39 protein-coding genes, 1 pseudogene and 1 riboswitch (1 of these 41 only partly in view) are annotated in these 57,671 nt (G+C 73.6%); of the genes and pseudogenes, 25 read left to right on the forward strand and 15 right to left on the reverse strand.

What is annotated here, in order from left to right; genetic code table 11:
* Both guaB and AB0P07_RS01855 read left to right on the forward strand, forming a co-directional pair.
* On the forward strand, window positions 1-68 hold the 3' end of the coding sequence (guaB, locus tag AB0P07_RS01850; RefSeq protein WP_365543643.1) for an IMP dehydrogenase. It extends 1,438 nt beyond the left edge of the window; the window shows 68 of its 1,506 coding nt (coding positions 1,439-1,506); the start codon falls outside the window, past its left edge; its stop codon occupies window positions 66-68.
* A gap of 139 nt (window positions 69-207) precedes the next feature.
* Window positions 208-1,332 (forward strand): GuaB3 family IMP dehydrogenase-related protein, encoded by a 1,125-nt coding sequence (locus AB0P07_RS01855; protein WP_030400273.1) that lies wholly within the window; start codon window positions 208-210, stop codon window positions 1,330-1,332.
* Between the two features lie 69 nt (window positions 1,333-1,401).
* Here AB0P07_RS01855 and AB0P07_RS01860 read toward each other — a convergent pair whose 3' ends face one another.
* Complete coding sequence (locus AB0P07_RS01860; protein ID WP_365543646.1) at window positions 1,402-2,619, reverse strand: nucleotide sugar dehydrogenase; 1,218 nt, start codon at window positions 2,617-2,619, stop codon at window positions 1,402-1,404.
* A 302-nt stretch (window positions 2,620-2,921) separates the two neighbouring features.
* On the opposite strand from AB0P07_RS01860, the gene AB0P07_RS01865 reads away from it, so the two are divergent.
* The 8 genes from AB0P07_RS01865 (at window position 2,922) to AB0P07_RS01900 (ending at window position 18,820) form a co-directional block, all read left to right on the forward strand.
* On the forward strand, window positions 2,922-4,628 hold the full coding sequence (locus AB0P07_RS01865; protein ID WP_365543649.1) for a glycerol-3-phosphate dehydrogenase/oxidase: 1,707 nt from the start codon (window positions 2,922-2,924) through the stop codon (window positions 4,626-4,628).
* A 110-nt stretch (window positions 4,629-4,738) separates the two neighbouring features.
* The gene (locus AB0P07_RS01870) at window positions 4,739-6,820 is read left to right on the forward strand and encodes a serine/threonine-protein kinase (RefSeq protein WP_365544497.1); all 2,082 of its coding nucleotides are present in this window, start codon (window positions 4,739-4,741) and stop codon (window positions 6,818-6,820) included.
* Between the two features lie 174 nt (window positions 6,821-6,994).
* The gene (locus AB0P07_RS01875) at window positions 6,995-10,192 is read left to right on the forward strand and encodes a protein kinase (RefSeq protein WP_365543651.1); all 3,198 of its coding nucleotides are present in this window, start codon (window positions 6,995-6,997) and stop codon (window positions 10,190-10,192) included.
* Between the two features lie 145 nt (window positions 10,193-10,337).
* Window positions 10,338-12,137, forward strand: coding sequence for a protein kinase (locus tag AB0P07_RS01880; RefSeq protein ID WP_365544500.1), 1,800 nt, complete (start codon window positions 10,338-10,340; stop codon window positions 12,135-12,137).
* A 97-nt stretch (window positions 12,138-12,234) separates the two neighbouring features.
* Window positions 12,235-13,362 (forward strand): serine/threonine-protein kinase, encoded by a 1,128-nt coding sequence (locus tag AB0P07_RS01885; protein ID WP_365544503.1) that lies wholly within the window; start codon window positions 12,235-12,237, stop codon window positions 13,360-13,362.
* A 105-nt stretch (window positions 13,363-13,467) separates the two neighbouring features.
* The gene (locus AB0P07_RS01890; RefSeq protein ID WP_365543654.1) at window positions 13,468-15,219 is read left to right on the forward strand and encodes a serine/threonine-protein kinase; all 1,752 of its coding nucleotides are present in this window, start codon (window positions 13,468-13,470) and stop codon (window positions 15,217-15,219) included.
* Between the two features lie 122 nt (window positions 15,220-15,341).
* Complete coding sequence (locus AB0P07_RS01895; RefSeq protein ID WP_365543657.1) at window positions 15,342-16,955, forward strand: succinic semialdehyde dehydrogenase; 1,614 nt, start codon at window positions 15,342-15,344, stop codon at window positions 16,953-16,955.
* Between the two features lie 38 nt (window positions 16,956-16,993).
* Entirely contained in the window at window positions 16,994-18,820 is a 1,827-nt protein-coding gene (locus AB0P07_RS01900; RefSeq protein ID WP_365543660.1) for a GMC family oxidoreductase, read from the forward strand.
* Between the two features lie 90 nt (window positions 18,821-18,910).
* Here the strand turns inward: AB0P07_RS01900 and AB0P07_RS01905 are convergent, their stop codons facing one another.
* Window positions 18,911-19,972: an LPXTG cell wall anchor domain-containing protein gene (locus AB0P07_RS01905; RefSeq protein WP_365543663.1), complete on the reverse strand. Its 1,062-nt coding sequence runs from the start codon at window positions 19,970-19,972 to the stop codon at window positions 18,911-18,913.
* 553 nt (window positions 19,973-20,525) lie between these two features.
* Window positions 20,526-20,834 (reverse strand): chorismate mutase, encoded by a 309-nt coding sequence (locus AB0P07_RS01910; RefSeq protein WP_164712839.1) that lies wholly within the window; start codon window positions 20,832-20,834, stop codon window positions 20,526-20,528.
* 330 nt (window positions 20,835-21,164) lie between these two features.
* Between AB0P07_RS01910 and guaA the strand changes: the two genes are divergently transcribed.
* Window positions 21,165-22,745 (forward strand): glutamine-hydrolyzing GMP synthase, encoded by a 1,581-nt coding sequence (guaA, locus tag AB0P07_RS01915; RefSeq protein ID WP_365543666.1) that lies wholly within the window; start codon window positions 21,165-21,167, stop codon window positions 22,743-22,745.
* A 9-nt stretch (window positions 22,746-22,754) separates the two neighbouring features.
* Here the strand turns inward: guaA and AB0P07_RS01920 are convergent.
* A pseudogene (locus AB0P07_RS01920) lies at window positions 22,755-23,223 on the reverse strand (pyridoxamine 5'-phosphate oxidase family protein); the annotation flags it as partial.
* Between the two features lie 280 nt (window positions 23,224-23,503).
* Here AB0P07_RS01920 and AB0P07_RS01925 point away from each other — a divergent pair.
* Window positions 23,504-24,802 carry a hypothetical protein gene (locus AB0P07_RS01925; protein ID WP_365543669.1) on the forward strand — a complete coding sequence of 433 codons (1,299 nt, stop codon included), beginning with the start codon at window positions 23,504-23,506 and terminating at the stop codon, window positions 24,800-24,802.
* Window positions 24,803-24,983: 181 nt separating this feature from the next.
* Window positions 24,984-25,520, forward strand: a complete 537-nt coding sequence (locus tag AB0P07_RS01930) for a DoxX family protein (RefSeq protein ID WP_365543671.1) — start codon at window positions 24,984-24,986, stop codon at window positions 25,518-25,520.
* Window positions 25,521-25,722: 202 nt separating this feature from the next.
* On the opposite strand, the gene AB0P07_RS01935 is transcribed toward AB0P07_RS01930, so the two are convergent.
* Window positions 25,723-25,968, reverse strand: a complete 246-nt coding sequence (locus AB0P07_RS01935) for a hypothetical protein (RefSeq protein ID WP_365543674.1) — start codon at window positions 25,966-25,968, stop codon at window positions 25,723-25,725.
* Window positions 25,955-27,421 (reverse strand): PspC domain-containing protein, encoded by a 1,467-nt coding sequence (locus AB0P07_RS01940; protein WP_365543677.1) that lies wholly within the window; start codon window positions 27,419-27,421, stop codon window positions 25,955-25,957. The genes AB0P07_RS01935 and AB0P07_RS01940 overlap by 14 nt, the downstream gene beginning before the upstream one ends.
* 190 nt (window positions 27,422-27,611) lie before the next feature.
* On the opposite strand from AB0P07_RS01940, the gene AB0P07_RS01945 reads away from it, so the two are divergent.
* Both AB0P07_RS01945 and AB0P07_RS01950 read left to right on the forward strand, forming a co-directional pair.
* On the forward strand, window positions 27,612-28,904 hold the full coding sequence (locus AB0P07_RS01945) for a PspC domain-containing protein (protein WP_365543680.1): 1,293 nt from the start codon (window positions 27,612-27,614) through the stop codon (window positions 28,902-28,904).
* Entirely contained in the window at window positions 28,901-29,650 is a 750-nt protein-coding gene (locus AB0P07_RS01950; RefSeq protein ID WP_365543683.1) for a response regulator transcription factor, read from the forward strand. The genes AB0P07_RS01945 and AB0P07_RS01950 overlap by 4 nt, the downstream gene beginning before the upstream one ends.
* A 20-nt stretch (window positions 29,651-29,670) precedes the next feature.
* Here AB0P07_RS01950 and AB0P07_RS01955 read toward each other — a convergent pair whose 3' ends face one another.
* The gene (locus AB0P07_RS01955) at window positions 29,671-30,726 is read right to left on the reverse strand and encodes an NlpC/P60 family protein (protein WP_365543686.1); all 1,056 of its coding nucleotides are present in this window, start codon (window positions 30,724-30,726) and stop codon (window positions 29,671-29,673) included.
* Window positions 30,727-31,042: 316 nt separating this feature from the next.
* Between AB0P07_RS01955 and AB0P07_RS01960 the strand changes: the two genes are divergently transcribed.
* The gene (locus AB0P07_RS01960) at window positions 31,043-31,396 is read left to right on the forward strand and encodes a hypothetical protein (RefSeq protein ID WP_365543689.1); all 354 of its coding nucleotides are present in this window, start codon (window positions 31,043-31,045) and stop codon (window positions 31,394-31,396) included.
* Here AB0P07_RS01960 and AB0P07_RS01965 read toward each other — a convergent pair.
* Together AB0P07_RS01965 and AB0P07_RS01970 are read right to left on the reverse strand one after the other, a co-directional pair.
* Window positions 31,374-32,393, reverse strand: a complete 1,020-nt coding sequence (locus tag AB0P07_RS01965) for a tellurite resistance/C4-dicarboxylate transporter family protein (RefSeq protein WP_365543692.1) — start codon at window positions 32,391-32,393, stop codon at window positions 31,374-31,376. The two genes, AB0P07_RS01960 and AB0P07_RS01965, sit on opposite strands and share 23 nt — an antisense overlap.
* A 27-nt stretch (window positions 32,394-32,420) precedes the next feature.
* Window positions 32,421-33,614, reverse strand: a complete 1,194-nt coding sequence (locus tag AB0P07_RS01970; RefSeq protein ID WP_365543695.1) for an NlpC/P60 family protein — start codon at window positions 33,612-33,614, stop codon at window positions 32,421-32,423.
* A gap of 7 nt (window positions 33,615-33,621) precedes the next feature.
* Window positions 33,622-33,808: riboswitch (cyclic di-AMP (ydaO/yuaA leader) on the reverse strand.
* Between the two features lie 252 nt (window positions 33,809-34,060).
* Here AB0P07_RS01970 and pcrA point away from each other — a divergent pair.
* Window positions 34,061-36,550 carry a DNA helicase PcrA gene (pcrA, locus tag AB0P07_RS01975; protein WP_365543698.1) on the forward strand — a complete coding sequence of 830 codons (2,490 nt, stop codon included), beginning with the start codon at window positions 34,061-34,063 and terminating at the stop codon, window positions 36,548-36,550.
* 88 nt (window positions 36,551-36,638) lie between these two features.
* Here pcrA and AB0P07_RS01980 read toward each other — a convergent pair whose 3' ends face one another.
* Complete coding sequence (locus tag AB0P07_RS01980; protein ID WP_365543700.1) at window positions 36,639-38,333, reverse strand: peptidoglycan DD-metalloendopeptidase family protein; 1,695 nt, start codon at window positions 38,331-38,333, stop codon at window positions 36,639-36,641.
* 258 nt (window positions 38,334-38,591) lie between these two features.
* Complete coding sequence (locus AB0P07_RS01985; protein ID WP_365543702.1) at window positions 38,592-39,587, reverse strand: alpha/beta fold hydrolase; 996 nt, start codon at window positions 39,585-39,587, stop codon at window positions 38,592-38,594.
* Between the two features lie 445 nt (window positions 39,588-40,032).
* Between AB0P07_RS01985 and AB0P07_RS01990 the strand changes: the two genes are divergently transcribed.
* Window positions 40,033-40,449: a cobalamin B12-binding domain-containing protein gene (locus AB0P07_RS01990; RefSeq protein ID WP_007444094.1), complete on the forward strand. Its 417-nt coding sequence runs from the start codon at window positions 40,033-40,035 to the stop codon at window positions 40,447-40,449.
* 349 nt (window positions 40,450-40,798) lie between these two features.
* Here AB0P07_RS01990 and AB0P07_RS01995 read toward each other — a convergent pair whose 3' ends face one another.
* Together AB0P07_RS01995 and AB0P07_RS02000 are read right to left on the reverse strand one after the other, a co-directional pair.
* On the reverse strand, window positions 40,799-42,379 hold the full coding sequence (locus AB0P07_RS01995; protein ID WP_365544506.1) for a DUF5691 domain-containing protein: 1,581 nt from the start codon (window positions 42,377-42,379) through the stop codon (window positions 40,799-40,801).
* 557 nt (window positions 42,380-42,936) lie between these two features.
* A complete protein-coding gene (locus tag AB0P07_RS02000) occupies window positions 42,937-44,022 on the reverse strand; it encodes a hypothetical protein (protein ID WP_365543705.1) in 1,086 nt (361 codons plus the stop codon).
* A 276-nt stretch (window positions 44,023-44,298) separates the two neighbouring features.
* On the opposite strand from AB0P07_RS02000, the gene AB0P07_RS02005 reads away from it, so the two are divergent.
* From AB0P07_RS02005 to sucD, 6 genes are all read left to right on the forward strand, one after another.
* Window positions 44,299-45,408 carry an AAA family ATPase gene (locus tag AB0P07_RS02005; RefSeq protein ID WP_365543708.1) on the forward strand — a complete coding sequence of 370 codons (1,110 nt, stop codon included), beginning with the start codon at window positions 44,299-44,301 and terminating at the stop codon, window positions 45,406-45,408.
* Between the two features lie 102 nt (window positions 45,409-45,510).
* Window positions 45,511-47,982, forward strand: a complete 2,472-nt coding sequence (locus AB0P07_RS02010) for a DUF5682 family protein (RefSeq protein WP_365543710.1) — start codon at window positions 45,511-45,513, stop codon at window positions 47,980-47,982.
* Window positions 47,979-49,214: a VWA domain-containing protein gene (locus AB0P07_RS02015; protein ID WP_365543713.1), complete on the forward strand. Its 1,236-nt coding sequence runs from the start codon at window positions 47,979-47,981 to the stop codon at window positions 49,212-49,214. Before AB0P07_RS02010 ends, AB0P07_RS02015 begins: the two co-directional genes overlap by 4 nt.
* Window positions 49,215-49,384: 170 nt before the next feature.
* Window positions 49,385-50,392 (forward strand): hypothetical protein, encoded by a 1,008-nt coding sequence (locus tag AB0P07_RS02020; RefSeq protein ID WP_365543716.1) that lies wholly within the window; start codon window positions 49,385-49,387, stop codon window positions 50,390-50,392.
* Between the two features lie 729 nt (window positions 50,393-51,121).
* Window positions 51,122-52,306, forward strand: coding sequence for an ADP-forming succinate--CoA ligase subunit beta (gene sucC, locus AB0P07_RS02025; RefSeq protein WP_365543719.1), 1,185 nt, complete (start codon window positions 51,122-51,124; stop codon window positions 52,304-52,306).
* Window positions 52,307-52,334: 28 nt separating this feature from the next.
* The gene (gene sucD, locus AB0P07_RS02030) at window positions 52,335-53,219 is read left to right on the forward strand and encodes a succinate--CoA ligase subunit alpha (RefSeq protein ID WP_061442950.1); all 885 of its coding nucleotides are present in this window, start codon (window positions 52,335-52,337) and stop codon (window positions 53,217-53,219) included.
* 177 nt (window positions 53,220-53,396) lie between these two features.
* On the opposite strand, the gene AB0P07_RS02035 is transcribed toward sucD, so the two are convergent.
* Window positions 53,397-54,668: a helix-turn-helix domain-containing protein gene (locus AB0P07_RS02035; RefSeq protein ID WP_365543722.1), complete on the reverse strand. Its 1,272-nt coding sequence runs from the start codon at window positions 54,666-54,668 to the stop codon at window positions 53,397-53,399.
* Between the two features lie 96 nt (window positions 54,669-54,764).
* Here AB0P07_RS02035 and AB0P07_RS02040 point away from each other — a divergent pair, with 96 nt between their 5' ends.
* Entirely contained in the window at window positions 54,765-56,432 is a 1,668-nt protein-coding gene (locus AB0P07_RS02040; RefSeq protein ID WP_365543725.1) for a DUF6350 family protein, read from the forward strand.
* A gap of 153 nt (window positions 56,433-56,585) precedes the next feature.
* Here the strand turns inward: AB0P07_RS02040 and AB0P07_RS02045 are convergent, their stop codons facing one another.
* A complete protein-coding gene (locus AB0P07_RS02045; RefSeq protein ID WP_365543728.1) occupies window positions 56,586-57,362 on the reverse strand; it encodes a hypothetical protein in 777 nt (258 codons plus the stop codon).
* Between the last annotated feature and the right edge of the window lie 309 nt (window positions 57,363-57,671).

The following is a 57,671-nucleotide window of genomic DNA, read 5'->3' on the forward strand; positions in this document are numbered from 1 at the left end:
TCAAGGAGAGCCACCCGCACGACATCCAGATGACGGTCGAGGCGCCGAACTACAGCCGCAGCAAGTAAGCGGCCACAGCAAGCAAGCACACGGGCAGCAGCCTCCGAGGGCGGCTCCGGAGCATCCGGGGCCGCCCTCTGCGGTGCCCCGGCGCGCCCGTCGGGGATACTGGAAGGCGCTGCAACGCATCAGGGAAAGGCCACAGACGTGACTGAGATCGAGATCGGGCGCGGCAAGCGCGGCCGCCGGGCGTACGCCTTCGACGACATCGCCGTCGTCCCCAGCCGCCGTACCCGGGACCCGAAGGAGGTCTCGATCGCCTGGCAGATCGACGCCTACCGCTTCGAGCTGCCGTTCCTGGCCGCTCCCATGGACTCGGTCGTCTCCCCGGCCACCGCGATCCGGATCGGCGAGCTGGGCGGCCTCGGCGTCCTCAACCTGGAAGGGCTCTGGACCCGGCACGAGGACCCGCAGCCGCTGCTCGACGAGATCGTCGGCCTCGACGCGGACACCGCGACCCGCCGCCTCCAGGAGATCTACGCCGCCCCCATCAAGGAGGAGCTGATCGGGCAGCGCATCAAGGAGGTGCGCGATTCGGGCGTGGTCACGGCCGCCGCGCTCTCCCCGCAGCGCACCGCCCAGTTCTCCAAGGCCGTCGTGGACGCGGGCGTCGACATCTTCGTCATCCGCGGCACCACCGTCTCCGCGGAGCACGTCTCCGGCTCGCACGAGCCGCTGAACCTGAAGCAGTTCATCTACGAACTCGACGTCCCGGTGATCGTCGGCGGCTGCGCCACCTACACCGCCGCCCTGCACCTGATGCGCACCGGCGCCGCGGGCGTCCTCGTCGGCTTCGGCGGCGGCGCCGCCCACACCACGCGCAACGTGCTCGGCATCCAGGTGCCCATGGCCACCGCGGTCGCGGACGTGGCGGCGGCCCGCCGGGACTACATGGACGAGTCCGGCGGCCGGTACGTCCACGTCATCGCCGACGGCGGCGTCGGCTGGTCCGGCGACCTGCCCAAGGCCATCGCCTGCGGCGCCGACTCCGTGATGATGGGCTCCCCGCTGGCCCGCGCGACCGACGCGCCGGGCAAGGGCCACCACTGGGGCATGGAGGCCGTCAACGTGGAGCTGCCGCGCGGCCAGAAGGTCGACCTCGGCACGGTCGGCACCATCGAGGAGGTCCTCACCGGCCCGTCCCGCACCCCGGACGGCTCGATGAACTTCTTCGGCGCCCTGCGCCGCGCCATGGCCACCACCGGTTACAGCGAGCTGAAGGAGTTCCAGCGCGTCGAGGTGACGGTCGCGGACTCGCAGCACCGGCGGTAGTCACCCGAACGCCGTACCGAGGGGCCCGGAGCGGATGCTCCGGGCCCCTCGCGTGTCCGCGCGGCGCGGTCAGAGCCGGTGCGCCGCCCCCGTCGGCGTGGCCCCCCGGGTGTCCAGCAGCAGCTGGGCCTTGACCGACAGGCCCTGCAGGTCGTACGTGCGGTGCTGCTGGAGGAGGATCGTGAGGTCGGCGTCGGCGGCGGCCTCGTAGAGGGAGTCGGCGCGGGGGACGGGGCGGTCGGCGACGTTCCAGGACGGGATGTGCGGGTCGTGGTAGCTCACGGCGGCGCCCATCGACATCAGGCGGGTCGCGATCTCCTCGGCCGGGGTGGCCTGCTGGTCGGCGAGGTCGGCCTTGTAGGTGACGCCGAGGAGGAGGATCCGGGCGGCGCGCGCGGACTTGCCGTGCTCGTTGAGGAGGGCGGCGGCGCGCTGGACGACGTAGCGGGGCATCTGGGCGTTGACCTGCTGGGCCAGCTCCACCATGCGCAGGCTGTGCGGCGCCCGGCCGGTCAGGTCCTGGGCGACGGAATGGCCGCCGACGCCGGGGCCGGGGCGGAAGGCCTGGAAGCCGAACGGCTTGGTCTCCGCGCAGCGCAGGACGTCCCACAGGTCGACGCCGAGGCCGTCGCAGAGCACGGCCATCTCGTTGACCAGGGCGATGTTCACGTGCCGGAAGTTGGTCTCCAGGAGCTGCACCGTCTCCGCCTCCCGCGGTCCGCGCGCCCGGACCACCTTGTCGGTGAGGCGGCTGTAGAACGCGGCGGCCGACTCGGTGCAGGCGGGGGTGAGACCGCCGATGACCTTCGGGGTGTTGGCCGGGGTGAAGTCGCGGTTGCCGGGGTCCACGCGGCTGGGGGAGTAGGCGAGGTGGAAGTCGCGGCCGGCGCGCAGCCCGGAGCCCTGCTCCAGGAGCGGGCGCAGGAAGTCCTCCGTCGTCCCGGGCCGCACCGGGGACTCCAGGATGACGGTGGTGTGCGGGCGCATGTGGGCGGCCAGGGTGCGGGCCGCGGCCTCCACCTGGGTGAGGTCCAGGCCGCCGTCCGCGCCCGGCGGGGTGGGCGCGCAGATGACGGCGGTGCGGACCCGGCCCAGCTCGGCCGGCCCGGCCGGTCCGGTCGGGGTGCGGAAGCCCGTGGCGAGCATCCGGCGCACCTCGGCGGGGGTGAGCGGGTCGGCCTCGGGCCCGGTGCGGTAGCCGAGGGTGGGGATGCCGGCGGCGACGGCGGCCTGGGCCAGGGGCAGGCCGTACGGGCCGAGTCCGATGACGGCGAGATCTGCGGGCATGGCGTGGGCCGTCCTTCCCAGTAACCGAAGCGGGACAGGTGCGCAAGCCCGGTGGACAGGACGGGCGAGCACAACGTCAGACTAGGAGTAAATATGACCGATTTGCGGGATTGATCTGCGGAGTTTCTGCGAGTGTCGACGGCGCGCCGCCTGCCGGTACGGGCTCCGGGGGAAGTTGTCCACAGGTTCGGGCCTGCGGCTGCCGAAGTCGGGCAGGAAGGTCAGAATCTGGGCATGGTGGGTACCAGGAAACGGGCTCGCCCGACGGGTGCGGCCGACGCGACCGACAGCGGGAGGCAGCAGTGAGGACAGCGACCCTTGGGCCGGCGCAGCGCGCCGAGTCGCTCGCCGCCATGGCCGAGCGCGAGCTCGACGTCCTGGTGGTGGGCGCGGGTGTGGTCGGCGCGGGCACCGCGCTCGACGCCGTGACGCGCGGACTGTCCGTCGGCCTGGTCGAGGCCCGGGACTGGGCCTCGGGCACCTCCAGCAGGTCCAGCAAGCTGATCCACGGCGGGCTGCGCTATCTGGAGATGCTCGACTTCGTGCTCGTGCGGGAGGCGCTGAAGGAGCGCGGACTGCTGCTCGAACGGCTGGCGCCGCACCTGGTGAAGCCGGTTCCGTTCCTGTACCCGCTGCAGCACAAGGGCTGGGAGCGGCTGTACGCGGGCTCGGGCGTCGCGCTCTACGACGCCATGTCCATGGCCCGCGGTCACGGCCGGGGGCTGCCGCTGCACCGGCACCTGACCAGGCGTCACGCCCTGCGCGTGGCGCCTGCGCTGAAGAAGGACGCGCTGGTCGGCGCGTTGCAGTACTACGACGCCCAGATGGACGACGCCCGCTTCGTGGCCACGCTGGTGCGCACCGCGGCGGCGTACGGCGCCAAGGTCGCCAACCGCGCCCGGGTCACCTCCTTCCTGCGCGAGGGCGAACGGGTGGTCGGCGCGCGGGTGCGGGACGTCGAGGCGGGCGGCGAGTACGAGGTCCGCGCCAAGCAGGTGGTCAACGCGACCGGGGTGTGGACCGACGACACCCAGGCGATGGTGGGCGAGCGCGGCCAGTTCCACGTGCGGGCCTCCAAGGGCATCCACCTGGTCGTGCCCAAGGACCGCATCCACTCCAGCACCGGCCTGATCCTGCGCACCGAGAAGTCCGTGCTGTTCGTCATCCCCTGGGGCCGGCACTGGATCATCGGCACCACGGACACCGACTGGGACCTCGACAAGGCCCACCCGGCCGCGTCCAGCGCCGACATCGACTACCTGCTGGAACACGTCAACTCGGTGCTGTCGGTGCCCCTCACGCGCGACGACGTCGAGGGCGTGTACGCCGGGCTGCGCCCGCTGCTGGCCGGCGAGTCGGACGCCACCAGCAAGCTGTCGCGCGAGCACACCGTCGCCCACCCCGTGCCCGGCCTGGTCGTCGTCGCGGGCGGCAAGTACACGACGTACCGGGTGATGGCCAAGGACGCCGTGGACGAGGCCGTGCACGGGCTCGACCTGCGGGTCGCCGACTGCGTCACCGAGGAGACCCCGCTGCTGGGTGCCGAGGGCTACCACGCGCTGTGGAACGCGCGGGCCCGGATCGCCGCGCGCACCGGACTGCACGTCGTACGCGTCGAGCATCTGCTGAACCGTTACGGCGCGTTGACGGAGGAACTGCTCGAACTCGTCGCCGCCGACCCCTCCCTGGGCGAACCCCTCACCGGCGCCGACGACTACCTGCGCGCCGAAGTCGTCTACGCCGCCTCGCACGAGGGCGCCCGGCACCTGGACGACGTACTCACCCGGCGCACCCGCATCTCCATCGAGACCTTCGACCGGGGTACGCAATGTGCCCGCGAGGCCGCCGAGCTGATGGCACCGGTCCTCGGCTGGGACAAGGGCCAGGTCGAACGGGAGGTCCAGCACTACGAGAAGCGGGTCGAGGCCGAGCGCGAGTCGCAGCGCCAGCCCGACGACCTGACGGCCGACGCTGCCCGGCTGGGGGCGCCGGACATCGTGGCGCGGTAAGGACGGCGGGCGGGAACCGGGCGGGAACCCTGCGGGCACCCTGGGCGTAGAGCACTTGTCGGGTGAGGGACAATGAAGGCTCTGTCAGGGCGGGTTGCATGAGGGGACGCATGTCGGAGGCGGAGCGGGCGGGGACATCCCGTACGGACAAGAGCGCACGTCTCCTCGCCGGGCGGTACCGGCTGGGAGACGTGCTCGGCCGCGGCGGCATGGGGACGGTGTGGCGCGCGCAGGACGAGACCCTCGGACGCACGGTCGCCGTCAAGGAGCTGCGGTTCCCGGGGAACATCGACGAGGAGGAGAAGCGGCGCCTGATCACGCGCACGCTGCGCGAGGCCAAGGCGATCGCGCGGATCCGCAACAACAGCGCCGTCACGGTCTACGACGTCGTCGAGGAGGACGACCGGCCGTGGATCGTGATGGAACTCGTCGAGGGCAGGTCGCTCGCCGAGGCCATCCGTGAGGACGGCCTGCTGGAGCCGAAGCGGGCCGCCGAGGTCGGGCTGGCCATCCTGGACGTGCTGCGCTCCGCGCACCGCGAGGGCATCCTGCACCGCGACGTGAAGCCGTCGAACGTGCTGATCGCCGAGGACGGCCGGGTCGTGCTCACCGACTTCGGCATCGCCCAGGTCGAGGGCGACCCCTCCATCACCTCCACCGGCATGCTCGTCGGCGCCCCCTCCTACATCTCCCCCGAGCGCGCCCGCGGCCACAAGCCCGGTCCGGCCGCCGACCTGTGGTCGCTGGGCGGGCTGCTGTACGCCGCCGTCGAGGGCACCCCGCCCTACGACCGGGGTTCGGCGATCGCGACGCTCACCGCGGTGATGACGGAGAACCTGGAGGAGCCGAAGAACGCCGGCCCGCTGCGCGACGTCATCTACGGGCTGCTCACCAAGGACCCCGACCGGCGGCTCGACGACGCGGGCGCCCGCGCGATGCTCAACAGGGTCATCCACGCCCCGGAGCGGACGGCCGGTGCCGAACCGGTGGACGCCACCAAGGTCGTACCGCTGCCCCCGCAGCCGGACGGGCGCGGGCGTCGCGGCGGCTCCGCGGGCACGGGTGCCAAGCGGGCCGAGGAGGCCGGGGAGAAGCTGCGCGGAGCGCTGCGTTCCGTGCGCAAGGCCGCCGTCGGGGCCGGTGCCGCCGGTGCGGCGGCCGCTTCGCGGACCCGGCCGGGCGACGGCGGCGGCACCGCGGCGGGTGCCACGCGGGCCACGGGAGCATCGGGTGCTGCCGGTGCCGCGGACACCGCGGGTTCGGCGGGGGCGACAGCTGCCGCGCCTGCGCCTCGGGTGGGATCGGGTGCCGGTGCCGTCGGCGGGTCGGTCGGCCCGGGGGCCGGTGCGTCGTCCGCCGCCGGGGGCGTGAAGAGCTCCGGCTGGCCCGTCGTGCCGCCGCCGGACCTGCCGACCCGGTCCGTGCCCCGGGCGCCGCTCACCGACGTGGTGCCGCGCCGGACGCTGATCATCATCGCGGTGGTGGTGGCCCTGGCCGTGCTGGGCACCGTGCTGGCCCTCACGCTCGGCGGGGGCGACGACGACAAGGGTGCCGAGGGCGGCAGCGGTGGCAAGGCCGTGGCCTCCGCCGGAGCGAGCGGCGACACCAGGCAGGACGAGGGGAGCGGCACCGGCACCGACGGCTCCGCCTCCGACCCCACGACCGACGGGGCCGCGAGCGGCGCCCCGGACACCGCAGCGAGCGCCTCCGGCGGGGAGGGCGGCGAGTCGGACGACGCCGGGAAGTCCGACGACGACGAGAACGTGGCCACCACCCACCAGGGCGACCAGGGCTACCGCATCGGACTCCCCAAGGGCTGGAAGTACGCCTCCACGGGCTCCGCGGGCGACCGGTTCACCGGGCCGGGGGGACAGAAGCTGCTGGTCGCCTGGACCGCCACACCCAAGGGCGACCCCGTCGCGGACTGGAAGAACCAGGAGCGGTACATGGTCCGCTCCAACTACAAGAAGATCCGCATAGAGAAGGTGGGCTACCGGGGCTGGAACGCCGCCGACTGGGAGTTCACCTACACCGACGGCGGCACCAAGTACCGGACCGTGGACCGGGGCTTCGTCGTCAACGACCACCAGGGCTACGCGCTCATGTACACCGCGAAGGCCGCCGACTGGGGCGAGGACCTGCGCCGGGACACCTGGCGGACCCTGTCGAAGACCTTCGAACCCAAGTCCTGAGCGGAGGGGACCCGGCGCCCGGGCACCCGGTCCCGGGTTTGACCCGCCCGATATCTGGCATCAGCTCATTGCGGGTTGCCTCCGGCACGTATCGTGAGTGGTTGCGGACCGTACGCAGCCGGAACGGCCCGCCGGGCGAACGGACTTGACCGACGGCTGCCGGGGGGTGGCGACGTGGACGACTACGCGGGACGGGTACTCGCCGACCGCTACCGCCTGCCGCTGCCGCCCTCCGACGAGTACGAACTCACCGAGAGCCGGGCCTTCGACACCTACAGCGGACAGGAAGTCCTGGTCCGCCAGGTGCCGTTGCCCGAAGTCGTCGAGGCCGAGGTGCTCGACGCGGACGGCCTGCCCGACGGCTTCACGGCCCGGGACGGCGGCGCCCGCCACCCCGGCCGGCGGTCACCGGCCGCGTGCGGCGGCCCCGGGCGGCCGGCCGATCCGGTGGTCCGGCGTGCGGTCGAGGCGGCACAGGCCGCGGCGGCGGTGCCCGACCACCCTCGCCTCGACCAGGTCTTCGACGTGTTCGCCGAGGGCGGCTCGCTGTGGGTCGTCAGCGAGCTGGTGGCCGCGAGGCCGCTGGCCGCGCTGCTCGCCGAACAGGCCCTGACGCCGTACCGGGCGGCCGAGGTCGCCTCCGACGTCCTGCTGGCGCTGCGGGTGCTGCACTCGTACGGCTGGGTGCACCGCAACATCACCGCGCGCACCGTGCTCGTCTGCGACGACGGGCGCGTCATGCTGACCGGCCTGGCGGTCGGCGCGGCGGAGGAGGCGCTGTGCGGGTACGACCCGGTGCCCCGGCCGCCCGACGAGGAGCCGGCCCCCGCGGTCGACCCGAACGGCACCTTCGGCCCGGGCGGCGGGGTCACCCGGACCGCGGTCTTCGGCCCGGGCGACGCCGACCCCGAGGCCGCCCGGCGGGCCGCCATCGAGGCGCGGGGCGTCGGCGGGCTCCCGGTGACCCAAGGCCCCGGACCGGGCGGATCCCCCGCCCCGCTCGCCCCCGCGCCGCTCGACGCCGGGGGAGACGCCCGCGCCGCTCGTGCCGGTGCGATCGCCGCCTACCGCGCGGGTGCCAGGGCCGCCGCCCGCGTCCAGGAGGGCCAGAACGGCCGCGCGGCCCTGCCGGGTGCCCGACCCGCCCCCGACGCCGCCGCCGCGCGGGCCGAGGGCCCCGGCACGGGCGGCGGACGACCTGGAGTCACCGACGGCCCCCGCCCCTCGTACGACGACGCCTACGGCCCGGTCCGTTCTCCGCACGGCACGGCTTTCGGCGGGACGGGGCCCGCGCACGGAACCGACGGTGGACCGGAGCAGGGCGGCGCGCCCGGCACGGGCAGGACGCGTCCGGGCTTCGCCGCGGGTTCGGACGGGGCTCCGTACCCCGTTGACCGCGAAGCGGCGTCCGGCGCCGAGGCCGACACGGGGGGCGGGTGGTGGGAGGGTGCCGCCGGTTCGGGCGGGGATCCGGCTCCGTACTCCGGCGAGCCTGCCGCCGCGTCCGATGCCGCGTCCGGCAGCCCGGAGGGCACCGGTGCGGTCGGTGGCCCCGAGTCGTCCGGCGACCCGGTCCCGCCCGGGCGGATCGCCGACCCCTACGGCGTACGCACCCCCTCCTGGCGCGGCGCCGCCCCCCGTACGCCCGGGGACCCGGCGTCTTCCGCAGCCCGGGGACCCGGCGACCCGGCGTTCCCCGCCCCCCGTCCGGACGGTGAGCCGACGGCCGGATCCGGACCGGTGGCCGGGCGAGCCCTGCCGGCCGCCCGGCAGGAGGGCACCGCGGAGTCCGCCGCCGGACGCCGGGGTACCCCGGCCGGGGGTGCCGCTCAGCCGTACGAGGCCGCGTCCGGGTCGGGTGCGCTGCCGTACGAGACCGGGTCGGGTGCGCTGCCGTACGAGACCGAGTCGGATGCTCTGCCGTACGAGGCAGCTTCCGGGCCAGGGACTCCGCCGCAGGAGACCGTCTCCGGGCCGGTCGTCCCGCCGCAGGAGGGGACCGCAGGGCCGGTCGTCCCGCCGCAGGACGGGACCGCAGGGCCGGGCGTGCCGGCGCAGGCCGGAGGGCCCGCGTCCGCCGCGCGCTGGGACGACCTGGTCGCGCGTACCCCCGTGCCGCGCGGGCCGGCCACCGCGCTCGCCGCCGAGCGGTCCCGGCAGACGCGGATGGCCGTGGTCGGGCCCGTGACCGAGCGCTGGGCGCCGGAGCAGGCCGGGTCCGTGCACGAGAACTGGCAGCTGGCCGCGCCCATCGGCCCCGCCACCGACCTGTGGGCCCTGGGCGCGCTGCTCTTCCGCGCCGTACAGGGCCATGCGCCCTACCCGGAGGAGTCGACCGCCGAACTGGTGCAGATCGTGTGCGCGGAGCCGCCCGCGTTCGCCGAGGAGTGCGGGCCGCTGCGGCCGGTCGTGGAGTCGCTGCTGCGTCAGGACCCCACCGAGCGGATCGAGTTCGAGGAGCTGAGCGGTTGGCTGCGCTCCCTCGTACGCTCCGCGCCCGAGCCGGAGGCCGGCCTGCACGTCATCTCCGCGCCGCCGGTCGAGACCGGCCGGCTGCCCATCGTGCGCCGCCGCGGCGAGCTGGTGCGCAGGCGGCGTGCCGGGCTGCCCGCGCACCACGGACGGCACAAGCGCGGCAGGGCGGAGACCGGCCGCTCACCCCGCAGCCTCGGCCGGACCCTGCTCCTGCTCATACTGCTGGCGCTGGCCGGCGCGGTCGCGTACGCCATGTTCTTCATGCCCAAGAGCGACACGAGCGGAGCCGGAGCCGCCGACCGGACGGGCGCAGCCGGGGAGGCGAGCCAGGCGCCGCCCGCCAAGTCGCCGGAGGCCGGCGGCGAACCCCGGCCGGAGGAGACGTCCCCGACGCCCGGCCCGGAGGCCTCGCGGACGGCGGGCGGCCCCGAGACGCAGTCCAACGTCGCCGACGGATTCACCCTGCGCAAGGACGCGGAGGGTTTCCGCATCGCCGTAGCCGAGGGCTGGAACCGGACCCCGCGCAACGGCAGCGGCCAGGTCGTCTACGGCAAGGGCGACTTCGAGCTGATCGTCGTCCCCGGCCGGGACCGCGCCTCCGAGTTCGGCGACGATCCGATGACCTACCAGCGCGACAGCGAGCCCGAGTTGGCGTCGTACCGGGCCTCCAGCTGGGCCACCTCCAGCGGCCTGAAGACCATCGAGGTCGGCGGACGGACCATGGCGGAGGGGCAGTTCACCTGGACCGGCGCCGGCGGCGAGCTGTACGTGCGCAACGTCGCCATGCTCATCGACGGGCGTTACCACGTGGTCCAGGTCCGCGGTCCGGAGGCGGAGCGTGACGAGGTCTCCCGGCTGTTCGAACAGGCCTCGGCGACCTACCAGTACACACGCTGACGGCAGTTCGGCACGATGGTTGCCTGCCGTCACGGAAAGCGACAACCGTCACAGAGCGGTTTCCATACCACCCCACCCGTTCCCCGGACGGTGACCGGTCCCTAGTCTGACCCTGACAAGACCATTGCGGGGCAACGTGAATCAGATGCAGGGCCGGCTCGTCGCGGATCGCTACCGGCTCGGGGAAGCCATCGGCAGCGGCGGCATGGGCCGGGTGTGGCGCGCACACGACGAGGTGCTGCACCGGACCGTCGCCATCAAGGAGTTGACCGCCGCGCTCTACGTCTCGGAGAGCGACCAGGCCATCCTCCTGGCGCGCACCCGGGGCGAGGCACGCGCGGCGGCACGGATCAATCACTCGGCCGTCGTCACCGTGCACGACGTACTCGAACACGACGGCCGGCCGTGGATCGTGATGGAGCTGGTCGAGGGGCGCTCGCTGGCCGACGCCGTCAAGGAGGAGGAGCGGGTCGACCCGCGCGAGGCGGCCCGGATCGGCCTGTGGGTGTTGCGTGCCCTGCGCGCCGCGCACACCGCCGGGGTGCTGCACCGCGACGTCAAGCCGGGCAACGTGCTGCTCGCCGACGACGGACGCGTCCTGCTCACCGACTTCGGCATCGCGCAGATCGAGGGCGACTCCACCATCACCCGGACCGGAGAGGTCGTCGGCTCCGTCGACTACCTCGCGCCCGAGCGCGTCCGCGGCCACGACCCCGGCCCGTCCTCCGACCTGTGGGCGCTCGGCGCGACGCTGTACACGGCGGTGGAGGGCAGGTCGCCGTTCCGTCGCACCTCACCGCTGACCACCATGCAGGCAGTCGTCGAGGAGGAGGCCGGCGAGCCCCGGTACGCCGGTGTGCTCGCGCCCGTCATCAGCGCCCTGCTCCGCAAGGATCCGGCCGAGCGGCCCGACGCCACCGAGGCCGAGCACCTGCTCGCCCAGGCGGCCGAGGGCCGGCGCCCGAACGAGGCCCAGGCCTACGTGCCGACCACCCGCTGCGCGGGGCCCCCGCCGCGGTCCGGCGACACGGTCCAGCAGGGGATGCCCTGGGCGCCGGCGGCCGCGGGGACGCCCGGAACGACAACACCCGGGGCGCCGGGGATGCCGGGCGCCGTGGGCGGAACAACCGCCACGCCGTACCCGCCGGTGACCGGCCCCACCGCGGTCGGCCCCGCGGCGACGGGGCACACGGCGCCCGGCTACCCGGCCGCCGGAGCCGTGGCCGGAACGGCGGGCGGCGTCGCTCCGGCCGCCCCGGTCGCTCCCCGACGCCCCCGACGGTCGCGGATACGCACGCTCGCCCTGGTCGTCGCCGTCGCGGCGCTCATCGGCGCGGGCACCGCCGTGGTGCTGCAACAGCGCGACGGGGACGGCACGTCGGCCGGCTCCGACCCCACCCACGCCCCGTCCGGCTCCGCTTCCCCGTCCGCCTCCGGCAAGACCGGCCAGGGCCCCGGCGGTGCCGTCCCGGCCGACTGGGTGCGCCGCGACGACCCGCTGGGTTTCAGCCTCTACCTGCCCGCGAACTGGCAGCGCAGCGACTTCGACGGCGACAGCGGCGAACTCCGGCAGATCGACTACACCCCCGACGGCGGCGAGCACGTCATCCGCATCTCCGTGGACACCGCCCCCGACTACAACGACCCGTACGCGCACCAGCAGGACCTGGACGCGCAACTCGCCGGGCGGCTGGTCGGCTACCGGCGCATCGCCCTGGACCGCGCCACCTACCGCGACCGCGACAGCTCCCGGTGGGAGTACGGCTGGACCGCGCTGGCCAAGGACACCGAGTTCCCCGGCCCGCGCCGGGCCGTGTCGCAGGCGTACCTGTCCCGCGACGGCGTCGAGTACGCCCTCAACATGACGGGACCGGCCGGAGACTGGGCGAGCACGCAGCGCCGGTTCAAGGCCGTGCTGCAGGGCTGGCAGGAGAAGACCGGCTGAACCCCCCCCGTGGCGGCGGCCACGGCACACACGCACCCGTCGGTTGTCGGCCACCCGTGTGACGGCGTCCCGGAGCCGGTGCGTCCGGTGGGGCATGATGGGACGCATGGTGACCGAGGGGGCGGGCGGGCGTGTCATCGCGGGCCGTTACCGGCTCCATGAGCGGCTCGGCAGCGGCGGCATGGGCATCGTGTGGCGGGCCACCGACCAACTGCTCGCCCGTGAAGTGGCCGTGAAGGCGCTCCCCCTCGACGAGAGTCTCTCCGCGGCCGAGGCCCGACGGCGCCGTGAACGCACCCTGCGCGAGGCCCGCGCGGTCGCGCAGTTGCGGCATCCGCACGTCATCGTCGTGCACGACGTGGTCGAGGACGACGAACGCGCCTACATGGTCATGGAACTGGTCGACGGCGGCTCGCTCGCCGACCGGGTGCTCGGCCGCGGCCCCGTCGACGCCGCCGAGGCCGCCCGCATCGGCATCGCCCTGCTCGACGCCCTGGACACGGCCCACGCGGCGGGGATCCTGCACCGGGACGTGAAGCCGTCGAACGTGCTGCTCGCCGAGGACGGCCGGGTCGTCCTCACCGACTTCGGCGTGGCCCAGGTCGCGGGCTCCACCACGCTCACCGAGAACGGCTCCTTCGTCGGTTCCCCCGAGTACACCGCTCCGGAGCGGATGTCCGGGGCCGGGACCGGCCCGGAGTCCGACCTGTGGTCGCTGGGCGTGCTGCTGTGCGCGGTCCTCAGCGGCGCGTCCCCCTTCCACCGCGACTCGCTGGGCGGTGTGCTGCACGCCGTGGTCACCGAGGAGATCCGCCCGCCCGCGCAGGCCGGACCGCTCCTGCCGGTCGTACGGGGTCTGCTGGAGCGCGATCCGCGACGGCGGCTGGACGCGGCGTCGGCGCAGCGGATGCTGCGCGCCTACCTCAGCACGGGCCGTACGCCCGCGACCGCGGCGGCGGCCGCGACCGGCGGGCCCCCGCGGGCGCGACGCAGCGTGAAGCGGAGCGTGCTCATGGCGGTGCTGCTGGTCGTCGCCGCGGCGGGCGCCGGGGTCTCGGCCGCCGTACTGCTCGCGGACGCGGGCGACGACGGGAGCGGTACGCCGGCGACTTCGGTGCCCGCGACGCCCACGACCCGGCCGACGCCGACGGATCGGCCGACGTCGGCGCCGTCCGAGCCGTCGGCCACGCAGCTGCCGCCCTCCGCAACCGGCTCCGGTACCTGACGGAAGACCTGAAAGGGAGATAAGCGGCACCCCTGCGTCACGGGTCTGTGACCACCGCGCACCGGCGGTGGAAAGGAGCGCGCCCGGCGCGATATGGATGGACGCATGAGCAGCAACGGGGGATCACACGGCAGGCCGGACGAGCCGACCAGTTTTGACCTGCAACCGCCGAACCGGCCGGCCGCCGTGCCGCATCCGGGCAATCCGTACGCGGCCGGGACCCAGGTCGTACCGTCGCCGTCGCAGCCCCCGGCCGTGAACGCCGCCGGGACCCCGTCGCCGGACCGTCCTTCGCCCGCACCGGTGGCTTCCTCCGCCGCCGCGCATGACCCCGGCGCCGGGCGGCTCGTCGCCGGGCGCTACCGGCTGATCGCCAAGCTCGGGCACGGCGGCATGGGCACGGTGTGGCGCGCGAAGGACGAGACCGTCGACCGCGAGGTCGCCGTCAAGGAGCCGCGCGTCCCCGATCACCTTCCCGAACGCGAACGGGACAACGCCTTCGAGCGGATGCGCCGCGAGGCGCGCGCCGCGGCCCGGCTCGACCACCCCGCGGTGGTCGACGTGCACGACGTGGCGGTCGTGGACGAGCAGCCGTGGATCGTGATGGAACTCGTGCGCGGGCGCTCGCTGGGCGATGTCCTCCGGGAGGGCACGCTGGGCGCGCGCGAGGCCGCCCGGATCGGCCTGGAGGTGCTCGGCGCGCTGGAGGCCGCACACGCCGCCGGAGTCCTGCACCGGGACGTGAAGCCGGACAACGTCCTGCTCGGCCGGCACGACCGGGTCGTCCTCACCGACTTCGGCATCGCCCAGATCGAGGGCGAGACCAGCCTGACCGACACCGGCGGCTTCGTCGGCTCCCCCGAGTACATCGCCCCGGAGCGGGTGCTCGGGCAGCGGCCGGGACCGGCGAGCGACCTGTGGTCGCTGGGCGTCGTGCTGTACGCGGCGACGGAGGGCGTCTCGCCGTTCCGCCGCAGCAACACCCCCGCCACGCTCCAGTCGGTGCTCAACGCCGCGCCGGCGCCGCCCGCCTCCGCGCAGGGCCCGCTGGCCGAGGTGATCACCGGCCTGCTGGAGAAGGACCCCGCGCGCCGCCCGGACGCCGCCCGGGTCCGCGCCCTGCTGGACGCCGCCGCGAACCCGCCCGCGCCGCCACCCACCCAGGTCGTCCGGCTCGACGCTCCCCGGCAGCCGGCCCCGGCGCCCGTGTCCCGCTGGAGCGTCCGGCTGGGCCGCAACGCGTGGATCACCCTCGGCGCGGCCGTCGTCGCGGCGGCGGTGGCGTCGTACCTCGTGGTCGCCGACCCCTTCGCGGACACCCTGCCGGGCGGCTGGAAGCAGCACGCACTCGACGGCAGGGTGGGCATGAGCGTCGGTGTGCCCGCCGAGTTCGTGAAGGCGAAGCACCCGGACGACTGGGACGGCACGAACGAGACGTTCGCCGACCCGAGCGGCGCCGTCACCGTCTTCGTGGACCGGGACATCAAGGCCGACGACGAGGACGGCAAGATCCCGGACACCGCCGGCGCCAACGCCTGGGCGGACTGGGAGATACTCAAGGACGGCGAGTACTCCTGGAACTTCGCCGCCGACCCCGCGCCCGAGGGGGAACCGAGCGAGACGGAGTACCGGGGCGAGAAGGCCGCCGAGAACACCATCGCCTACACGACCGCGGACACCCAGAACCCCCGCGCCCGCGAGTTGCGCATCCTGTACTACCGAGCCGGCAACGGCGACATGTGCAAGGTGTCGATCGACTACCCCCGCGAGGGCTACTTCGCCGACGAGGGACGGGAGATCGCCCGCGCGGTGATCGCGAACTGGGAGGTCGGGAAGACCGGCGGTCCCGCGACGTAACGCCCTGATCAGCGGGTTTGTTGCCAGCGATCACTGGCGTCATGTGAGCACTCGGTGAATCACGGTGAATCACCGTTACCGACGGGTACACAAAGCCCGCCCGGCGTCATACCCTGCGGCTCATGACGGACGCGCAGGCCACGGAACTCACCGGCACGAATCCCCTCGCCCCCGCCCCGGAGGGCGCCCGCACCGCGGCCGACGTGGTCACGCCCGAGCTGGTCGCCCGGCTCACCAAGGGCGTGGCCGGGTCCGGCCGCACCGCCAACCACACCCCGTTCACCGGCGAGAAGCTGGCCGACCTGCCGGAGTCGACGCCCGAGGACGTGGCCGGCGCCTTCGAGCGGGCCCGCGCCGCCCAGGCCGTGTGGGCGCGGGTGCCGGTGCGGCAGCGGGCCGCGGTCCTGCTGCGCTTCCACGACCTGGTCCTGGAGCGGCAGGCCGAGGTCCTCGACCTCATCCAGCTGGAGACCGGCAAGGCCCGTCTGCACGCGCACGAGGAGGTCCAGGCCGTCGCCGTCGCGGCCCGCCACTACGGCCGCAGGGCCCCCGCGTACCTGCGCCCCAAGCGGCACACCGGCGCCGTGCCGACCCTCACGAAGGTGACCGAGCTGCGCCACCCGCGCGGCGTCGTCGGCCAGATCGCCCCCTGGAACTACCCGCTGGAGCTGTCCGTCGGCGACGCGCTTCCCGCGTTCGTCGCGGGCAACGCGGTCGTCATGAAGCCCGACACCGAGACCTGCCTGACCGCCCTGTGGGCCCGTGACCTGCTCATCGAGGCCGGGCTGCCCGCCGAGGTCTTCCAGGTCGTCCTCGGCGAGGGCCCGGTCGTCGGCCCCGAGGTCGTCAAGCACGCCGACTACGTCTCCTTCACCGGCTCCACCCGCACCGGCCGCGAGGTCGCCCGGGGCGCCGCCGCACGCCTGGTCGGCGTCTCCCTCGAACTCGGCGGCAAGAACGCCATGCTGGTCCTCGAGGACGCCGACATCGAGAAGGCCGCGGCGGGCGCCGTCCGCGCCTGCTTCTCCTCGGCCGGCCAGCTCTGCATCTCCATCGAGCGGCTCTACGTCCACGAGTCCGTCGCCGACGCCTTCCTGGCGCGCTTCGCCGCCCGCACCAAGGCCATGCGGCTCGGCACCTCCCTCTCCTACGGCGCCGACATGGGCTCGCTGGTGGGGGAGCGGCAGCTGGAGACCGTGAAGGCGCACGTCGCGGACGCCGTGGAGCGGGGCGCCAAGCTCGTCGCGGGCGGCGTCGCCCGCCCGGACATCGGCCCGTACTTCTACGAGCCGACCATCCTCGACGGCGTCACCGACCCCATGACCGTGTGCACCGAGGAGACCTTCGGGCCGGTCGTCTCCGTCTACCGCTTCACGACCGAGGACGAGGCCGTCGAGCACGCCAACTCCACGCCGTACGGCCTGAACTCATCGGTCTGGACGAAGGACGCCCGGCGCGCCCACGAGGTCGCCGCGCGTATGCGCACCGGGACCGTCAACATCAACGAGGGGTACGCGCCCGCCTACGGCAGCGTCCAGTCCCCGATGGGCGGCATGAAGGACTCCGGCCTCGGCCGCCGGCACGGTTCCGAGGGCATCCTCAAGTACACCGAGGCCCAGACGGTCGCCCACCAGCGCCTGCTGCCGATGGCACCGTCGCTGGGCATGGACGACGAGAAGTACGCGGCGTTCATGAGCCGCAGCCTGCGCCTGATGAAGGCGTTCCGCCTCCGCTGACCCACCCCACCACCGCCCGTTCTCAACGAGGAGAGCACGTGTCGCAGGAGAACTCTGTCCAGACCCGGGACGAGAACGGGTACGACTACGACGTCCTCATAGTCGGTTCCGGCTTCGGCGGATCCGTCTCCGCCCTGCGCCTCACCGAGAAGGGCTACCGCGTCGGCGTCCTGGAAGCCGGCCGCCGCTTCACCCGCGAGTCCCTGCCCCGGAACTCGTGGGACCTGAAGAACTACCTCTGGGCGCCGAAGCTCGGCATGTTCGGCATCCAGCGCATCCACCTCCTCGGGAATGTCATGGTCCTGGCAGGCGCCGGGGTCGGCGGCGGCTCCCTCAACTACGCCAACACCCTCTACGTGCCGCCGAAGCCCTTCTTCGACGACCCCCAGTGGCGCGACATCACCGACTGGCACGAGGAACTGACGCCGTACTACGACCAGGCCAAGCGCATGCTCGGGGTCCGTCTCAACCCGACGACGACCCCCTCCGACGTGCATCTGAAGGCCGCCGCCGAGAAGATGGGCTGCGGCGACACCTTCCACATGGCCCCGGTCGGCGTCTTCTTCGGCGACGGCGAGGACGCCGACGGCAAAGCGAAGGCCAGGCCCGGCGAGCAGGTGCCCGACCCGTACTTCGGCGGGGCGGGCCCCGACCGCAAGGCGTGCACCGAGTGCGGCGAGTGCATGACCGGCTGCCGGCACGGCGCGAAGAACACTCTCAACGAGAACTACCTGTACCTCGCCGAGAAGGCCGGCGCCGTCGTGCACCCGATGACGACGGTCGTCTCCGTCACGGACGACTCGCGCGGCGGCTTCGCGATCGCCACGCTCCCCACCGACCGCAAGAAGCGCGGGAAGCAGGACGCGGGCCGCACCTTCACCGCCCGCCGGGTCGTCGTCGCCGCCGGAACCTACGGCACCCAGACCCTGCTGCACCGCATGAAGGCGGGCGGCCAGCTGCCCCGCATGTCGGACAAGCTCGGCGAGTTGACCCGCACCAACTCCGAGGCGCTGGTCGGCGCCCAGACCGACGACCGGCGCTACCGCGGCGCCACCGGCGAGCCCCGCGCCGACTTCACGCGCGGCGTCGCCATCACGTCCTCGATCCACCCCGACGCCAACACCCACATCGAACCGGTGCGTTACGGCAAGGGCTCCAACTCGATGGGCGGCCTGTCGATCCTCCAGGTCCCCTACGCCGGGCCGACCGCCTCGGGCGCCTCGCGCGTCCTGGGCTTCCTGGGCCACGCGGCCAAGCATCCGCTGCTGGTCCTGCGTTCGCTCTCCAACCGCAAGTGGTCCGAGCGGACCATCATCGGCCTGGTCATGCAGTCCCTGGACAACTCCCTGACCACGCGCCTGAAACCGACGGGTGTCGGCAAGGGCCTGCTCACCGCGCGCCAGGGGCACGGCTCGCCCAACCCCAAGCAGATCAAGGCCGCCACCGAGGGCGCCTGCGCACTCGCCGCCGAGATCAACGGCTTCGCCGGCTCCAACGTCGGCGAACTGATGGGCACCCCGCTCACCGCCCACTTCCTCGGCGGCTGCCCCATCGGCGCCTCCCGGGAGACCGGTGTCATCGACCCGTACCACCGGCTCTACGGCCACCCCGGCATCTCGGTCGTCGACGGCTCCGCCGTCTCGGCGAACCTGGGGGTCAACCCGTCCCTCACCATCACGGCGCAGGCCGAGCGGGCGATGTCGTACTGGCCGAACAAGGGCGAGGAGGACCCGCGCCCCGCGCAGGGCGCCGCGTACGAACGTCTCGCCCCCGTCGAGCCGCACGCCCCGGCCGTCCCCGAGAAGGCCTTCGGCGCGCTGCGGCTGCCGTTCCTGGACGTGCCCGCCGTACCGCCGAAGAAGTAGGAGAAACGAAAAGGTGAGTGGGACCCGCACCCCCCTCCGAGTGCGGGTTCCACTCACCCGGCCTGTGTCACGCCGCCGCCGGCGCGGGCGTCACGTGTCCGAGCCGGTCCTGCGCCGCCGCACCACGAACACCGCACCGCCGCCGACCACCACGGCGAGCCCGCCGAGGAGGCCGATCACCGGGAGCGCCGAGCTGGAGCCGGTCGAGGCGAGGCTCCCGGTGACCTCCGGGACGTTCGCGGGCGCCTTCTCGACGGTGACGGGCGCGAGGGGTGCCTTGCCGCCCTCCTGCGGTGCGGTCCCCTCCGTGTCCGTGCCGGGGGCCACGATCCGGAACTTGTAGGCGGCGTCACCGAAGCCGGTGCACTCGCCGTCCGCGTCGCCGTAGATCGTCGCGCCGAGCGTGAAGCCCGCGCCGACCGGAGCGTCGGCCCGCACGTTGATCCGCATCGGGATGGCGACCTCGTAGTCGGGGGCCAGCTCGTCGGTGTAGCCGATGTAGCCGACCGCGTAGCCGAGTTCGTCGAGGGCCTCCCAGGACTCGTCCTCGGGGTTCCAGGCCTGGAGGCCGACCTTCTCGCTCTCGAACAGTTCCTCGCCGTCGAGGTCGGCGGAGGCGCCGGCCAGGTACTCGAGGTTCTGCAGCGTCGAACCGGAGTTGTTGGCCACGTTCAGCGAGAACTCGTGCCAGCCGCCGCCCGCCGCGATCTCGCCGGGCAGGCCCTCGATGTCGACGTCGACCTTGGTGTCCGCGCACACGGACGGCTCGGGGTCCGGGGCCTCGGATTCCTCCGACTCCTCCGGAGCGGAGGCGCTCGGGGAGGGGCTCGCGGGGGCGGACGTGGTCGACTCCGAGGCGTCGGGGGCGGCAGTCTCCTCCTCGCCGGAACCCTCCTCGCCCGTCTCCGCCGTCGCGTCCGGGGAGCCCGTCGGGCCGCCCGTCGCGTCGCCGGGCGCGGGGTCGGTCGCGGTTTCGCTCGCCGTCTCGTCGGTCGTGCCCGTCACGTCCGTCTCATCCGAAGGGTCGGACGTGGAGGCGGACGGGGACGCCGACGCGTCACCGGTCGCATGGGCGGACGGGGCCGCGAGGAGCGCGGCGGGGGCGACCACCGCCGTGACGGCGGCTGCGGCCAGGGCGCGACGAAGCTTCATGCCCGGTGTGATCAACGAAACCTGTGAAGGGTTGTCCTCACCTTCACAGAATCCTTATGTGGCCTGCGTCACTGCAAGGGCGAGGGTGGGCGGCATGGCGAAGGGCCCCGCGGAACTGCGGCCGCAGGGCCCTCCCTCTCGGCCGGCACCGGCGTCAGGGCAGCGCCGGTGCCTCGGGAGCGGCGCCGGGGGGTTGCGCCGCTTGCCTTGGATGCTTGTCGCCTTCGTCGCTTGCTCGAACGTGGGACCCGTTCCGTCGGCCGGCTCCGGGCGTCCCCGGAGCCGGCCGTTCTCTTGGGTGACCGGGCTGCTGTCCCCTGCCGTCCGGTCACTTCCTGGAGCGAGGTCCCACGACGCACGGCAGATCCGTACGCCTCATCGCTCCAGTGAGCCACGCGTGGTTCTTTCGGGCCCGCCCCTGGCTGACACGGACATCGGGACCAACGAAGCCGCTCGCCCACCGGTCACGCGCCGTACGGGTGAGAAGTCGCCCGAACTCAGATACGACCCCGGTCGGGCCACGACCCCGGTCGGGCCACGGCCCCGGGGCGGGTCACACGCGCCCGCGGCACAGCTCCAGCATCGTCATCGCCAGCGTCGTGCCCGGCTTGCCCAGCGCCTGCCGGTAGTGGTCGAGCACCTCCATCTCGCGCGAGAGGTTCACGCGGCGCCCGCCGGAGGTGATCCGTGCCTCCTGGATGACGGCCGAGACGGCCATGCGTTCCTGGATCAGTCCGATGATGCGGTCGTCCAGGGCGTCGATGCGCTCCCGGGCGCCGGTGATCACGTCGGCGGCCTCGGGGGTGTGGGCGCCGGTCTTGTCGGCTGCGGTGACGGTCTTGTTCGCTGCGGTGACACTCATGTCGGTGGCTCCTCGCCGAAGGCTGGCGGCACCCGGGACCGGCACGGTCCGCAAACGCCAGGCGCCCCGGACCTTGTCGGCCCGGGGCGCCTGGGAAGTCGCTTGTCAGTTGCTCAAGCAGCACGACCATGGCAGCCGGTGGGCCGGTTGCCATAGGTAAACAGGAAGGTCTGGTGCTTGCGCATGGGCCCAGTATGCCCCGGCGACGGTCGGTGTCCAAGCCGGTTCGCATGGTGAGACCCGTCGGCGGACCCGGCGGCGGGCCGGGGCACCCGCCCACCTCGGTAGAATCAGGGGTACAAACCCCGCCCGACCGCCGGAAGGCACCCCGTGTCATCAGCGACTCCCGCTGCCGCCGCCCCCGACACCGTCCTGGTCGTCGACTTCGGCGCGCAGTACGCCCAGCTCATCGCCCGCCGTGTCCGCGAGGCGCGGGTCTACAGCGAGATCGTGCCGAGCTCCATGCCGGTCGAGGAGATGCTCGCCAGGAACCCGGCGGCCATCATCCTCTCGGGCGGTCCCTCCTCGGTGTACGAGCCGGGCGCCCCGACCCTCGACCGTTCCCTGTTCGAGGCCGGCGTCCCCGTCTTCGGCATGTGCTACGGCTTCCAGCTCATGGCGCGGACTCTCGGCGGCACCGTCGACAACTCCGGCGCCCGTGAGTACGGCCGGACCGCTCTCACCGTCTCCAAGCCGTCCTCCACCCTCTTCGAGGGCACCCCGGCCGAGCAGTCCGTGTGGATGTCGCACGGCGACGCCTGCTCCGCCGCCCCCGAGGGCTTCACCGTCACCGGCTCCACGGACGTCGTCCCGGTCGCCGCCTTCGAGAACGACGAGAAGAAGCTCTACGGCGTCCAGTACCACCCCGAGGTCATGCACTCCACGCACGGGCAGCAGGTGCTGGAACACTTCCTGTACCGGGGCGCGGGCCTGAGCCCCGACTGGACCACGGGCAACGTGATCGAGGAGCAGGTCGCGGCCATCCGCGAGCAGGTCGGCGACAAGCGCGCCATCTGCGGCCTGTCCGGCGGCGTGGACTCCGCCGTCGCCGCCGCCCTCGTCCAGAAGGCCATCGGCTCCCAGCTGACCTGCGTCTACGTCGACCACGGCCTGATGCGCAAGGGGGAGACCGAGCAGGTCGAGAAGGACTTCGTCGCCGCGACCGGCGTCCAGCTGAAGGTCGTGGACGCCGAGGAGCGGTTCCTCAAGGCGCTCGCCGGGGTGTCCGACCCCGAGGAGAAGCGCAAGATCATCGGCCGCGAGTTCATCCGGGTCTTCGAGCAGGCGCAGCTGGAGATCATGAAGGAGGACGGCCCGGAGGTCGCCTTCCTGGTGCAGGGCACGCTCTACCCGGACGTCGTCGAGTCCGGCGGCGGCACCGGCACCGCCAACATCAAGTCCCACCACAACGTGGGCGGGCTCCCCGAGGACATCGAGTTCGAGCTGGTCGAGCCGCTGCGCCAGCTGTTCAAGGACGAGGTCCGGATGGTCGGCCAGGAGCTGGGCCTGCCGGACGAGATCGTCCAGCGCCAGCCGTTCCCCGGCCCGGGTCTCGGCATCCGCATCGTCGGCGAGGTCACCAAGGAGCGGCTGGACCTGCTCCGCGAGGCGGACGCCATCGCCCGCGAGGAGCTGACCGCGGCCGGCCTCGACCGCGACATCTGGCAGTGCCCCGTGGTGCTGCTGGCCGACGTCCGCTCCGTCGGAGTCCAGGGCGACGGCCGCACCTACGGCCACCCGATCGTCCTGCGCCCGGTCTCCTCCGAGGACGCCATGACGGCGGACTGGTCCCGGCTGCCGTACGACGTGCTCGCGAAGATCTCGACCCGGATCACCAACGAGGTCAAGGACGTCAACCGCGTCGTCCTCGACGTGACCTCGAAGCCGCCGGGGACGATCGAGTGGGAGTAGCGCCCAGGCGCGCCTGACGGTGCGCAGGGGTTTTCCGGGCTGCCAGATCTCGACGACGAGGTACTCGTCGTCCTCCACGGAGGTCCGCACGACCTCCGTCAGCTCGGTCCGGAAGAGGTGGAACGGCTCCGGCGGTTCCACCTCTTTCACGTACCCGGCCTTCGTCGCCGGGTCCTCCACCTCGATCGCCCGCCCGGCGAATCGCACGTCCCCGCCGCCCATGCCGGTGCCGTCCCCCGGGTTCGCCTGGAGCACGAAGCGCGGATCGCGGATCGCGGCGCAGGTCGAGCGCCTTGAGCGAGCCCGGCATCATGCCGAGCCACAGCTCGCCGTTCAGGAAACGCACCTCCAGGCCGGTGGTGCGCGGCGAGCCGTCCTTGCGCAGGGTGGCGAGGACGTGGTGCGTGTACGCGCCGAAACGCGCCTCCACGGTGCCGGCCGGCGCGGGTGCGGCGGCGGCGAAACGGGCCCAGTTCACGGGGGTGGTCACAGGTGTTCTGGAGGGCATGCGCCGAGTGCGGAGCCGAATGCCGACACCTCCTGTCGGGATGCGCGGGCATCTCGTGTCGGGGGCCGGTCAACACGGCGATGCGCGCTTCACCCGCGCTGAGCAGACGTAAGGCGGGGCGGCGGGCGGCGGGGGGCCGGGGTACGGCACAATTCGCTGTCGTCCCAAGGGACTTAGAGGCTCCCACGGCCTTTGCTCCCGGGTATGCGGACGATCTCTTTCACAGGGTGCGGGAAGGCGGGCGTCGGGCGTGGCGGTGCAGGAGGCGAGAGGCGCGAGCGGCTCGGACAGGGGCGCGTACCGGGCGGCTGCACACGGTGGTGGCTGTACCTGCGGGGACTGCCCGCACGGCGCCCGCGAGGGGCACCGCAGGGCGGTCGCCGCGTTTCTGCTGCGGCGGGACGAGTTCGCGGCCGGGCAGGGACTGCCGGCCGCGGTGGCCCACTCGGCCTCTGCGTCCCGCCAGTGGGTCTCGGAGGAACTGACCCAGTCCGCGCAAGCCGTCGCCGAACGCGGCCGTGCCGAGGGCGACGCCTGGCTCGCGGGGCTGGGCCGGCGTACGGCGGCCGCCGTGTGGGCGGCGGTCGTCCTGCTGCTCCTCGGGCAGTGCCTCACCGCCGTCGGCGCGGGCTGGTCGGCGGCGCGCACCGCGGGCCTCGCGGCGGCCGTGGTGGTGGCCGGCGCGCTGACGGCGGCGTCGTGGTTCCACCGGGCGCGGGGCGGCGCGCTGGCCCCCGCCATCGGCGAGGACAACCGCCTGTCCACCTCACGCGCCGTGGCCGCGGCCTGGGTCCTCTTCGTCGCCTACGCGGTCCTCGTGCTGGCCGGACAACTGGCCGTCGCATCCGGCCACGACCGGCGGGACGCGCTGATCTCCGGTCTCGAACTCGGCCGGGGCGCCGGCGCGGTGACCGTGCTCGCGGTGGTCTGCGCAGTCGCGGTCCTGGTGCGGAGGGTGGTCGGACTGCGGGTGCTGGGCCAGCGGCTGCAGAAGGTACGCGCCGACCGGCCGCGCGCGTCCGACCTGCTGACGGACGACGCGGGCCGCGGGGCCTTCGCCGACATCCAGTACGTCGTGATCAGCACCGTCGCCCTGGTGTTCGCGGCGGTCCGGCTGGCCCGGCGCCCGGAGCAGCTGCCCGACCTGCCGTGGGGGCTGGCGGTGGTGGTGCTGGTGTCGGCGGCGACCTACGTGGCCGGGAAGTACGCCGAGGGCGGCCGGCCGGTGATCCTCTCCGTGGTCCGGGCCCGGGAGGCCGGCGACCTGGACGCGCCGATCCGCACCGGCGACGACATCGAGATCCGCGGCGCGGGCTTCGTGCCGCCGGGCGCCCAGCGGGCGGACCGGCTCTCCCGGATGGTCGTCCGCATCGGCGCGGTCAACGTCCACGTACCCCTGGTCCCGGTGACCGGCGGCTTCAGCAACCCGTCGGACGACCTGCTGACGGTCCCCGTCCCGGCGGACGTCGAACCGGGCCGGGTGGAGGTCCAGGTGGTCACCGGCGCCGGCGTGGAGACCAACCGGTACCCGATCGACGTCACGGACTGACAGCGCGCGGCCTCGTCGCGCCCCCGGCCCGGGCGACCGGGCGGCCCGCGCCGAAGTCCGGTCGGCAACCTGTCGAAACCGACAGCAAGAAACCGGTGGCCGAGGGTTGAGCGGGGCCCCCGTGCCCTACGTATGGTCTGGTGGGGGGCTGGGCATGGGCGGCGAGAGGCGGCTGGCAGTGATGACTCACGGGATGCGTACGGATGTCTACACCTCACCCGAGAGCGGCGGCAGGGGAGACTGGCGGGACAACGCCGCCCGGTACGCGCTCCTCCCCCTACGGATCTTCCTGGGCGTCACCTTCGTCTACGCCGGTCTGGACAAGCTCACCGACGGCGCGTTCATGAAGGACGCGGGCGCCGGGTCCGTCGGCGACATGATGCGCGCCGTCCGCGACTCCTCGGCCGTCCCCGCCCTGATCGACCTGGCCCTCAAGAGCCCGGCCGGGTTCGGTTACGCCATCGCCCTGGGCGAGCTGGCCGTCGGCATCGGCGCCCTGCTCGGACTTCTCACCCGCCTCGCGGCGCTCGGCGGTGCGCTGATCTCACTGAGCCTGTGGCTGACCGTCAGCTGGGCCGCCGATCCGTACTACTACGGCAACGATCTCCCGTACCTCATGGCCTGGCTCCCTCTCGTCCTGGCGGGCGCCCCGCTGCTGTCGCTGGACGCCGTACTGCGCTCCCGGCGGCGGGGACGGACCGGCGGCGGGTTCCGCTAGGCCTGTCCGACCACTCCCGTCCGCCGCGCAACGCCATGCACGCACTCTCGCCGCACCGGCACCAGACCCGGGTACGTCCAGTACGCGACTCCGGGTCCGGCACGCCGAGAGCACGCACCTGACGCCGCGCGGCCGCCCTTCGGGCGACGACGCGCATGGTCGGACAGGCACCCTGGCCCGAGCCGTCGTCCGGCCGACGCCGTCACCGGGGGAGGTCCGCCCGGGGGTCGTCGGGCTTCGCCGCGCCCGGCGCTCCGCGGCGCCGGTGCGCGGACCGGGCCACGACCCCGACCGCACCCGCGAGGCAGAGCCCGCCCGTGACGACGGGGACCAGTACGAACCACGGCGTCTCCCAGAGGCCGCCCGCGTCGCCGGCGTAGATGACCCCGGCCAGCATCAAGCAGACACCGGCCACCAGTCGACCCGGCTGGAACTCATGACGCAGCACGGGTCACCTCCGCCTGGCCGACGCCGACCTGGAGGTCGAGGGCGACGGTGCCGGCGTCCTTGCCGCCCTTGGTGGGGGACAGGGTGATCTCCTTGTGCTTGCCCGGTGCCACGTCCACGTCCTTCTCGTCGTCGCCCGGCAACTGGATGTCGCCCACGCCCACGTCGACACTGAGCCGCACGGTCACGTCCTGCGGCACGACGACCCGTATTCGGCCCATGCCCACGTCGGCCCGGGTGCTCACCGTCTGCCCCTCGGCCAGGTCGAGGCCGGACAGGTCGAGGGTGCCGCTGCCCGCACCGATGTCGTACTGGTCGCGCACGTCGGTCACCGCTGTGGGCTCCCAGGTGGTCCGCACCCATTCGGTGCCCACGCTCTCGGGAATCGTGGCCGTCCCGGCCAGCAGGCCGGCCGTGATGATCGCCAGGAAGACCGAACCGGCTCCCGTGCGCCCGAGGAAGGCACTGACCGCGATACCGAGGCCGAAGACGGCGAGCGCGCACGCCAGGCCGGTCTGCAGACTGGTGCCGAGCGGATGGTCGTCCCAGGTCAGCCGGGTCCCGAGGAAGCCGGCGAGCAGGGCGAGGAGGAACACCCAGCCGCCGATGCCGCGGGGCCCGCGCGTCTGCACGGCCCGGGAGCGCCGGTCGCCCGCGAGGGCGTGGTCGCGGCGCCCCGGGATGCCGCGACCGATGTTGACGGCCGCCGCGATGTCCCGCTCCACGGCGTCCGGCGGGCCCCACATGTAGCCCGTCCCGCCGTCGTGGGTGCCGTCCTTGACGATGGGGTCGCGCCACCAGGAGGGCCAGGTGTACATGATCGGGGGCGCCTTGGCCTCCGGCGGGGCGTCGGCGACCGCTTGGGCCGAGAGCGGGTCCGGTTCCGGCGTTCTGCGCTGCCGGGACCAGTAGCCCGCGCCCGCGAGGAGCAGGGAGAGGACGACGGCGAAGGTGAGCACACCGCCGTTGTGCAGCATGGTGAGGAAGACGCCGCAGCCGACCAGGGCGAAGAGCACGGCCGCCAGTGCCTGGCCGTCGACCCGGCCGGTCAGCAGCTTGCGCACCTCGTTCTCCTCCTCGTCGTCGTAGGGGACGAGGAGCCAGGCGAAGCCGTAGAAGATCAGACCGATGCCGCCGGTCGCGGAGAGCACCGCGAGTGTGATCCGGAAGATCACCGGATCCAGGTCGCACTGCCGCCCGAGGCCGGCGCACACACCGGCGAGCGACTTGTGCCGCCGGTCGCGCCGGAAGCGGTGCGGTGGTCCCGCCGCGGCCGGTCCGGAGCCTCCGGGGGCGTCCGCGCCACCGACGGCGCCGGCGTCGCCCGTACCGCCGCCCGCCGCGCCCGCACCGGCATCCGCGGCGGGCGCGGCATCCCGCGGCCCGGCGCCCTGCGGGCGGCGCGGGCCGGAGCCGGGTCCCGGACCCGTCGCGGCGTGCTCGTGATCTGTCATGAGTCCATGGTGACGGGCGCGACGCGGTGACGGCAGCCGGTTCGACCCTGGTCGGACCCTGATATCGGCCCTGACTCCGTGCCCGGGGAACGTTCGAGCCCCGCACCGCCCTCCGCGGCCCGAAGATCAGGGGCGAGTGGGGGAACGACCCTGATGCCCCGGCTCCCGCACCCGTGTGAATATCGGTGTCATGCCGGAAGCCGCAGCAGCACCCGTCGTCGAACCGCGGCCGCCGCGCAAGCTCTACCGAAGCAGCGACGGACGCTGGCTCGGTGGTGTGGCGCGGGGGCTCGCCGGGCATCTCGGGCTGCCCGTCGTCTGGGTCCGGTTCGCCTTCGTCGGCCTCTTCATGGCCGACGGCCTGGGCGCGCTGCTGTACGCGGCCTTCTGGTTCTTCGTGCCGCTGGGCGTCGGGGGAGTGGAGGCGCAGAAGCCGCCGTCGCTCGTCACCTCCGAGACGGGCCCCGACGGCCGCCGCAGACTCGTCACGCGCAAGCCGGACAAGGGCCAGATAGTCGCCCTGCTCCTCATGGTCGCCGTGGCCCTGGTCTTCGTGGGCAACGTCGACCTCGGCGGCGGAGCCAAGGCCTACCTCTGGCCGACCGTGCTCGTCGGCGCCGGCGTCGCCCTCGTCTGGCGCCAGGCGGACAACGCGCGCCGGGCCCGCTGGGCCGAGGTGGGGCGCCACCGCCGTACCGTCACCCTGCTGCGCTCCGTGGCCGGCGTCCTGCTGGTGACGGCGGGTGTCACGGGCATCTTCGTCCTCCAGGGCTCCGCCGCCCACCTCGGCTCCGTCCTCCAGGCGGCCCTCGCGGTCCTCGTCGGCACAACGCTCCTCGCCGGCCCCTACCTGGTCCGGATGACGCAGGACCTCTCCGAGGAGCGGCTGATGCGCATCCGCGCGCAGGAGCGTGCCGAGGTCGCCGCCCACGTCCACGACTCGGTGCTGCACACCCTGACCCTGATCCAGCGCAACGCGGAGAACGCGGGCGAGGTGCGCCGCCTGGCGCGGGCCCAGGAGCGCGACCTGCGCGCCTGGCTCTACAAGCCCGAGGGCAACGGCAAGGACGAGGACGACGAGCCCACCACCCTCGCCGAGGCCGTCAAGCGCAACGCGGCGGAGGTCGAGGACAAGCACGGTGTTCCCCTGGAGGTGGTCGTCGTCGGCGACTGCCCCCTCGACGAGCGGATCAGCGCACAGATGCAGGCCGCGCGCGAAGCGATGGTGAACGCGGCCAAGTACGGTGGCGAGGGCGGCGCCGTGCAGGTCTTCGCCGAAGTCGAGGGCAGGACGGTCTTCGTGTCCGTCCGGGACCGCGGCCCCGGCTTCGACCTCGACTCGATACCGGCCGACCGCATGGGCGTCAGAGAATCGATCATCGGCCGCATGGAGCGCAACGGCGGCACGGCGCGGCTGCGCGCGGTGCCGGACGGCGGCACGGAGGTCGAACTGGAAATGGAGAGGGCGGAGATGACGTCATGAGCGACCCGACCGAGGCGAACGGAAGAGCGGGTACGACGGGGGCGGGCGAGGCCGCGCAGCCGGCCGCAGGCGGCGGCGCGGGGGAGCGGCGCGTACGCGTGGTGCTCGTCGACGACCACCGCATGTTCCGCACCGGTGTCCAGGCCGAGATCGGCCAGACCGCCGAGACCGGCGTCGAGGTGGTCGGCGAGGCGGCCGACGTCGACCAGGCCGTCACGGTCATCACCGCGACCCGCCCCGAGGTCGTCCTCCTCGACGTCCACCTTCCCGGCGGGGGCGGAGTCGAGGTACTGCGCCGCTGCGCCCCCCTGATGAGCGACACCGAGCGGCCCGTCCGCTTCCTCGCCCTGTCGGTCTCGGACGCGGCGGAGGACGTGATCGGCGTGATCCGCGGCGGCGCCCGCGGCTACGTCACGAAGACCATCACCGGCACGGACCTGGTCAACTCCGTCTTCCGGGTCCAGGAGGGCGACGCCGTCTTCTCCCCGCGCCTGGCCGGCTTCGTCCTCGACGCCTTCGCCTCCACCGACGCCCCTCCGGTCGACGAGGACCTCGACCGCCTCACCCAGCGCGAGCGCGAGGTACTGCGCCTGATCGCCCGCGGCTACGCGTACAAGGAGATCGCCAAGCAGCTCTACATCTCGGTCAAGACGGTCGAGTCCCACGTCTCGGCGGTCCTGCGCAAACTCCAGCTGTCCAACCGCCACGAGCTGACCCGCTGGGCGACGGCACGCCGGCTGGTGTGACGGTCCTGCGGCGCGGCGTCTCACACCACCCGCGCAGCCCCCGCGAACGGCATCTCGTCGACCGGGGCGACGCGGACCGGGGCCGACGGGTTCGGGGCGTGGATCATCCGGCCGTTGCCGACGTAGATGCCGACGTGGCTGATGCCCGAGTAGAAGAAGACCAGGTCGCCCGGGAGCAGCTCGGACCGTGAGACGCGGCGGCCCGCGTCGATCTGCGCGTACGTCGTGCGGGGGAGGGAGACCCCTGCGGCGCGGTAGGCGGCCTGGGTGAGGCCCGAGCAGTCGAAGGCGTTCGGGCCGGTCGCGCCCCACACGTAGGGGCTGCCGAGCTTCTGGTAGGCGTAGGCGACGGCCGCCGCCGCGCGGGAGTTGGGCGCCTGGGCGGAGGCCGACGGGCCCTCCCTGGGGCCGGAAGAAGAGGCGCGGGAGGCGTGTTCCCCTGTTCCCGTGCCGACGCCGGCGCGCTCCTCGGCGGTCAGCCGGGAGAGCAGGCGGCGGGCCTTTGCCAGCTTGCCGGTGACGGTCTCGCGGTGACGTTTCAGCTCGGCCCGGCGTGACCTCAGCGAGGTCACCTCGATGCGGGCGGCGCCACGTAGTTGCTCGATGTCGCGCAGTTCCTTGCGTACGCGCCCCACCTCGGCCCGCTGCCGGCTGCCCGCCCGCTCGGCGAAGGCGGCGCCGTCGAGATACCGGTCCGGGTCGGAGGAGAGCGCCAGTTGCAGCGCCGGGTCCAGGCCGCCGCTGCGGTACTGCGCCGCCGCGACCGAACCCAGCGCCTGGCGGGCCGAGTTCAGCCGGTCCTCCTTGCGGGCGGCCTCGTCCCGCAGTTCCTCCAGGCGCTGTTCGGCGGCGTCCGCCTTCTCCTTCGCGCCGTTGTACTTCTCCGTGGCCACCTCGGCCTCCTGGTAGAGCTTGTCCACCTTGGCCCTGACCTGCGCCGCCGTCGGCTGCGGATCTGCGTGCACGGTCCCGCCCAGGCCCGTCGCGGTGGCCGCCCCCGCAAGGGTGATCGTGGCCGCCGTCCGGGCTCTGCCGCCGCCCTTCGCGCGCTGTCGCGGCCTGCGGTGCGTTCCCACCTGCGATCCACGTCCTTCCGTACGACTCGACCCGGCCCGCGCCGGGTCGGCGCCGGTTCGCTCCGGCTGCCTGGGCCAGGACGCTAGGCGCGTCGGTAACGGTCCGGTGACGGGATGCGCGGAAGTGGCGGGAGGGGATCGGGTGGCGACCGTATGTGATCACCGATCGCTCCGGAGGCCGTCTTCTTCACGCTGGGTGATGACCGATAGGACGGATCCGGAGGCGGGCGGGGGACGGGAGCTGTTATGGGGCGCCCGGGCGGGCGGGGCGGGCCGGTGTCCGGGCGCGTTCGGGCGCTCATTAGGCTCCGGCCTCATGGACGTACTCATCCACATCTTCGTCGGCCTGCACATCATCGGTATCGCCGCGCTCCTCGGCGGCTTCCTGACCCAGATGAAGGCGATGGGCCGGGGCGCGGCCCGGTTCACCCCCGCCATGCTGCACGGCGCGCTGACGATGCTGGTCACCGGTGCCGTCCTGATCGGCCTCAACCAGGCCCAGGACTACTCCGTGGACAACGTCAAGATGGGCGTCAAGCTCGCCGTGCTGATCGTGATCCTCGGCCTGGTCTACGTGAAGCGCGACGAGGACAAGGTGGAAAAGCCGCTGTTCGGCCTGGTGGGCGGGCTGACCCTGGTGAACGTCTTCATCGCGGTGCTGTGGACCTGACTGCCGCCCCGGAGCCCGCTGCCAGGGACCGCAGCCCGGAGCGGGCCCGGACGACCGCCCCCGTGGCGACCACCAGCCAACCGGCCACTGCGATCCACAGCAGCGCCCGGCCGGGGGCGTCCAGCCACGGCACGTCGACGGCGGCGGCCACCGACAGTGTCGCCGCCGCCGTCATGCCGAGCGGGAAGACCGTCGACCAGCGGCGTACGTCGTAGCCGAGGCGCGGCCAGGCGATCTCGGCGGCCAGCAGCACGGCGTACCAGGCGAGGTCGAGGGCGAGCAGGAAGACGGTCAGGTCGTGCAGGACGGCCTGGTCGTCGGCGTTCCACAGGTACATGCCGGTCCCGGCCGCCGCGAGCAGCTTGGCCCCGGCGAGGGCCGAGATGGCGAGCGCGCCGCCCGCCACCCACTGGTCCCCGGAGCCCCGGGCCACCTGCCGCAGGTCGAAGCGGAACAGCGCGATCAGATAGAGCACGATCCCCAGCCAGAACGGCACCAGCGCCGCGTGCGCCAGCCAGGGCGTCGAGGTGGCCGCGGACAGCGTCGCGGCGAGCACGGCGAGGCCCTCCGTCGCCACGCAGCCCAGGAACACCGCCCCGGGCATCCTCCGCCCCCAGTGCCGCACCACCACGAGCAGCAGCCACGGCCACAGCACCGCCGCCAGCACCAGCAGCACCGCCGCCAGCAGCGACCAGCCCAGCAGCGAGAAACGGGTGCCGACCACGGTCGTCGCGGCGACGGCCGTCAGCGCGCCCGGCGTCCCCGCCCGCTCGATCCACCGCGGCCGGTGGGCGAACAGCAGGTAGACGAAGTTCGCGGCCAGTATCAGCCAGGCGACACAGGCCAGGGCCAGGGCGATCCGGGACAGGACCTCGCGGCCCGTCAGATGCAGGGCGACCGACACGATGCCGGTCGCCATCACCGCGGCCCCGGCCGCCGGTGGACGCCGCGCCAGCCAGGTGCGCAGCGCGGAGGGGTGGTGGGTGGCCGATGGCATGGCCACGATGGTAGAGAACCCTGCTGGTCAGGCGGGGCGCACCACGCTGTAGATGGACGACTCGCCGTCGTAGAAGATGGATTCCTCGCGGACGTACGCGCCCGGCTTCGGGGCGTGGATCATCATGCCGTCGCCGATGTACAGGCCGACGTGGCTGATGTCGTCGTAGAAGAAGACCAGGTCACCGGGTTGTGCCTGGGAGACGGGGACGGTCGTGCCGGCGTTGACCTGGTCGTAGGTGACGCGCGGCAGCGTCACGCCCGCGGCCTTCCAGGCGGCCTGGGTGAGGCCCGAGCAGTCGTAGGAGTCGGGGCCCGTGGCGCCCCAGACGTACGGCTTGCCGATCTGGGCGCGGGCGAAGGCGATCGCCTTGTCGGCCTTGGTGCCGGTCGAGGTGCCCGGCGTCGACGAGCCCGAGGAGTCCGACGAACCGGTGCCGCCGGAGGTTCCCGCGGATCCGGAGCCGCTCTCCTGCTGCTGGGCGGCCTCCTCCTGCCGCTTGCGCTCGGCCGCCTCCTCCGCCTGCTGTTTCGCCAGCTCGGCGGCTTTGCGGGCGGCCTCCTGCTGCTTCTTCTTCTCGATCGCCGCCAGCCGGGCCTTCTCCTCGGCGGTCAGCTCCGACAGCAGCTCGCGCGCGGTGGCGAGCTTCTGCTGGACGGTCGACTTGGCCGTCTTGAGGTCGTTCTGCGACTCGGTGAGGGTCTCGAGGCTCTCGGTGGCCTCCCGGCGCTTCTTCATCGTCTCGGACTGCTGGGTGACGTAGTCGTCCACGGCACTCTTCTGCCGCCCGGTGAGCCGGTCCATCAGCTGGTTCTGGTCGAAGTAGTCCTGCGGCGAGTCCGCGAGCAGCAGGGTCGCGGTCTCCGGGACCGAGGCGCCCGTGCGGTACTGGGCGGAGGCGAAGGAGCCCAGCTCCGCGCGCGCGTCGTTGAGGTTCTGGGTGCGCTTGGCGACGTCGTCGAGGAGACCGTCGACCTTCTTGCGCTGCTTGGTGGTCTTCTCCTTGGCCGCGTTGTACTTCTCGGTCGCCGCCCCGGCCTGGCGGTACAGGTCGTCGACCTTCTTCTCGACCTCCTCGAGGGTCGGCCGGTCGTCCGACGGCGTGGCATTGGCCGTCTGGGACAGCAGGGCGACGGAGGTGAGGGCCGCGGTGGCGAGGGCCGGGGTCCGTATGCCCGCGACGCGGGGACCGGTGGGACGCGACTTGCGGTGCGACGCCAAGGGAGGCGACTCCTTCCAGTGCTCCGCCTACCGGGTTAGCTGTCGGGTTCGGGCGGTGTGGCGGGGAAGGGTTGCCCTACGGCGGACCGTCCTCTCGTCTCGGCGAGGGCGGTGCGGCCGATTCACCCCAAGGTCTCGGTGGGTCCCCGGCTCCGGGTGCCGTGCGGGCAGACCGGACTCGGCGGAGGCCGCGCGGCCCGGCGAGGTTCGCCGGAGGGGGTCGAGCGGCCTGCCCCGCACCGTAGCCAACTCGTGTGGCCGCTGTGAAGGTTGGCGGGTGATATGCCCGATACGTTTTCGTGACCTTTCGCGAGGTGCCTCCGAGGCGATAGCCGGCGTCACTCTTCGTGGTTCCCCTGGTCGCAGGGCGTGTCCGCGCCGGTGGTGGTGGTCATTTTCCGGGGCGGCACCGGGTTGTCGGTGCGGCACCCTAGACTCGGAGAGCGATGAGCAGCCTCTTTGACGACAACTTCCTGGCGAGCCTCCAGACCCCTCGGGGTCACGAGGAGGAACCCCCGCCGCCGCCCGAGGGCGATCACGGACCGGAGCCGGTTCCGCACGATCTGTTCGGCGGGAAGTTCGACGTGCCTCCGGACCGGGACACCCACTACCGGGACGGCGCCCCGCGCCCCGCCCTGGACGCCGCGGCGCTCCTGGAGGGGCTGAACGAGAACCAGAGGGCCGCCGTCGTCCACTCCGGCTCCCCGCTGCTCATCGTGGCCGGTGCCGGCTCCGGCAAGACCCGCGTGCTCACCCACCGCATCGCCCACCTGCTGGCCGAGCGGCACGTCCACCCCGGGCAGATCCTCGCGATCACCTTCACCAACAAGGCCGCGGGCGAGATGAAGGAGCGCGTGGAGCAGCTCGTCGGCCCGCGCGCCAACGCGATGTGGGTGATGACCTTCCACAGCGCGTGCGTGCGCATCCTGCGCCGCGAGTCGAAGAAGCTCGGCTTCACCTCGTCCTTCTCGATCTACGACGCCGCCGACTCCAAGCGGCTCATGGCGCTGGTCTGCCGCGACCTGGACCTGGACCCCAAGCGCTTCCCGCCGAAGTCGTTCAGCGCGAAGATCAGCAACCTGAAGAACGAGCTGATCGACGAGGAGGACTTCGCCGCCCAGGCGGCCGACGGCTTCGAGAAGACCCTCGCCCAGGCCTACGCCATGTACCAGGCACGGCTGCGCGAGGCCAACGCCCTCGACTTCGACGACCTGATCATGACGACGGTCAACCTGCTGCGCGCCTTCCCGGACGTCGCCGAGCACTACCGCCGCCGCTTCCGGCACGTCCTGGTCGACGAGTACCAGGACACCAACCACGCCCAGTACGCCCTGGTGCGCGAACTGGTCGGCGGGGCCTCGGAGCACCCCGTCGACGTGCCGCCGGAGGCCGAGGTGCCGCCCGCCGAGCTGTGCGTGGTGGGCGACGCCGATCAGTCGATCTACGCCTTCCGCGGCGCCACCATCCGCAACATCCTCCAGTTCGAGGAGGACTACCCGGACGCGACGACGATCCTGCTCGAGCAGAACTACCGCTCCACGCAGACCATCCTCAGCGCCGCCAACGCGGTCATCGAGCGCAACGAGTCCCGCCGCCCCAAGAACCTGTGGACCAACCAGGGCAGCGGCGCGCAGATCACCGGGTACGTCGCCGACACCGAGCACGACGAGGCGCAGTTCGTCGCCGACGAGATAGACCGCCTCACCGACGCGGGCGAGGCCAAGGCCGGCGACGTCGCGGTCTTCTACCGGACCAACGCGCAGTCCCGTGTCTTCGAAGAGGTCTTCATCCGCACCGGTCTGCCCTACAAGGTCGTCGGCGGCGTCCGCTTCTACGAGCGCAAGGAGGTCCGGGACGTCCTGGCCTACCTGCGGGTGCTGGCCAACCCGGAGGACTCGGTGCCGCTGCGCCGCATCCTCAACGTCCCCAAGCGCGGCATCGGCGACCGCGCGGAGGCGATGATCGACGCCCTCTCCCAGCGCGAGAAGATCAGCTTCCCGCAGGCGCTGAGGCGCGTCGACGAGGCGTACGGCATGGCCGCGCGCTCCGCGAACGCCGTCAAGCGGTTCAACACGCTCATGGAGGACCTCCGTACGATCGTCGAGTCCGGCGCCGGACCGGCGACCGTCCTGGAGGCGATTCTCGAACGCACCGGGTACCTGGCGGAGTTGCAGGCCTCCACCGACCCGCAGGACGAGACCCGCATCGAGAACCTGCAGGAACTCGCGGCCGTAGCCCTGGAGTTCGAGCAGGAGCGGGCCGAGGGCGAGGAGGCCGGGACCCTGGCCGACTTCCTGGAGAAGGTCGCGCTCGTCGCGGACTCCGACCAGATCCCCGACGAGGAGGACGGCGACGGCGTCGTCACCCTGATGACCCTGCACACCGCCAAGGGCCTGGAGTTCCCGGTCGTCTTCCTCACCGGCATGGAGGACGGCGTGTTCCCGCACATGCGCGCCCTCGGCCAGGCCAAGGAGCTGGAGGAGGAACGCCGCCTCGCCTACGTCGGCATCACCCGGGCTCGCGAACGCCTCTACCTGACCCGGTCGACGCTGCGCAGCGCCTGGGGTCAGCCGTCGTACAACCCGCCCTCGCGGTTCCTGGAGGAGATCCCGGCGCTCCACCTGGAGTGGAAGCGCACCGGGGCGAACGGACCCGCGCCCTCCGCGCCGGTCTCGGGTGTGGCGGCCTCGCTGTCCTCGTCCCGTTCCCGCTCCTCGGCGTCGGGCGCGTCCGGCTTCGCCACCCGCCGGTCGGCCGGCGCCGAGCAGCCGACGGTCTCGCTGGCGGTCGGCGACCGCGTCACGCACGACCAGTTCGGGCTGGGCACGGTGGTCGGGGTCAAGGGCACCGGGTCCAACGCCGAGGCGACCATCGACTTCGGGGACACCAAGCCGAAGCGGCTGCTGCTGCGGTACGCGCCGGTGGATAAGCTCTGAGGACGTGCCGCGGGGCGGTGCGGTGAGGCTCCGGGCGCCTGCCCGGGCCGGCTGTCACCGCCCGGCCGACTGCTGAGACGTTACGGCGTCACGTCGGGTTGATGCCGTGGCTGCGCAGCCACGGCAGCGGGTCGATCGACGAACCGCCCGCGGGGCGCACCTCGAAGTGCAGGTGCGGGCCGGTGGAGTTGCCCGAGTTGCCGGAGAACGCGATCGCGTCGCCCGCCTTCACGGTGGTACCGGAAGGGACCTGGTAGCTGGAGAGGTGGCAGTACCACGTCTCCGTGCCGTCCTTCGCCGTCACGATCATCATGTTGCCGTACGCGCTGTTGTACTGCGTCCGCACGGTGCCGTCGGTCGCCGCCATCACCTTCGTCCCGTACGACACGGGGAAGTCGATGCCGGTGTGGACGGACATCCAGTTGATGCCGGCCTGCCCGTAGTACGCGCTGAGGCCGTGCTGCTCCACCGGAAGCGCGAACTTGGGGCGCAGCCGCTCCTTGCGGGCCGCCTCCTCCGCCGCGCGCCTCTTCTCGGCGGCCTGCTCGGCCTTGAGGTCGATGCGCTCCTGAGTGCGGCTGGCGCGGTCCGCGAAGTCGTCGGCTCCGGCGGCGAGGCTGGTGAGCTGGGTGTCCAGCTTGTTGTTGGCGGCGGACGGTTTCACCGGCGCGGCCTTCGCGTTGCCGGGGTCCGGTGCGGACGCCGCGCTGTCCGTGCCCTCGTCGCCGGTCAGACTGCCGACGGAGGCGGCCGCGATACCGGCGACGCTCATCACGCAGGCCGAGGGCACCGCGATGGTCAGCAGCGCGGAGCGTTTGGCGGGCTGGCGGCGACGGGAACGCGCCCCGGCGCGGGAGCCGGTGCGTGCGGCCGGGATCCGCGGGGCCGTCGTGACCTCTTCCTGGTCGTCCAGGAGGGCGGTCACGGTGGGGAGTTCACCGGTGGCTGCCAACTCGCCCTCGTAATCGGGCGGTTGAGTGTCCCCGGTCACGGGTGCGGCGTCGGGCGTGGCGGCGTCGGACGCGGGGTGCTCGGCCGGCCGCGCCGTCTCCTCGACGACGTCGGTGACGGTGCCGTCCGCGTTCCACTGCGTGGCGTCATAGGCGCCGGTGTCCACCGGACCGCCCGCGAAGGCGCCGGTGTGGAACGTGCCGGTCGCGAAGGCGCTCGTCTCGAATGCGCCCGTGTCGTGCGTGCCCGTGTCGTGCGTGCCGGTGTCGTGTGTGCCGGTCGCGAAGGTGCCGGTGTGGAACGTGCCGGTCGCGAAGGTGCCGGTCTCGAAGGTCTGCGTGCCCCACTGCCACTGCTGGGTCCCGTCGGCCGGATCGGCCGACTGGTCCGGCGGGCTCCAGGCGGCGGTGTCCCACTGCCCGGTGGCCTCGGTGCCCGTCGTCTGCGGCGACACGGAGCCCGACTGCTGATACCCGGCCGTCCAGGCCGTCGTGTCGTAGGCGCCGGTGTCGTAAGCGGCTTGGTGCTGGGCCGCGTACGCGTCGTAGTGGAGGGTCTGCGCGGCGCCGGTGGACCACTGGGTGGCGTCGTACGAACCCGTGGTCTCGTGGGTGCCGGTGTAGGGCCCCGGCATGCTGCCGAACAGGGGGTCCGCGTCGAAGGCCGAGGTCTCGGAACCGCCGGTGGCGAAACCGGTGGCGTCGTAGCCGTCGTACGTGGTGAGGTCGCCGTACTGGGCCTCCCCCGTGCCGTACGACGCGTAGTGCGCCGAAGCGGCGTCGGAAGCCGAAGCCGGGGTGTTCCTGGTCCCCGACGGGTGACGGTCGTTCACCAACTTCTCTTTCGCCTCGACAACAGGGGCTGCGAGAGCAGTGCGGCGACTGTACCCGGCGGTATACGGGCGCGACAATCTTCCGCAGGTTTCGTGTGCGAAGGAAACGGGCAATCGGCCGTGTTCCGGGGGAGGGCGGGCACGAGTTTGAGTTTGTGTTCGACCTTTGTTCGAGTCCGAACGGGTTGTTTCGCGTTTTGCTCCGCCCTCTCGCTCCGCCCCTGTCTCTCCCGCTGCTGCTTCGCCTGGTGCTCGGTCTCAGGCGACGGTGATTCCGCCGGCGGGCTTGCCCGGTCCCGTGCCCGTTTCGGTTTCCGTTTCCGGTTCGGCGGTGTCGAGCGCCTGCCGTATCCCCGTGGCCACGGCGGGGTGCACGGGCAGCGCGAGGTGTCCGATGCCGCTCACCCGTACGTTCTCCGCGCTCAGGTCGGGATGGTCGAGGCAGGCCGTCTCCAGCGGGTCCATCACGTGGTCCAGATCACTCCAGAAGCTGACGAACCGCGTACGGCAACCGGGCGCCGGGCGGGTCAGCTCCTCCATCACCGGCGAACCGGGGCGCATCTGGCGCACGATCGGGTGCGCGTTCGCCAGGGGGACCGCCTTGGTGCCGGCGTGCGGAGTGCCGAGCGTCACGAGGGTGCGCACCCGGCGGTCTCCGCCGAGACGCTGCACGTAGTAGCGCGCGATCAGGCCGCCGAGGCTGTGCCCGACGACGTCGACGCGCTCGCTGCCCGTCCGCTCGCAGATCTCCTCGACCTGCCGGCCGAGCAGCTCGGCGGCGGTGCGGATGTCGCAGGTCAGAGGGGAGTAGTTCAGTGACTCGATCTCGTGCCTGCCGTGCTGGACCAGGCTGCGGCGCAGCAGCAGGAAGACCGAGCGGTTGTCGATGAGGCCGTGCAGCAGGACGACCGGGGGACTGGCGGCGGCCGGGAGCCTGGGGGTCGGGGGCGAAGGCTGCGGGGCGTGGGCGTCCGTCGGGCGCAGTGCCCGGGCCGGCCGGCGCTCCTGGACGATCCCGGACGGATACAGGAGAAGGTGCCCGGCGAGGATCGCCGCCTCCAGGGCGCTCGCCTTCAGGAGGGTCAGGGAGAGGCCCGTCAGCCGGCCCGGAAGCGCTGCCACGTCGGACAGTCCTGGGATCGAAGGGAGCCCGGGGATCGCCGGGAGTCCGGGGAGCCCTGGAAGCCCTGGCAGACCGGGCAGGAGACGCTGGAAAAGCGGGAGAAGGGGCAGTGCTGCCGTGGTGACCTTCATGGGCCGACCTCCTGTCGGCACGCGCAGGGACGCCTCTGTCCCCCGTGTGCCCTCGTGGAGCGCCGTGACACCAGTGATTGGCGGTGTTCGCGAGGTTTAGGCAGGTCTCAGAGCCCGGCGGGCCAGGTGAGACCTGTGGCTTGCGTGGTGTGCGTGGCCTGCGTGGTGAAACGGCGCCGAGGCTCGTTCGCCGCTGTCCTGTGCCGCCCTCGCTGCGGCGCTCCGTGCGCAAGTGCCGCCGCGCCCGCGGAGCGGTGCGTGGCGAACGTGTCCCACTGTGTGATTTCCCCCTCTGTATCCACCGCGAAACTGCCGGTTGCGGGATGCTGGAGATAACGTTCGTTCACTTCCCCGGACGCTGTGGTGCGGGGTCTCCGCGCCGCGAGACGCGAAGTGTGCGGTACTTGTCGGTACGGATGGATGTAGTCGCTTCATGGAGGCAGTGATGGGTGTGGCAGCCGGTCCGATCCGCGTGGTGGTGGCCAAGCCGGGGCTCGACGGCCACGATCGCGGGGCCAAGGTGATCGCGCGGGCCCTGCGCGATGCCGGTATGGAGGTCATCTACACCGGGCTTCACCAGACTCCCGAGCAGATCGTCGACACCGCGATCCAGGAGGACGCCGACGCGATCGGGCTGTCCATCCTCTCCGGTGCGCACAACACGCTCTTCGCCGCCGTGATCGAGCTGCTCCGGGAGCGGGACGCGGCGGACATCCTGGTCTTCGGCGGCGGGATCATCCCGGAGGCGGACATCGCCCCGCTGAAGGAGAAGGGCGTCGCGGAGATCTTCACCCCCGGTGCGACCACGGCGTCCATCGTGGACTGGGTGCGGGCGAACGTGCGGGAGCACGCGGGGGCGTAAGCCGGCCGCCGCCCGCTGGGCCGGTGCGGGTCCCCCACCGGCGCCGACGCGGGCACGCCGCCTCGGGGCCGCCGTGGCCGCGGGTGGCGTCCCTGCGAGGGAGCGCTCGGGAGGAAACAGCGACGGGCCGTGCGCCGACGGGTGCGAGACCGTGTGCCGGTGGGCGCGGAGCCGTGTGCCGGTGGGCCGATTCGTGTGCCGGTGGGCGTCGGCTCCTGGGCGCGGGCGGTGTCGGTGGGTGTCGCGGTGCCTGGCTCCGGGGCCGGCCCACGCCGTGGCTGCCTGGGCCCCGTCCTCGGCTGCCGGGCCCTGTGTGACGGCACGGTCCGAACCGATCGCGGCGCCCTCCCTACCCCGCCCGTAGCTCCTCGGCCATCGCCGCGCGCAACCGCAACGTCCTGACCAGCCGTTGGAACGCCTCCGCCCAGTACCCTCCGGCCCCCGGCGACGCGTCCTCCGGCTCGTCCGGTAGCGCCAGCAGGCCGTCGAGGCGGCCCGCCTCCGACGGGTCGAGGCACCGCTCGGCCAGGCCCATGACGCCACTGAAACTCCACGGATAGCTACCGGCGTCCCGGGCGATGTCGAGCGCGTCGACCACTGCCCGGCCGAGCGGCGCGGCCCACGGCACCGCGCACATGCCGAGCAGCTGGAACGCCTCGGACAGGCCGTGCGTCGCGATGAACCCGGCCACCCACTCGGCGCGTTCACCGGCGTCCAGCGTGCCCAGCAACTTGGCGCGCTCGGCCAGGGAGACCGCGCCCGGACCGCCCGCCTCGGGTGCCGTGGGCGCTCCCAGCAGGGCCCTCGCCCAGGCGCCGTCGCGCTGTCGTACCGCCGCGCGGCACCACGCGGCGTGCAGCTCGCTCTGCCACCCCTCCGACACCGGCAGGGCGACGATCTCCTCGGCCGTACGTCCCCCGAGCCGGTCCGGCCAGGTGGCGAGCGGGGCCGCCTCCGTCAACTGACCGAACCACCAGGACCGTTCACCCCGGCCGGCGGGCGGTCTGGCCACCACGCCGTCCCGCTCCATGCCCGCATCGCACTCGTGGGGCGCCTCGACGACGATCGCCGGCGGGGTGAGGGTGCGGTCGAGGGACACGCACGACGCGGCTCGCGCCCCCATCCGCGCGGCCAGTGCCGAGTGCGGCAGAGCCGACAGCAACTCCGCCGCCGTGGCCCGGACGTTGCGGCTGCGGTCGGCCAGCGCCTGCTCCAGGAACGGCTCGTCCGCCGCTTCCAGGCCTCTCCGCAGCGAGTCCAGGAACATCAGGCGGTCCTCGGCCCGCTCCGTCGCCCAGGTCGACGCGAGCAACTCGCGTGCGCCGGCGGGGTCGCGGGCGCGCAGGGACGCCAGGAGAGCGACCCGTTCGGCGAACAACCCCTCGTCCCACAGCCGCCGCACCCGCTCCGTGGCCCCGGAACCGGGCAGTGCGGCAACGCCACCGTGCGTCGCGCGCAGGGCGAACCGCCAGTCCGGATTCAGCCGGGCCAGCCACAGGGCACGGGGCCCCGCGAAGGTCAGCGCCGCCGGCCGCAGGTCCGTACGGCCCCGCGCCGCGTCCAGCAGCGCCGGAAGCGTTTGGGGCGGCGCCGCGAAACCGCGGGCGTTCGCCGTCGCCAGCCACTGGGGCAGCAGCTCCATCAGGTCGGGGGCGCTGCCTCTGCGGCCGCCGCCCGCCGTACCGGGGCGGTCGGTGAGCAGCATCGTGAGTCGTCGGGCAGCCGCGGGCGGCAGCGGCGGGCGGGGGTCCTCGGGCGCGGGTTCGGGGCGCCGGGCCGCACGGGCCGGGCGCAGTCCTGCGCGCCGGCGAACGGTCTGCGCGGCCGCGGCGTCCAGCAACGCGGCCGCGGCTCCCGGCCCGCGCTCGCCGCCCGGTGGAGTACGCCGGTCCGTACCCAGCAGCGCCGAGGTGACCAGCTCCTCCCACACGCCGGGCCCGGAAGTCGCCTCGGGTGGGGCGGAGACCGCCGCCGACGGGCGGGGCGACGCCGACCGGGTGAACGCCTCCGCCTCCGCCCCCCGTACGGAGACACCCTCCGGCGGCGAGCCGGGAGCGGCGGCTTCTGGCGCCGCGGAGGTCACAGGCCCGAGGCCAGGTGCAGGCGCAGGTCCCGGTGTCGCTACCGATACAGGTGCTGGTGCTGGTGCTGGTGCTGGTGCTGGCGGCGGTGGCGGTGCTTGCGCGGGAGCGGGTCCGGGGGCGGACGCGGGATCGCGGCTCGATTCGGCCGCTGGTGCGTTCGCCGCTGTCGCCTGGACGGCGGCGGTCCCGGGCGTGGCGCCAACCGTGGGTGTGACGTCCGACCGTCGCGCGATGCCTGCCTCGGGCGCCATGGACCCCACGGTCCCGTCGTCCGGTGCCGAGGTTTTGGGGACGACGGCTGACCCCGGCGCGGTGGCCGCCGGTGCGGACCTGTCCGTGGGGGTGGGCGTCCTGGTCAAGTGGTTCCCCTCCGTTACGTTCCTGTCCCGTCGCCCGGGACGGGTCAGCTCAGCGCTACTGCCGGGCCGGGTCCGGCCGGCCAGGCCGTCAGCGGTGCGAAGCCCCGGTGGCCGCACTCGCCGAAGACCGTGACGGGCGCACCGCCCGACAGGGCGACCAGCCGCCACAGACCCGACTGGCTCGCCGTGGTCCGGGTGAGCGGCAGTGCCGAGTCCCCGTCGGCGTCCGCCAGTTGCCAGCCGTCGCCGTCCGGTACGGGAACCACCCGGTCCAGGGCCACCGGCACCGAGTCCAGCCACGGATCGTCGCGGAGGGCCTCGCCGTAACGGACGGCCGCCTGCGCGGTTGTGAACCCTCTCGGGCGTATCGGCGTGGACTCGGGCTCCGCGAAACACCGGCCGAGGGCCGCCCGCTGCCGTCCCGCACCCGGATAGGCCGAGAGCTCCGCGTCCAGGGCCAGCCCCACCGGCAGCGTCAGCTCCGGTGCCCGGCCCGCGGCCCCGTAGGAGAGGAGCAGCGCCGTGCGGTCCGATTCCGCGCCGTGCAGCCAGACGCGACGGGTCGTCAGCCGGGCGTCCGCGGTGTCGTACTGGGCGAGGACCAGCCAGCGGTCCCGCACCGGCGGGCCGTCCGCGGCCGCCTTCAGGCCCACGCGTGATCGGACCGTCGCCGCCAGGCCGTCCGGCAGCTGCTCGCGGTGCAACCAGCCCTGGTCGAGCAGGTGGAGCAGAGCGCATTCCTCGAGCAGCCGTACCGGCCAGCCGGGCCCCGACGACGGTATGGACCCCAGCTCCCGTGCGCGCGAGGCCAGGCCGGGCGCCTGGGCGTCGACCATGCGGGCCGCCGTCTCCTCCCACAGCCCGCCCCCCGCCTGCTCGGCGCCGGCCAGACCGCCGCGCAGGAGGTCCACCAGACGCTGCTCCAGCTCCGTCGCGCCCGCGGTGATCCGCTCGGCCCGCCGCTCCGCCCGGCGCCGCGCCGCCTCCGGGTCCCCGGTCGCGGCCGTGGCAGCGGGCGGGCCCGCGGCCGTCGTCTCCTCCGTGTGCTCGTGCCGGCCGTCAACGCGCCGCGCCCCTCCGACCGGCAGCTCCGCCCCCGGCACCGCACCCTCCCCGTTCGCTCCCTGCACGGCCCTCGCACCTCCCCTCGTCGTGTCCCCGCCCCGGCCCCCGGCGTTCGCCGGGCCGGGCTCGTCGCCCGCCCTGCTCGGCGCCTTGTCAGACACCGGCGCCGACACCCTCGTTGTGGTCCGGCGGCACCCGTCGCCGAGCCATGCCATCGAAGGTAGATCCCGCCACTGACAATGACCCGATCGACAGCGTTTGCCCAGGTCAGGGCGATTGTCAGTGGCGTGGTGCACCGTGGACGGCAGATCGAACCGGCCCAGCTGGAGGGGGAAACAGCCATGCCCGCATACGTGGAGCCGACGTCCGGGGCCGAGGTGCTGCGGCCGCACGCCGAGCACGCCTTCGCGGCCGAACTGGCCGCGCTCGCCGCGCAGGACGACCGTCCGCGTCCGGACCGCTGGAAGCTGTCGCCGTGGGCCGTCGCCACCTACCTGCTCGGCGGCACCCTGCCCGACGGCACGGTGATCACCCCGAAGTACGTCGGCCCGCGCCGCATCGTCGAGGTCGCCGTCACCACGCTCGCCACCGACCGCGCCCTGCTCCTGCTCGGCCTGCCCGGCACCGCCAAGACCTGGGTGTCCGAGCACCTCGCCGCGGCGGTGAGCGGCGATTCCACCCTGCTGGTGCAGGGGACGGCCGGCACCCCGGAGGAAGCGATCCGCTACGGCTGGAACTACGCCCAGCTCCTCGCCCACGGTCCCGGCCGGGACGCCCTCGTGCCCAGCCCGGTGATGCGGGCCATGACGGAGGGCATGACCGTCCGGGTGGAGGAGTTGACCCGCGTCCCGGCCGACGTCCAGGACACCCTGATCACCATCCTGTCGGAGAAGACCCTGCCCATACCGGAACTGGGCGAGGAGGTGCAGGCGGTCCGCGGCTTCAACCTCATCGCCACCGCCAACGACCGCGACCGCGGGGTCAACGACCTGTCCAGCGCCCTGCGCCGCCGCTTCAACACCGTCGTGCTGCCACTGCCGGAGAGCGCCGAGGCCGAGATCGACATCGTCACGCGCCGCGTCGACCAGATCGGCCGCTCCCTCGACCTGCCGTCGGCCCCCGACGGCACCGACGAGATCCGCCGGGTCGTCACCGTCTTCCGCGAGCTGCGCGACGGGCTGACCGTCGACGGTCGTACGAAGGTCAAGTCGCCCAGCGGCACGCTGTCCACGGCCGAGGCGATCTCCGTCGTCACCGGTGGTCTCGCGCTGTCCGCCCACTTCGGCGATGGAGTGCTGCGGTCCGGCGACGTAGCGGCGGGCGTCCTCGGCGCGGTCGTCCGCGACCCGGGGGCCGACCGTGTCGTCTGGCAGGAGTATCTCGAGACGGTCGTGCGCGAACGCGCCGGGTGGCAGGACTTCTACCGGGCCTGCCGGGAGGTGTCCGCGTGAAGGGCACCGGGACGTGGACGGGCCGTGGGGCGGGGGCAGCGACGGCCGCCACGACGGGGGACGACGGGGACTCGAGCTGGACCCGCAGGCGAGGGGGATGGCATGGGGGGCACTGACCGGCCCGGCGCGGGACGCCTGAGCGGTGCATCCGGCGGGCCGGAGGGTAGCGGCGAACCAGGAAGTCGGCCGCTGCTGCTGGGTGTTCGTCACCACGGGCCGGGGTCGGCCCGCGCGGTGCGAGCCGCGCTCGAGGCGGCCCGGCCGGGGGTCGTGCTGGTCGAAGGGCCGCCGGAGGCCGACGTCCTGATCCCGCTGGCCGCCCATGAGGACATGCGGCCGCCGGTCGCACTCCTCGCCCACGCCGTGGACGAGCCCGGCCGCTCGGCGTTCTGGCCGCTGGCCGAGTTCTCCCCCGAGTGGGTGGCCCTCCGCTGGGCCCTGGAACACGACGTTCCCGCCCGCTTCATCGACCTCCCCGCCGCACACACGCTGGCGATGCGGGCGGCGGCCGAGGAGGCGGAGCGCCGGGCGGACGGCCGGAACACGGGGGACTCGCCCGGTACGGCTCCCCCGGACGTCCGGGGCGATCCGCTCGCCGTCCTCGCCGCGGCCGCCGGGCACGACGACCCCGAGCGCTGGTGGGAGGACGTGATCGAACACCGGGGCGCGGGCCAGGGGGACGTGTTCGCTCCGTTCACTGCGCTCGAGGAGGCCATGGCGGCACTGCGCGAGACCGAGGCGGACGGCGAGGAGGGCGGCGCGTACGACCGGGACCACGTGCGGGAGGCATACATGCGGCTCCAGGTCCGGGCGGCGCGGCGGGAGTTCGCCCGGGGCGTGGCCGTGGTCTGCGGGGCCTGGCACGTGCCCGCGCTGCGGCGCAAGGCGGGCGTCGCGGCCGACCGGGCCCTGCTGAAGGGGCTGCCCCGGACCAAGGTGGACATGACCTGGGTGCCCTGGACCCACCGCAGACTGTCCCGGGCCGGCGGGTACGGGGCGGGCATCGAGTCGCCGGGCTGGTACGGGCACCTGTTCGCCGCGGCCGACCGGCCCGTCGAGCGATGGCTGACCAGGGTGGCCGGACTGCTGCGCGCGGAGGACAGGGCCGTCTCGCCGGCGCACGTCATCGAGGCGGCGCGGCTGGCCGGAGCGCTCGCGGTGCTCCGTGGCCGGCCGCTGCCCGGACTGAGCGAGACGACGGACGCCGTGCGAGCGGTGCTGTGCGACGGCTCGGACGTGCCGCTGGCGCTGGTGCGCGACCGGCTGGTGGTGGGGGACGTACTGGGCGAGGTCCCCACCGGGGCCCCCGCGGTGCCGCTGCAGCAGGACCTGACCCGGACCCAGCGGCGGCTGCGGCTCAAGCCCGAGGCACCGGAGCGCGAGCTGGAACTCGACCTGCGCAAGGAGACCGACGCCGCCCGCAGCAGACTCCTGCACCGGCTGGGGCTGCTCGGCGTCGGCTGGGGCGAGCCGGTCGCGTCCCGCAGCACGGGCACGTTCCGGGAGACGTGGCGGCTGCGGTGGGAGCCGGAGCTTTCGGTCCGGGTCGCCGAGGCCGGGGTGTGGGGCACGACCGTGCTCTCCGCCGCCACCGCCAGGGCCGAGGCGGACGCCCTCACCGCGCAGGGCCTCGCCGAGGTCACCGCGCTGGCCGAACGCTGCCTGCTGGCCGAACTGCCGGACGCGCTCGCGCCGGTGATGCGCGTCCTCGCCGACCGGGCGGCACTCGACACGGACGTCGGCCACCTCGCCGAGGCCCTGCCCGCCCTCGTCCGTGCGCTGCGCTACGGCGATGTGCGCGGCACGGACACCGGAGCGCTGGCCGAGGTCGCCGCGGGTCTCGCGGAGCGTGTCTTCGTCGGGCTGCCCGCGGCCTGCGCGGCCCTGGACACCGACGCGGCCGAGGAGATGCGCCGCCACGTGGACGCCGTGCACACCGCCGTGGGCCTGCTCGGCGACGCGCCCACGCCCCGCGACGGCGACCTGCGGGCCCGCTGGCGAGCCGTGCTGCGGACCCTCTCCGCGCGGGACACCGTGCCCGGCGTCGTCCGCGGGCGTGCCGTACGGCTCCTGCTGGACGACGGCGAGCTGGCCCCGGACGAGGCGGGGCGGCTCATGGGCCTGGCGCTGTCCCCGGGGACCGCCCCGGCGGACGCGGCGGCCTGGATCGAGGGCTTCGTCGGCGGCGGCTCGGGCGGCGGCATGCTCCTCCTGCACGACGAGCGGCTGCTGGCCCTGATCGACGCCTGGCTGACCGGCGTGCCGGCGGACGCGTTCACGAACGTACTGCCCCTGCTGCGCCGCACCTTCTCCGCCTACGAGCCGGGAGTGCGCCGCAGCCTCGGCGAGCTGGTCGCACGCGGGCCGCGGGCACGGGGGAGCGCGACGGCGGCCGGTTTTGGCATACCGGGCTTCGCGGCCGGCCTCGACACCGCGCGCGCCGACGCGGTGCTGCCGGTGGTCCGGCTGCTGCTGGGCCGGGACCCAGGGGACGACGAGCCGGCCGGGGACGACGACTCGGTCAGGCACGGCGAGTTGGCGCGGGACGACGACCTGGCGGGGGTGGAGACATGACGGGCCGCGTGCCACGGCACACGACAGGGCACCTGAGCGCGCACACGGCCGGACGCACGACCTCGACCGGGCCGCAGGACGACGGGGCGGCCCGGGAGAGGCTGCGGCGGTGGCGTCTCGTCCTCGGCGGCGACCCGGCCGACGGGACCGGCCACGCGCTCTCCCGACGGGACACCGCGATGGACGGCGCGCTCACCGCGCTCTACGGGAAGGGAGGCGGCACACCCCGGTCCGGGAAGGACCGGGCGGCGGGGCTCGGAGCCTCCGCACCGGCCGTGGCGCGCTGGCTGGGGGACATCCGGAGCTACTTCCCCTCCTCCGTCGTCCAGGTCATGCAGCGGGACGCGATCGACCGGCTCGGGCTCGCCACCCTGCTGCTGGAGCCGGAGATGCTCGAGGCGGTGGAGGCCGACGTGCACCTGGTCGGCACCCTGCTCTCCCTGCACCAGGCGATGCCCGACACGACGAAGGAGACGGCGCGGGCCGTCGTGCGCAAGGTCGTCGAGGACCTGGAGAAGCGGCTCGCCACCCGTACCCGTGCCACGGTGACCGGCGCGCTGGACCGCAGCGCCCGCACCCGTCGGCCCCGCCACCACGACATCGACTGGAACCGCACGATCGCGGCCAACCTCAAGCACTACCTGCCGGAGCACCGAACGATCGTGCCGGAGCGGCTCGTCGGCCACGGCCGGGCGGCCCACTCGGTGAAGAAGGAGGTCGTCCTCTGCGTCGACCAGTCCGGGTCGATGGCGGCGTCCGTCGTGTACGCGTCCGTGTTCGGTGCGGTGCTGGCGTCCATGCGCTCGCTCGACACCCGGCTCGTCGTCTTCGACACGGCCGTCGTCGACCTCACCGACCAGCTCGACGACCCGGTCGACGTGCTCTTCGGCACCCGACTCGGCGGCGGTACGGACATCAACCGCGCGCTGGCGTACTGCCAGTCGCGGATCACCCGGCCCGCGGACACGGTGGTCGTGCTGATCAGCGACCTGTACGAGGGAGGCATACGCGACGAGATGCTCAAGCGGGTCGCGGCGATGAAGTCGGCGGGTGTGGAGTTCGTGGCGCTGCTGGCCCTGTCCGACGAGGGGAGACCCGCGTACGACCGGGACCACGCGGCGTCGCTCGCCGCGCTCGGCGCACCGGCCTTCGCCTGCACGCCCGACCTCTTCCCGGAAGTGATGGCGGCGGCGCTCGAGAGGCGCCCTGTGCCGATACCCGATGCCGGGTGACGATTTGTCGATCCGGGGTGACCCGATTCCCGCGGTCAAAACGGATATGACGGCCCATCGGCGGAAGGGAGCTTGCGCAACCTGCGGATTCCCGTGCGAGTATCGCGCGGCGTGTCGATGCGCTGTTCGACGCGTGGCCCGTTCCGCCGCACGGGAGGTTCCGCCCCCTCTTGATCTGGTCAGCAGCCCTGCCCGGTGTCGCCCTGCGCGTTCTGCGCACGGCGGCCGGGCGGCGTGCGCTGCACGTGCTGCTGCTGGTGGGCGGGGTGTTCGTGCTCGGCCTGCTCTGCGGAGGGCGGGCGCAGGCGGCCGACGGAGCGCCGGGAGCCCTGGAGGACACGGTCGGGCGGGTCCTCGACGTCCCCGCGCAGACGGGGAGCCGGCCCGAGACGCGGAGCCTGCCCCGGACACGGAGCCACTCCGGCCTCCGTCCCGTCTCCGGCCTCTGTCCCGGTTCCGGCCTCCGTCCCGGTTCCGGCCTCCGTCCCGGCTCCGGCTCTCGTCCCGGCTCCAGTCTCCGTACCGTCTCCGAGGAGCTCGTCTCCTCGGAAGTCGTCCGGGCCGTGCAGGACCGGGTCGTGCGACCGGTCGGTGACGTGGTGCAGACGGTGACAGAGGGCTTGGAGGAGCTTGAGGCGGCGGTAGCGACCGACGTACCGCCGTCGCGGCTGCTCCCCGCCCCGCCCGGCCCGATCGATGCGCCGGACCTCACCGAGGAGCCCGACCTCACCGACCTGACCGCCCCCTCCGCATCTTCGGCGCCGGGCGCCCAGGACCCGCGGACCGAGCCCGCGCCGACGGCGGACACCTCGGGCGCCGAGAAGCGGTCCGCCGCCCTCGGCTCCCCGGCCGCCGAGGGAGACGGCAGCCCGGCACACGCCGCCGGCTACGGACCCGGACCCGGCCTCGGAACGGCCCCCGCCGCTCCCGCGCGCGCTCACCCGGCAGGGATCGCACACACCGAGTACGCCCCCGCCCACCCCGGGCCCGTCGGTGACCCCGACGGCGCCCTCGGCACCGCGTCCGGCGCCGACCAGGGGGCGCCGCGCCACGGGGACGCACGTGCGGTCGCCCCGCAGCCCCGGATCATGTTCCGGCTCCTGCCGGGCGCCCCGGAGCGAGCCGACGCGGCCGGGGTCCGGGAGCCGTACCGGGACATCCCCGTCTCTCCCGCCTAGAACGGCCGCTCCTCCGCCGCGCCCGCCACGCAAGCGCCGTATACGCCGTATACGCCGTATTCGACGCACCCGACGTATCCGCTTCGACGCACCCGACGTATCCGCCGAACCCGACGGACTCATCGAGCCCCCGCAGCGGGAAACACCGGGCCCGGACGTCCCGCGTCCGGCTCCCACGGTTCGACGTCCCGGTGCCGGCGCGCCCCGGACACCCCACGGTGTCCGGTGCACGCCGTCGGCGCCTCGTGGCCCCCGTTTCCGCGGCACCCACCGACCCCGCGGGGTGCCGGCACCGGACGGCCGAAAGCCGTCGGCCGCCGGACGGCCGGAGCCCCGCGGCCCGGGTCGGCCGGTCTCCATTGGGGTGGGGACCGGCCGACCCCACCCCGGCGGACCGCACTCACACGGCCCGCCGGGGGAGCCACGGGCCTCACCGGGTCAACCCCAGCCCGGTGAGGCCCCTCGCCGGGGGCCCGAGCGCCCCCGCACGCCGCTCACATCCGGCACCCCGTGCCAGTGAGGGCGGCATCATGTGACAGGCATCACCGCTCAGGTGTGACCCACGATTTAGAGACCCCCCGCAAGCGGCGATAACCTGCGAGACGGACATGCCGCGCGCTCGGACACCGTGTGCGCCCCCCTTGTGACTCAGAGCGGACGTCACGTTGCCCTTCGCGGCACGCCCACGCATCCAACGAACCGCGAGATCACTGATAGGGACGGAAGCGCGTGGACCTGTTCGAGTACCAGGCGAGGGACCTCTTCGCCAAGCACGATGTACCGGTGCTGGCCGGTGAAGTCATCGACACGCCTGAGGCGGCGCGCGAGATCACCGAGCGTCTGGGCGGCAAGTCCGTCGTCAAGGCCCAGGTGAAGGTCGGTGGCCGCGGCAAGGCCGGTGGCGTGAAGCTGGCCGCTTCGGCGGACGAGGCCGTCGCCCGCGCGACGGACATCCTCGGCATGGACATCAAGGGCCACACGGTCCACAAGGTGATGATCGCCGAGACGGCCCCCGAGATCGTCGAGGAGTACTACGTCTCCTTCCTCCTCGACCGTGCCAACCGCACCTTCCTCTCCATCGCCTCCGTCGAGGGCGGCGTGGAGATCGAGGAGGTGGCGGCCACCCGTCCGGAGGCCGTCGCCAAGACCCCGATCGACGCCATCGACGGTGTGACGCCGGAGAAGGCGCGCGAGATCGTCGAGGCCGCGAGGTTCCCGGCCGAGGTCGCCGACAAGGTCGCCGACATCCTGGTCAAGCTGTGGGACACCTTCATCAAGGAGGACGCCCTCCTGGTCGAGGTCAACCCGCTGGCCAAGGTCGCCTCCGGCGACGTCCTCGCCCTCGACGGCAAGGTGTCGCTGGACGACAACGCCGAGTTCCGTCACCCCGACTTCGAGGCCCTCCACGACAAGGCCGCGGCCAACCCGCTCGAGGCCGCCGCCAAGGAGAAGAACCTCAACTACGTCAAGCTCGACGGCGAGGTCGGCATCATCGGCAACGGCGCGGGTCTCGTCATGAGCACCCTGGACGTCGTCGCCTACGCCGGTGAGGCGCACGGCAACGTCAAGCCCGCCAACTTCCTGGACATCGGTGGCGGCGCCTCCGCCCAGGTCATGGCGAACGGCCTGGAGATCATCCTCGGCGACCCGGACGTCCGCTCCGTGTTCGTCAACGTCTTCGGCGGCATCACCGCCTGCGACGAGGTCGCCAACGGCATCGTCCAGGCGCTGAAGCTCCTGGAGGACCGCGGCGAGAAGGTCGAGAAGCCGCTCGTCGTCCGTCTCGACGGCAACAACGCCGAGCTGGGCCGCAAGATCCTCACCGACGCCAACCACCCGCTGGTCCAGCGCGTCGACACCATGGACGGCGCGGCCGACAAGGCCGCCGAGCTGGCTCACGCCGCCGCCAAGTAAGCACTCAGGACGAGGACACCAACACACCATGGCTATCTGGCTCAACAAGGACAGCAAGGTCATCGTCCAGGGCATGACCGGCGCCACCGGCATGAAGCACACCAAGCTCATGCTGGGTGACGGCACCGAGGTCGTGGGCGGCGTGAACCCGCGCAAGGCGGGCACCACCGTGGACTTCGACGGCACCGAGGTACCGGTCTTCGGCACCGTCAAGGAGGCCATCGAGAAGACCGGCGCCAACGTCTCCGTCATCTTCGTGCCGGAGAAGTTCACCAAGGACGCGGTCGTCGAGGCCATCGACGCCGAGATCCCGCTGGCCGTCGTCATCACCGAGGGCATCGCCGTGCACGACTCGGCCGCCTTCTGGTCCTACGCCGGCAAGAAGGGCAACAAGACCCGGATCATCGGCCCGAACTGCCCCGGCATCATCACCCCGGGCCAGTCCAACGTCGGCATCATCCCGGGCGACATCACCAAGCCGGGCCGCATCGGCCTGGTCTCGAAGTCCGGCACGCTGACGTACCAGATGATGTACGAGCTGCGTGACATCGGCTTCTCGACCGCCGTCGGCATCGGTGGCGACCCGATCATCGGCACCACGCACATCGACGCGCTCGCCGCGTTCGAGGCCGACCCCGAGACCGACCTGATCGTCATGATCGGCGAGATCGGCGGCGACGCCGAGGAGCGTGCGGCCGACTTCATCAAGGCCAACGTGACCAAGCCGGTCGTCGGCTACGTCGCCGGCTTCACCGCGCCCGAGGGCAAGACCATGGGCCACGCCGGCGCCATCGTCTCCGGTTCGTCCGGCACCGCCCAGGCGAAGAAGGAGGCCCTGGAGGCCGCCGGCGTCAAGGTCGGCAAGACGCCGACCGAGACGGCGAAGCTCGCCCGCGCCATCCTGGCCGGCTGACACCGGATCGCGCGCAGCCCGAGCGCCTGTTCCACACCGAGTGGCCCGCCCCCTGTCCGCAGGGGCGGGCCACTCGGCGTGTCCGGCAGCCGGACCGACCGGGCCGTCGGACCGCCGGACCGCCGGACCGTCGGACCGCCAGACCGCCAGACCACCGGACCGCCGGGCCGGGCCACGTCATTCGAGCTGCGGGCTCAGCCGCTCAGGCCCGTCCTGCAACTGGTCCCGCAGCTTCTGCCGCAGCTCCAGCTCCTCGTCCGACAGGGAGCCCGGGGCCACCCTGGGCGGCACCCCGCGTACCGCCTGCCCGGGGGACACGGGCGGTTCGTAGTGCGTGGGCGCGGTACGTACGGTCAGGGCCGTGGTCCCGATGAGCGCGACCGTGAACGCGATCGCCGCCCGGGTCCGGAACCTCGCCCGGCGTTCGCCGCCCCTGCGTACCGACGGCGGCCGTGCCGCGCCCAGCCGCTCGTTCGACGCCAGTTCGGCCAGCCGCCGGTGCAGCACCTGAGGGTCGGCGAGCGCGGGCAGCCGGCCCGCGACGGCCTCGCGGGCGCGCAGCAGCCGGTGGGCCGCCGCCGGGGTGCTCGCCTCCGTCTCCGCCGCCGTCTCGGGCAGGTCCAGACCCACCCCGTCGTACAGCACGAGCGTGCGGCGGTGCCGCGGAGGGAGCCTGAGCAGGGTGTTCAGCAGGGTGCGGTCGCCGGGGTCGGCGGGCGGCGGCTCCGGGTGCCGGTGGCGCGGGCGGAAGCGCTGCCAGGGCGAGAGCGCGTACTCGTACGCCGTGGCCCGCACCCAGCCCACCGGGTCCCGGTCGCGGGCCACCTCGGGCCAGCGTTCCCAGGCCGTCTGGAACGCCCGCTCCACCGACTCGCGCGCCTGCTCGCGACGGCCCGTCAGCAGGAAGGTCTGGCGTACGAGGGCGGGGGCACTGAACTCGTACAGAGCGTCGAAGGCCTGAGCGGGCGTCAGCGGGGCGGGCGCGGGACGCGGCTCGGGGACGGGCTCGCGGGTCGACCGGGGCTGCGACTCGGGTGTCGGCTCCCGCACCGGCTCCGGTTCCCGCACCGTCTCCGGCACCGGCTCCGGCTCCGGTTCCCGCACCGCCTCCGGCTCCGGCACCGGCTCCGGCTCCCGCACCGCCTCCGGCTCCGGCTCCGCTTCGGCCCCTGCGCGGGCTTCCGGTCCTGATGCCCGATCACGTGTCGGGTCCGTCTTCGGTGGTGGGGCCGCCTGCCGTGCCTCCTCCTCGGCCAGCGTCTTCAGCAGTTTCGCGTACGCCTCGCGCTTCCGGCCTCGCGGAGTCGTACGGCCGCTCTCCCACGCGCGGACCGTCCCGGGAGCGACGCCCACCCGCTCCGCCAGCTGAGTCTGTGTCAGCGAAGCGGCCTCCCGCAGGCGTCGGCGGGCCTTGGGGGAGGGAAGCGGTGTCGCGGGACCGCGGGTCACAGGACGCCCCTTCGTGCGAAAAAGTACATAAACATATATTGAGCGACACAACGGGGCTTCGCTCGTTACGCCGGGAAAGCGCGTGTCGTTGGGACCATGTCGGGCGTGATCCAGACGACCGCCCGTCCAGCCCCGCTCTCCCGCCTGCGCACCCGGTGGCGCGACCGTGCGCCCGGGCTGGCCGCAGGGCTCCTGGGAGGCGTGTTCGCCGCGCTGCTGGGACTGACGGCGTGTGCCGCGCTCGTGACGCTGCTGTGGATCAGTTCGCCGTACCCCGACAGCGGGTCCGGCGGCGCCCTCCACGTCGCCGCCGCGCTGTGGGTGCTGGCGCACGGGGCCGAACTGGTGCGTGCCGACACGCTCTCCGGCACCCCCGCGCCCGTCGGCGTCACCCCATTGCTGTTCGTCCTCCTGCCGGTGTGGCTGCTGCACCGCGCCGCCCGGGACGCCACGGACCCCGGAGACGGTGTGGGCGTGGCCGTCGGTGCGGCTCCGAAGGCGGGAGCCGGCGCGCGCCCGGCGTGGATGGCGGGCGCCCCGGACTCCGGGCCGCCGCCCGTCTCCGCGCGCCTGGCCTGGACCGGGGTCGTCCTCGGCTACCTCGGCGTCGCCGCACCCGTCGTCCTGTACGGGCAGGGGGGCGCCCTGCGGCCCTCGTTGTGGTGGGCGGTGGTGTGTCTGCCGCTGGTCGCCATGGGCGCGGCGGGCGCCGGCGTGTGGACGGCGTTCGGCCGGCCGGGCGGGCCGGTGGGGCGGGCACTGCGCGTGCTGCCCCGGAGGCTGCGGGAGCTCATGGTGGAGCCGGACGCGCGCCTGGGCGCCGCGACGCGCGCCGCGGGCGCGGGTGCGGCGGTACTCGCCGGGGGCGGCGCGCTGCTGCTCGCGGTGTCGCTGGTGTGGCACGGGGCCGCCGCGGGGGAGGCCTTCCTGCGCCTGACCGAGGGCTGGTCGGGGCGGTTCGCCGTGCTGCTGCTCTGTCTGACGCTGGTACCGAACGCGGCGGTGTGGGCGGCGGTCTACGCCCTCGGCCCCGGCTTCGTGCTCGGCGCCGGGCATGTCGTGGCCCCCGCCTCCTCCGCTCCGGCACCGCTGCTGCCGCCGTTCCCGTTGCTGGCGGCCGTGCCGGACGCGGGGCCCGGGACGCCGCTGCACTGGGCGGCCGGGACGGTGCCGCTGGTCGCGGGGGCGGTGGTGGGGTGGTTCGCGGCGCGGGCGGCCACGGGGGATGCGGCGGCCGGGGTGGCTGAGGGAGCCGCGGCGGCAGGGGCTTGGTCGTGGCGGCGGACCGCCGGTGCCGCCGTCGTGGCCGCCGTCCTGTGCGCGGTCCTCGTCGCCCTGCTGGCCGCGTTCGCCGGCGGGCCGCTCGGGAGCGCCGCGCTCGCCCGGTTCGGGCCGGTGTGGTGGCAGGCCGGGAGCGCGACGTTGGCGTGGATCGGTGTGGTGGCGGTGCCGGTGGCCGTGGTGGCGCGGGCGTGGCGGTGCCGGGGCGCCGCCACGCTGCGGGAGCCGGGCGGTGAGGCTTCCTCGCCCTCCCGGCGGCGCATGCCCTCTGCAGCCGCCGTGTTCTCCGTGTTCTCCGTGCGGTCCACGGTGCGGTGGGTGAGGCGGGGGAAGAAGGATCCGAAGGGCGGGGGCGGGGGCGGGGGCGGGAAGGAGCGCGAACCGGGGCCGTACGGGGTGTACGACGTCGATGACGATGGTGGAGTCGCTTACGACCTTCTGCCGGTCGACGGTCCTGGGGAGTCGGCTCCTGGTGGTGGGTGACGCTGGTTGCGGGGCGTTACGCGGGGGGATTGGTTCGCCCCCGCCGCCCCTTCTTCTTCCCGTTCCCATCCCTGGGGGGCGGCTGCCGCCCCCCCCAGACCCCGCTTCGGCCCGGACGGCCTCGCCCTCGGACGCCGGACGGGCTGGTTGATTTCAGTCGCCCGAGCCCAGCAGGTCCCGGAGCTGTTCCGGCAGGTGGCGTTCACAGGACTGTTCTGCCGCGTGGGTCAGGGCGTCCTCGCGGCAGGTGTAGTAGTCGCTGTAGATCAGCTGGGCGCCGAAGGACGCGGCGACCAGGAGGATGGCCAGGGACGACGTGACCAGGCCGCTGATCGCGGCGGTGCGCTGCGGACGGCCGGTCTGCTCGGGGGCCGGGGCCGGGGTGTTGGGGTCGGAGGCGGCGCGGGGCTTGGTGCGCAGGGCGCTGATGCCCCAGTACAGGGCCAGGGCGCCGAGCAGCAGGGCGACGTACGGCCAGGTGAAGAGGGCGAAGAAGAGAGCCCACATGCCGCTCAGCAGGGCGTAGCGGGCACGCCGCTGGGCGGGGTCCGTCGGGTCCCAGCGCGGGCCCTGGCCGCCGCCCGGAGCCTCGGGACCGCCCGAGCCGGGCCGCTCGCCGAAGCCGCCGGAGGACCGGCCGGGTTGCCGGTCGCTCCACCGGCCGCCCCAGGGAGACCGCTCGCCGTCGCCCTGGGAACCGCCGTCGCCCGAGGGGTGCCGCGGCTGCCAGGGGCGGTCCGGCGTGCCCTCCGGGGGCGGTGCGAACGGGTTGTCCTGGTCGGGGGCGCCGTCCTGCCCGCCGCCGTTCCCCCGGTCCGAGGACGAGTCGGGCGGTGACGAGGGGCGCTCCCGCAGCAACACGGTGCTGCGCTCCCCTGGCTGCGCCGACTGCTGGGGGAGGGTGAGCAGTCGCAGGCTGCGGTCCGGCATCAACTGAGCGTCTTCCCCTTGGCGACGGTGAACGGGCGGCTGGTGGAACGGGTGGACTGGTGGAACAAGCGGACGGGCGGAACGGGCGTGTGGAGCGCCGAACCGGCCGGTACGTCTGGTGAACGCGTGACGCACAGGCGGCGTTCCCGCCCCCGCTCCCTGCAGACGCTACCTTCCGGTCACGCCCCCGTCCCGAGGGGGCTGTCCGGTGTGCCGGTATCGTTGCTGACGGTCGGCCGCTTCGTAGACTTCCCCGTATCCCGGGACGCGAAGCATTCGTACGACCGTACAAAGAGATCGCTTTCCCGA

The organism is Streptomyces sp. NPDC085944 (assembly GCF_040686295.1).
In the GTDB taxonomy this organism is placed as follows: Bacteria; Actinomycetota; Actinomycetes; order Streptomycetales; family Streptomycetaceae; genus Streptomyces; species Streptomyces salinarius.

Bases quoted from the DNA above. Each gene is read 5' to 3' on its own strand.
- pcrA (WP_365543698.1), top strand. From the start codon at position 34,061: ATGAGCAGCCTCTTTGACGACAACTTCCTGGCGAGCCTCCAGACCCCT.
- AB0P07_RS02005 (WP_365543708.1), top strand. From the start codon at position 44,299: ATGCCCGCATACGTGGAGCCGACGTCCGGGGCCGAGGTGCTGCGGCCG.
- AB0P07_RS01870 (WP_365544497.1), top strand. From the start codon at position 4,739: ATGTCGGAGGCGGAGCGGGCGGGGACATCCCGTACGGACAAGAGCGCA.
- AB0P07_RS02040 (WP_365543725.1), top strand. From the start codon at position 54,765: ATGTCGGGCGTGATCCAGACGACCGCCCGTCCAGCCCCGCTCTCCCGC.
- AB0P07_RS01930 (WP_365543671.1), top strand. From the start codon at position 24,984: ATGACTCACGGGATGCGTACGGATGTCTACACCTCACCCGAGAGCGGC.
- AB0P07_RS01910 (WP_164712839.1), bottom strand. From the start codon at position 20,834: ATGAGTGTCACCGCAGCGAACAAGACCGTCACCGCAGCCGACAAGACC.
- AB0P07_RS01985 (WP_365543702.1), bottom strand. From the start codon at position 39,587: ATGAAGGTCACCACGGCAGCACTGCCCCTTCTCCCGCTTTTCCAGCGT.
- AB0P07_RS01945 (WP_365543680.1), top strand. From the start codon at position 27,612: ATGCCGGAAGCCGCAGCAGCACCCGTCGTCGAACCGCGGCCGCCGCGC.
- AB0P07_RS01950 (WP_365543683.1), top strand. From the start codon at position 28,901: ATGAGCGACCCGACCGAGGCGAACGGAAGAGCGGGTACGACGGGGGCG.
- AB0P07_RS01990 (WP_007444094.1), top strand. From the start codon at position 40,033: ATGGGTGTGGCAGCCGGTCCGATCCGCGTGGTGGTGGCCAAGCCGGGG.
- AB0P07_RS02010 (WP_365543710.1), top strand. From the start codon at position 45,511: ATGGGGGGCACTGACCGGCCCGGCGCGGGACGCCTGAGCGGTGCATCC.
- AB0P07_RS01895 (WP_365543657.1), top strand. From the start codon at position 15,342: ATGACGGACGCGCAGGCCACGGAACTCACCGGCACGAATCCCCTCGCC.
- AB0P07_RS02045 (WP_365543728.1), bottom strand. From the start codon at position 57,362: ATGCCGGACCGCAGCCTGCGACTGCTCACCCTCCCCCAGCAGTCGGCG.
- AB0P07_RS01885 (WP_365544503.1), top strand. From the start codon at position 12,235: ATGGGACGCATGGTGACCGAGGGGGCGGGCGGGCGTGTCATCGCGGGC.
- AB0P07_RS01940 (WP_365543677.1), bottom strand. From the start codon at position 27,421: ATGACAGATCACGAGCACGCCGCGACGGGTCCGGGACCCGGCTCCGGC.
- AB0P07_RS01890 (WP_365543654.1), top strand. From the start codon at position 13,468: ATGAGCAGCAACGGGGGATCACACGGCAGGCCGGACGAGCCGACCAGT.
- sucD (WP_061442950.1), top strand. From the start codon at position 52,335: ATGGCTATCTGGCTCAACAAGGACAGCAAGGTCATCGTCCAGGGCATG.
- AB0P07_RS01960 (WP_365543689.1), top strand. From the start codon at position 31,043: ATGGACGTACTCATCCACATCTTCGTCGGCCTGCACATCATCGGTATC.
- AB0P07_RS01965 (WP_365543692.1), bottom strand. From the start codon at position 32,393: ATGCCATCGGCCACCCACCACCCCTCCGCGCTGCGCACCTGGCTGGCG.
- AB0P07_RS02015 (WP_365543713.1), top strand. From the start codon at position 47,979: ATGACGGGCCGCGTGCCACGGCACACGACAGGGCACCTGAGCGCGCAC.
- AB0P07_RS01880 (WP_365544500.1), top strand. From the start codon at position 10,338: ATGCAGGGCCGGCTCGTCGCGGATCGCTACCGGCTCGGGGAAGCCATC.
- AB0P07_RS01860 (WP_365543646.1), bottom strand. From the start codon at position 2,619: ATGCCCGCAGATCTCGCCGTCATCGGACTCGGCCCGTACGGCCTGCCC.
- AB0P07_RS01905 (WP_365543663.1), bottom strand. From the start codon at position 19,972: ATGAAGCTTCGTCGCGCCCTGGCCGCAGCCGCCGTCACGGCGGTGGTC.